At 63.2% G+C, this 57671-nt stretch carries 51 protein-coding genes (1 of these 51 cut by a window edge); 24 read left to right on the plus strand and 27 right to left on the minus strand.

Translation table 11 applies throughout. The features are described 5' to 3' along the window. Positions 1 to 300: the end of an aldo/keto reductase gene (locus B3M58_RS00340; RefSeq protein ID WP_414704032.1), read on the plus strand. It extends 852 nt beyond the left edge of the window; only the last 300 of its 1152 coding nucleotides appear in the window; its start codon lies off the left edge, out of view; the stop codon is at positions 298 to 300. A gap of 10 nt (positions 301 to 310) precedes the next feature. Here the strand turns inward: B3M58_RS00340 and B3M58_RS00345 are convergent, their stop codons facing one another. After that, positions 311 to 1204 (minus strand): LysR family transcriptional regulator, encoded by an 894-nt coding sequence (locus B3M58_RS00345; protein ID WP_296216522.1) that lies wholly within the window; start codon positions 1202 to 1204, stop codon positions 311 to 313. Between the two features lie 541 nt (positions 1205 to 1745). Here B3M58_RS00345 and B3M58_RS00350 point away from each other — a divergent pair. Both B3M58_RS00350 and B3M58_RS00355 read left to right on the plus strand, forming a co-directional pair. After that, entirely contained in the window at positions 1746 to 2441 is a 696-nt protein-coding gene (locus B3M58_RS00350; RefSeq protein ID WP_296216524.1) for a tRNA (adenine(22)-N(1))-methyltransferase, read from the plus strand. A 572-nt stretch (positions 2442 to 3013) separates the two neighbouring features. Continuing rightward, positions 3014 to 5374 carry a DNA polymerase II gene (locus B3M58_RS00355; protein ID WP_296216682.1) on the plus strand — a complete coding sequence of 787 codons (2361 nt, stop codon included), beginning with the start codon at positions 3014 to 3016 and terminating at the stop codon, positions 5372 to 5374. A 98-nt stretch (positions 5375 to 5472) separates the two neighbouring features. Here B3M58_RS00355 and cls read toward each other — a convergent pair whose 3' ends face one another. The 9 genes from cls to B3M58_RS00400 form a co-directional block, all read right to left on the minus strand. Beyond that, entirely contained in the window at positions 5473 to 6861 is a 1389-nt protein-coding gene (gene cls, locus B3M58_RS00360; RefSeq protein ID WP_296216526.1) for a cardiolipin synthase, read from the minus strand. 235 nt (positions 6862 to 7096) lie between these two features. Further along, positions 7097 to 8314: an organoarsenical effux MFS transporter ArsJ gene (arsJ, locus tag B3M58_RS00365; RefSeq protein WP_296216528.1), complete on the minus strand. Its 1218-nt coding sequence runs from the start codon at positions 8312 to 8314 to the stop codon at positions 7097 to 7099. 201 nt (positions 8315 to 8515) lie between these two features. After that, the gene (locus B3M58_RS00370; protein ID WP_296216530.1) at positions 8516 to 9520 is read right to left on the minus strand and encodes an ArsJ-associated glyceraldehyde-3-phosphate dehydrogenase; all 1005 of its coding nucleotides are present in this window, start codon (positions 9518 to 9520) and stop codon (positions 8516 to 8518) included. A gap of 22 nt (positions 9521 to 9542) precedes the next feature. Beyond that, on the minus strand, positions 9543 to 10307 hold the full coding sequence (locus tag B3M58_RS00375) for a tyrosine-protein phosphatase (protein WP_414704033.1): 765 nt from the start codon (positions 10305 to 10307) through the stop codon (positions 9543 to 9545). After that, positions 10216 to 10932 (minus strand): arsenical resistance protein ArsH, encoded by a 717-nt coding sequence (gene arsH / locus B3M58_RS00380; protein ID WP_296216532.1) that lies wholly within the window; start codon positions 10930 to 10932, stop codon positions 10216 to 10218. Before arsH ends, B3M58_RS00375 begins: the two co-directional genes overlap by 92 nt. Positions 10933 to 10936: 4 nt before the next feature. Further along, positions 10937 to 11998 (minus strand): ACR3 family arsenite efflux transporter, encoded by a 1062-nt coding sequence (arsB, locus tag B3M58_RS00385; RefSeq protein ID WP_296216534.1) that lies wholly within the window; start codon positions 11996 to 11998, stop codon positions 10937 to 10939. Positions 11999 to 12014: 16 nt separating this feature from the next. Next, entirely contained in the window at positions 12015 to 12485 is a 471-nt protein-coding gene (locus B3M58_RS00390) for an arsenate reductase ArsC (protein ID WP_296216536.1), read from the minus strand. Positions 12486 to 12515: 30 nt separating this feature from the next. Further along, positions 12516 to 12872, minus strand: coding sequence for a metalloregulator ArsR/SmtB family transcription factor (locus B3M58_RS00395; protein WP_296216538.1), 357 nt, complete (start codon positions 12870 to 12872; stop codon positions 12516 to 12518). Positions 12873 to 12878: 6 nt separating this feature from the next. Then, complete coding sequence (locus B3M58_RS00400; RefSeq protein WP_296216541.1) at positions 12879 to 13301, minus strand: arsenate reductase ArsC; 423 nt, start codon at positions 13299 to 13301, stop codon at positions 12879 to 12881. 256 nt (positions 13302 to 13557) lie between these two features. On the opposite strand from B3M58_RS00400, the gene B3M58_RS00405 reads away from it, so the two are divergent. The 3 genes from B3M58_RS00405 (at position 13558) to B3M58_RS00415 (ending at position 15167) form a co-directional block, all read left to right on the plus strand. After that, complete coding sequence (locus B3M58_RS00405; protein WP_296216543.1) at positions 13558 to 13827, plus strand: hypothetical protein; 270 nt, start codon at positions 13558 to 13560, stop codon at positions 13825 to 13827. A 402-nt stretch (positions 13828 to 14229) separates the two neighbouring features. Then, complete coding sequence (locus tag B3M58_RS00410; RefSeq protein WP_296216545.1) at positions 14230 to 14655, plus strand: YciI family protein; 426 nt, start codon at positions 14230 to 14232, stop codon at positions 14653 to 14655. Positions 14656 to 14747: 92 nt separating this feature from the next. Next, positions 14748 to 15167: a VOC family protein gene (locus B3M58_RS00415; RefSeq protein WP_296216546.1), complete on the plus strand. Its 420-nt coding sequence runs from the start codon at positions 14748 to 14750 to the stop codon at positions 15165 to 15167. A gap of 73 nt (positions 15168 to 15240) precedes the next feature. On the opposite strand, the gene ggpS is transcribed toward B3M58_RS00415, so the two are convergent. From ggpS to phhA, 5 genes are all read right to left on the minus strand, one after another. Then, a complete protein-coding gene (gene ggpS / locus B3M58_RS00420) occupies positions 15241 to 17493 on the minus strand; it encodes a glucosylglycerol-phosphate synthase (protein ID WP_296216548.1) in 2253 nt (750 codons plus the stop codon). 114 nt (positions 17494 to 17607) lie between these two features. Continuing rightward, entirely contained in the window at positions 17608 to 18867 is a 1260-nt protein-coding gene (locus tag B3M58_RS00425) for an MFS transporter (RefSeq protein WP_296216550.1), read from the minus strand. 286 nt (positions 18868 to 19153) lie between these two features. Next, positions 19154 to 20347: an amino acid aminotransferase gene (locus B3M58_RS00430; RefSeq protein WP_296216552.1), complete on the minus strand. Its 1194-nt coding sequence runs from the start codon at positions 20345 to 20347 to the stop codon at positions 19154 to 19156. Then, positions 20344 to 20697, minus strand: coding sequence for a 4a-hydroxytetrahydrobiopterin dehydratase (locus tag B3M58_RS00435; RefSeq protein WP_296216554.1), 354 nt, complete (start codon positions 20695 to 20697; stop codon positions 20344 to 20346). Before B3M58_RS00435 ends, B3M58_RS00430 begins: the two co-directional genes overlap by 4 nt. A 227-nt stretch (positions 20698 to 20924) precedes the next feature. After that, on the minus strand, positions 20925 to 21710 hold the full coding sequence (phhA, locus tag B3M58_RS00440; RefSeq protein WP_296216556.1) for a phenylalanine 4-monooxygenase: 786 nt from the start codon (positions 21708 to 21710) through the stop codon (positions 20925 to 20927). A gap of 257 nt (positions 21711 to 21967) precedes the next feature. Between phhA and B3M58_RS00445 the strand changes: the two genes are divergently transcribed. Further along, positions 21968 to 23521 carry a sigma-54-dependent transcriptional regulator gene (locus B3M58_RS00445; RefSeq protein WP_296216558.1) on the plus strand — a complete coding sequence of 518 codons (1554 nt, stop codon included), beginning with the start codon at positions 21968 to 21970 and terminating at the stop codon, positions 23519 to 23521. Positions 23522 to 23708: 187 nt separating this feature from the next. Here the strand turns inward: B3M58_RS00445 and B3M58_RS00450 are convergent, their stop codons facing one another. Then, positions 23709 to 24629 carry a LysR family transcriptional regulator gene (locus B3M58_RS00450; RefSeq protein ID WP_296216560.1) on the minus strand — a complete coding sequence of 307 codons (921 nt, stop codon included), beginning with the start codon at positions 24627 to 24629 and terminating at the stop codon, positions 23709 to 23711. 226 nt (positions 24630 to 24855) lie between these two features. Here B3M58_RS00450 and B3M58_RS00455 point away from each other — a divergent pair, with 226 nt between their 5' ends. From B3M58_RS00455 to argR, 13 genes are all read left to right on the plus strand, one after another. Beyond that, positions 24856 to 25683 (plus strand): FAS1-like dehydratase domain-containing protein, encoded by an 828-nt coding sequence (locus B3M58_RS00455; protein ID WP_296216561.1) that lies wholly within the window; start codon positions 24856 to 24858, stop codon positions 25681 to 25683. Between the two features lie 118 nt (positions 25684 to 25801). Then, positions 25802 to 26965 carry an acyl-CoA dehydrogenase family protein gene (locus B3M58_RS00460; RefSeq protein WP_296216562.1) on the plus strand — a complete coding sequence of 388 codons (1164 nt, stop codon included), beginning with the start codon at positions 25802 to 25804 and terminating at the stop codon, positions 26963 to 26965. A gap of 154 nt (positions 26966 to 27119) precedes the next feature. Further along, positions 27120 to 28472, plus strand: coding sequence for an MmgE/PrpD family protein (locus B3M58_RS00465; protein ID WP_296216563.1), 1353 nt, complete (start codon positions 27120 to 27122; stop codon positions 28470 to 28472). A gap of 126 nt (positions 28473 to 28598) precedes the next feature. Next, the gene (locus B3M58_RS00470; protein ID WP_296216564.1) at positions 28599 to 29804 is read left to right on the plus strand and encodes a CaiB/BaiF CoA transferase family protein; all 1206 of its coding nucleotides are present in this window, start codon (positions 28599 to 28601) and stop codon (positions 29802 to 29804) included. Positions 29805 to 29907: 103 nt separating this feature from the next. Continuing rightward, the gene (locus B3M58_RS00475; protein WP_296216566.1) at positions 29908 to 30732 is read left to right on the plus strand and encodes an HpcH/HpaI aldolase/citrate lyase family protein; all 825 of its coding nucleotides are present in this window, start codon (positions 29908 to 29910) and stop codon (positions 30730 to 30732) included. Positions 30733 to 30851: 119 nt separating this feature from the next. Continuing rightward, on the plus strand, positions 30852 to 31844 hold the full coding sequence (gene dctP / locus B3M58_RS00480) for a C4-dicarboxylate TRAP substrate-binding protein DctP (RefSeq protein ID WP_296216568.1): 993 nt from the start codon (positions 30852 to 30854) through the stop codon (positions 31842 to 31844). Between the two features lie 371 nt (positions 31845 to 32215). Continuing rightward, positions 32216 to 34171 carry an acetate--CoA ligase gene (gene acs / locus B3M58_RS00485; RefSeq protein WP_296216570.1) on the plus strand — a complete coding sequence of 652 codons (1956 nt, stop codon included), beginning with the start codon at positions 32216 to 32218 and terminating at the stop codon, positions 34169 to 34171. A 522-nt stretch (positions 34172 to 34693) separates the two neighbouring features. Further along, complete coding sequence (locus B3M58_RS00490) at positions 34694 to 35473, plus strand: ABC transporter substrate-binding protein (protein ID WP_296216571.1); 780 nt, start codon at positions 34694 to 34696, stop codon at positions 35471 to 35473. A gap of 117 nt (positions 35474 to 35590) precedes the next feature. Then, entirely contained in the window at positions 35591 to 36280 is a 690-nt protein-coding gene (locus tag B3M58_RS00495) for an ABC transporter permease (protein WP_296216572.1), read from the plus strand. Between the two features lie 16 nt (positions 36281 to 36296). Beyond that, entirely contained in the window at positions 36297 to 36995 is a 699-nt protein-coding gene (locus B3M58_RS00500; RefSeq protein ID WP_296216574.1) for an ABC transporter permease, read from the plus strand. A gap of 10 nt (positions 36996 to 37005) precedes the next feature. Then, the gene (locus B3M58_RS00505; protein ID WP_296216576.1) at positions 37006 to 38118 is read left to right on the plus strand and encodes a succinylglutamate desuccinylase/aspartoacylase family protein; all 1113 of its coding nucleotides are present in this window, start codon (positions 37006 to 37008) and stop codon (positions 38116 to 38118) included. Between the two features lie 18 nt (positions 38119 to 38136). Then, on the plus strand, positions 38137 to 38901 hold the full coding sequence (locus B3M58_RS00510; RefSeq protein WP_296216577.1) for an ABC transporter ATP-binding protein: 765 nt from the start codon (positions 38137 to 38139) through the stop codon (positions 38899 to 38901). Positions 38902 to 39114: 213 nt separating this feature from the next. Continuing rightward, complete coding sequence (argR, locus tag B3M58_RS00515; protein WP_296216578.1) at positions 39115 to 40095, plus strand: transcriptional regulator ArgR; 981 nt, start codon at positions 39115 to 39117, stop codon at positions 40093 to 40095. A 107-nt stretch (positions 40096 to 40202) separates the two neighbouring features. On the opposite strand, the gene B3M58_RS00520 is transcribed toward argR, so the two are convergent. The 7 genes from B3M58_RS00520 to gcl form a co-directional block, all read right to left on the minus strand. Continuing rightward, a complete protein-coding gene (locus B3M58_RS00520; protein WP_296216581.1) occupies positions 40203 to 41039 on the minus strand; it encodes an ion transporter in 837 nt (278 codons plus the stop codon). A 138-nt stretch (positions 41040 to 41177) separates the two neighbouring features. Then, complete coding sequence (locus B3M58_RS00525) at positions 41178 to 42083, minus strand: urea transporter (protein WP_296216582.1); 906 nt, start codon at positions 42081 to 42083, stop codon at positions 41178 to 41180. Positions 42084 to 42219: 136 nt separating this feature from the next. Further along, on the minus strand, positions 42220 to 43635 hold the full coding sequence (gene pyk / locus B3M58_RS00530) for a pyruvate kinase (protein ID WP_296216583.1): 1416 nt from the start codon (positions 43633 to 43635) through the stop codon (positions 42220 to 42222). 5 nt (positions 43636 to 43640) lie between these two features. Continuing rightward, on the minus strand, positions 43641 to 44906 hold the full coding sequence (locus B3M58_RS00535; protein ID WP_296216584.1) for a glycerate kinase type-2 family protein: 1266 nt from the start codon (positions 44904 to 44906) through the stop codon (positions 43641 to 43643). 228 nt (positions 44907 to 45134) lie between these two features. Next, the gene (locus B3M58_RS00540; protein ID WP_296216586.1) at positions 45135 to 46025 is read right to left on the minus strand and encodes a 2-hydroxy-3-oxopropionate reductase; all 891 of its coding nucleotides are present in this window, start codon (positions 46023 to 46025) and stop codon (positions 45135 to 45137) included. Positions 46026 to 46080: 55 nt separating this feature from the next. Then, positions 46081 to 46863 (minus strand): hydroxypyruvate isomerase, encoded by a 783-nt coding sequence (gene hyi, locus B3M58_RS00545; RefSeq protein WP_296216588.1) that lies wholly within the window; start codon positions 46861 to 46863, stop codon positions 46081 to 46083. Positions 46864 to 47008: 145 nt separating this feature from the next. Beyond that, positions 47009 to 48784: a glyoxylate carboligase gene (gene gcl, locus B3M58_RS00550; protein ID WP_296216590.1), complete on the minus strand. Its 1776-nt coding sequence runs from the start codon at positions 48782 to 48784 to the stop codon at positions 47009 to 47011. A gap of 316 nt (positions 48785 to 49100) precedes the next feature. On the opposite strand from gcl, the gene B3M58_RS00555 reads away from it, so the two are divergent. After that, complete coding sequence (locus B3M58_RS00555) at positions 49101 to 49541, plus strand: GlcG/HbpS family heme-binding protein (RefSeq protein ID WP_296216592.1); 441 nt, start codon at positions 49101 to 49103, stop codon at positions 49539 to 49541. A gap of 177 nt (positions 49542 to 49718) precedes the next feature. Here the strand turns inward: B3M58_RS00555 and B3M58_RS00560 are convergent, their stop codons facing one another. Continuing rightward, positions 49719 to 50363 carry a TetR/AcrR family transcriptional regulator gene (locus tag B3M58_RS00560; RefSeq protein ID WP_296216594.1) on the minus strand — a complete coding sequence of 215 codons (645 nt, stop codon included), beginning with the start codon at positions 50361 to 50363 and terminating at the stop codon, positions 49719 to 49721. A gap of 222 nt (positions 50364 to 50585) precedes the next feature. Between B3M58_RS00560 and moaA the strand changes: the two genes are divergently transcribed. From moaA to B3M58_RS00575, 3 genes are all read left to right on the plus strand, one after another. Beyond that, on the plus strand, positions 50586 to 51581 hold the full coding sequence (moaA, locus tag B3M58_RS00565) for a GTP 3',8-cyclase MoaA (protein ID WP_296216595.1): 996 nt from the start codon (positions 50586 to 50588) through the stop codon (positions 51579 to 51581). 67 nt (positions 51582 to 51648) lie between these two features. Beyond that, entirely contained in the window at positions 51649 to 52470 is an 822-nt protein-coding gene (locus B3M58_RS00570) for a substrate-binding periplasmic protein (RefSeq protein WP_296216598.1), read from the plus strand. 204 nt (positions 52471 to 52674) lie between these two features. Continuing rightward, entirely contained in the window at positions 52675 to 53124 is a 450-nt protein-coding gene (locus B3M58_RS00575; protein WP_296216600.1) for a PA2169 family four-helix-bundle protein, read from the plus strand. 226 nt (positions 53125 to 53350) lie between these two features. Here the strand turns inward: B3M58_RS00575 and B3M58_RS00580 are convergent, their stop codons facing one another. The 3 genes from B3M58_RS00580 to B3M58_RS00590 all read right to left on the minus strand — a co-directional run bounded on the left by B3M58_RS00580 (position 53351) and on the right by B3M58_RS00590 (position 57210). Further along, positions 53351 to 54829, minus strand: coding sequence for an NCS1 family nucleobase:cation symporter-1 (locus B3M58_RS00580; RefSeq protein ID WP_296216601.1), 1479 nt, complete (start codon positions 54827 to 54829; stop codon positions 53351 to 53353). A 163-nt stretch (positions 54830 to 54992) separates the two neighbouring features. After that, positions 54993 to 56354, minus strand: coding sequence for an NCS1 family transporter (locus tag B3M58_RS00585; protein ID WP_296216602.1), 1362 nt, complete (start codon positions 56352 to 56354; stop codon positions 54993 to 54995). Positions 56355 to 56472: 118 nt separating this feature from the next. Then, positions 56473 to 57210 carry an aspartate/glutamate racemase family protein gene (locus B3M58_RS00590; RefSeq protein WP_296216604.1) on the minus strand — a complete coding sequence of 246 codons (738 nt, stop codon included), beginning with the start codon at positions 57208 to 57210 and terminating at the stop codon, positions 56473 to 56475. Positions 57211 to 57671 lie beyond the last annotated feature (461 nt).

The raw sequence follows: 57671 nt of genomic DNA on the forward strand, positions 1-57671 counted from the left end.
GAGAATTTGCCCAATAACCTGAAGCTTGTGCGCCTGGTGAAAGCCTGGGCCGAGCGCAAGAGCGTGACGCCCGCCCAGCTCGCTTTGGCCTGGCTGCTGGCGCAAAACAACTGGATTGTGCCGATCCCAGGTACGACGCAGATGGCGCATATGCTGGAAAACAGCGCAGCGGCACAAGTGACCTTCGGCAATCAGGAGCTTGCGGAACTCAATACGGCCCTGGCGGACATCAGCATCCTGGGGGAACGGCTACCGCCAGCAGTGCTCGCCTACAGTGGGGTCGAAGCCCCAGGGCAATGATGCTTTCAGTTCAGCCCGGATAACGCAGGGCGTCGCGCAGCAAGGTAAAAGCCGGTGAACTCTGCCGCCTGCTTGGGTAATAGAGGTGGTATCCCGAGAACGGCTCGCACCAATCCACCAGCACGCGAATCAGCCGGCCTTCGGCGACATGCGTCTGTATCAGGTCTTCGGCCATGTAGGCCAAACCCAGCCCCTGGAGGGCAGCCTCCAGGCGCATGGCAATGTTGTTGAACACCAGTTGGCCCTCGACCCGTACTTTCAGTTCTTCTCCGTTCTTCTCGAACTCCCAAGGGAAGATGCCGCCATAGGTGGGCATGCGGATATTGATGCAATTGTGCTGCATCAGATCACGCGGAATTATTGGCTTCGGGTGCCGGGCGAAATACGCCGGGGAGCCGACTACCGCCATGCGCATGTCGGGGCCGATGCGCACCGCGATCATGTCCTTGGCCACTTGCTCACCGAGCCGTACGCCGGCGTCGTAGCCCTCCGCCACGATGTCGGTCAAACCGTAATCCACGATGACCTCGATGCTGAGATCAGGGTGGCCAGGCAACAGTTTCGCCAGCACGGGTTGCAGGAGGGTGATCGCCGAATGCTCGCCGGCGGTGATGCGCAGTTTGCCTGCTGGCTTGTCACGAAACTCGCTGAGTAATCCCAGCTCGATGTTGATTTCTTCGAACCTGGGCGCGACCACCCGCAGTAGATGTTCACCCGCCTCCGTGGGGGCAACGCTGCGGGTGGTGCGCGCGAGTAGCCTGACACCCAGGCGCTCTTCCAACTGACGCATGGCCCGACTCAAGGCCGGCTGCGACATGCCGAGCTTGGCGGCGGCGCGGGTGAAACTGCGTTCCTGCGCCACGGCCGCGAAGATCGCCAGTTGGTCGTAGCTTTCAGTGGTCATTTATGCGTTCTCGTTATGAGCCAATTGCGATTGTGCCATTTAGTCTGGTCTATCGCTCGGGTCTACATTGCTCTTCCGCAGGGCGTCGTGGCGACACGGCAGCCGGGGCAAAACCATCACCCGCAGCACGCCGCCGTCGACCTGTAGGTATTAGGGAAACGTTATGAATGCCACTACAAGTGACGTTGTCCGGCCAGGCAATCGCACGACGGGTGGGTGTGGGCAAGCAACTGCTGCTGGCAGACTTGCGAGAGGAAAATGCCAGGACGGCAGCCGAGGTATGGGCCAACGCCGGCAACCTGCATTGCCACTGTCGTCGGTACATGCCTTGGCCGAGAAGGCCTTGGCGCTGACACCTACCGGCAGCTTTGGGTCGAAAACAGCCCGTCACTGAGGTTCGTAGAGGGTGATCCCCGAGCGGTAGGTTCGGGTGGACCCACAGCGCTGGTCGTAGGGATTTGCCATGCACGGCGTTGCTCGACAAAATCGCGCTCCGATTCGGCCAAAGGCGCCGGACGCTGATGGTGAAAAGGGACTGGGGTTGAACGAACAGACATTGTCTATGCGCCTAGAACGTGTGGCGGCGCATGTGCCAGCAGGTGCGCGGCTAGCCGATATTGGCTCGGATCACGGCTATCTGCCGGTGGCGTTGATGAGCCGTGGTGCCATCGTGACTGCGGTGGCTGGCGAGGTGGCCTTGACCCCGTTTCACGCGGCTGAACGTAGCGTCCGCGAGAGTGGCCTGAGCCAGCGGATCAGCGTGCGCCTGGCCGATGGTTTGGCGGCAATCGAACCGGGAGACGCAATCACGGCAATCAGCCTCTGCGGGATGGGCGGCGAGAGGATTCGCGACATCCTCGACAGCGGTAAGGCCCGCCTGAGTGGTCAGGAGCGTCTGATTATGCAGCCCAACGGCGGTGAGCAGCCGCTGCGCCAATGGCTGATGGAAAACGGCTACCGCATCCTTTGCGAGGAAGTGCTCCGGGAAAACCGCTTTGCATACGAAATCATCGTTGCCGAACGCTCTGGGCCGGTGATGTACACCGCCGAGGAGCTGTACTTTGGCCCGCTGCAGATGCAGGTGCGCAGCCCGGCGTTCCTGGCCAAGTGGCAGCGCATGTTGCGGCTGAAGCAGCAGACCCTGGCCGACTTCGCTCAGGCGCGGCAGGCGGTGTCCGAGGAGAAGGTGCAGAAGGTCGCCCGACAGACGCAGTGGATTATTGAACTGCTGGCTTGAGGCTAGGGGCGCTAAAGGGGTGATAGGCGATGCCTGGGGCGCGGTAATTCGTAGGGTGGGTTAGGCGCATGACCATGGATTATAGACTGCTGCATAGTCAGTTGCGCCGTAACCCGCCAGAGAGGGGAGGCCAATTAGCGCTTGGTGGGTTACGTGGCGCACTCATTGCGCAGTTGTTTTGCTAGCCCACCTCAGCGTCACTAACCCACCCTACAGAGTCTGCGTACACACAGTTAACGGGTACATAGACAACAAAAAACCCGCCGAGGCGGGTTTTTTCAGACCATTCCGACTTCCTGTCAGTTGCCGTCCTGGCGATGGTCGATCTTCCTTGATTCTGGGCGCGTCCTGCGCATCAGTGATGGGCTTAGATTAGGCGCAACGGGGGTCAGCTAATAGAGCGAATCGCAGGCTCTCCGTGTAAGCCTTTCGCTATACCCTGATGCGGACGTGCCGCGAGCGCGCGCCGGCTAAGGCGCTGCGCAAAGCACTGGCCTCTCGGCCAAGGCGAAGCGGATGTGCGCAGAGGTCGGTAGAATCGCGCCGTGAAACAAACGTTCGAGGTTGCAGCGGTGGAGTTACGGCAGGGCTTTGTCCTGACCCGGCAGTGGCGCGATACGGCCGCGGGCACGGAAGTCGAGTTCTGGCTGGCGACTGATGCCGGGCCGCAGCGCGTGCGTCTGCCTTATCAGTCGTCGGTGGCGTTTATTCCGGCCGAGCAGCGCGAGCAGGCCGAGGCGCTGCTGCGGGCTGAGCACGCTGTCGAGTTGCGCGCGCTGGGTCTGCGCGACTTTCGCCATCGACCGGTGCTGGGCCTGTATTGCCAGCAGCATCGCCAGTTGATCAACCTCGACAAGCAGCTGCGCAAGGCCGGAGTGGATGTGTTCGAGGCGGATGTTCGCCCGCCGGAGCGCTACCTGATGGAGCGCTTCATTACCGCGCCGGTGCTGTTCGGCGGCACGCCCGATGCCAACGGCAGCGTGCTCGATGCGTACCTGAAACCCGCGCCGGACTACCGCCCGCGACTGCGGCTGGTGTCTCTCGACATCGAAACCACCGAGCATGGCGAGCTGTACTCCATCGCCCTGGAAGGTTGCGGCGAGCGCCAGGTGTATATGCTCGGGCCGGCCAACGGCCATGATGCCGAGGTCGACTTCAAGCTCGACTACTGCGCCAGCCATGCGCACCTGCTGGAACGGCTGAACCAGTGGCTGGCGCAGCATGATCCCGACGCCATCATCGGCTGGAATCTGGTGCAGTTCGACCTGCGCGTGCTGCACGCGCATGCCCAGCGCCTCAAGGTGCCGCTGCGGCTCGGTCGCGGTGGCGACGAGATGGACTGGCGCGAGCACGGCAGCGGTAAACACTTCTTCGCCTCCGCCAGCGGGCGGCTGATCATCGACGGTATCGAAGCGCTGCGCTCGGCGACCTGGAGCTTTCCCTCGTTCAGCCTGGAATACGTCGCGCAGACGTTGCTCGGCGAAGGCAAATCGATCGACACGCCGTACCAGCGCATGGATGAAATCAACCGCATGTTCGCCGAGGACAAGCCCGCACTGGCGCGCTACAACCTCAAGGACTGCGAATTGGTGACGCGGATCTTCGCCAAGACCGAGTTGCTCACCTTTCTCCTCGAACGCGCGGCCGTCACCGGCCTGCCTGCCGACCGCAGCGGCGGTTCGGTCGCGGCTTTTGGCCACCTGTATATGCCGCTGATGCACCGCCAGGGCTTCGTCGCGCCGAACCTCGGCGAGAAGATGCCGGAGGCCAGCCCTGGCGGTTTCGTCATGGACTCGCGGCCGGGGCTGTACGAGTCGGTGTTGGTGCTCGACTACAAGAGCCTGTACCCGTCGATCATCCGCACCTTTCTGATCGACCCGGTGGGCCTGGTGGAGGGCCTGCGCCATCCCGACGACAGCCAGTCGGTGGCGGGGTTTCGCGGGGCGCGCTTTTCGCGCACGCGGCATTGCCTGCCGGCTATCGTCGAACGGGTCTGGCAGGGACGTGAGGCGGCCAAGCGCGAGCACAACCAGCCGCTGTCACAGGCGTTGAAGATCATCATGAATGCCTTCTACGGCGTGCTCGGCTCCAGTGGCTGCCGCTTCTTCGACACCCGTCTGGCGTCGTCGATCACCCTGCGCGGCCACGAAATCATGCGCCGCACGCGTGAGCTGATCGAAGCGCAGGGGCATGTGGTGATTTACGGCGACACCGACTCCACCTTCGTCTGGCTCGGCCGCGAGCACAGCGAAGAGGACGCGGCGCGCATCGGCCAGGCGCTGGTGCAGCACGTCAACCAGTGGTGGCGCGAACACTTGCAGCGCGAGTTCGATCTGGTCAGTGCGCTGGAACTGCAATTCGAGACGCACTTCAAGCGCTTCCTGATGCCCACCATTCGCGGCGCGGAGGAGGGCAGCAAGAAGCGCTACGCCGGTCTGGTCAGGCGTCGCGACGGGCGCGAGGAGATGGTCTACAAGGGCCTGGAAACGGTACGCACCGACTGGTCGCCGCTGGCCCAGCAGTTCCAGCAGGAACTCTACCAGCGCATCTTCAACCGCCAGCCGTACCAGGATTATGTGCGCGATTATGTGCGACGCACCCTGACCGGTGAGCTGGATGAACTGCTGATCTACCGCAAGCGCCTGCGCCGGCAATTGCATGACTACCAGCGCAACGTGCCGCCGCATGTCCGTGCCGCGCGCCTCGCCGACGATTACAACGACCTCCAGGGGCGGCCGCGGCAGTACCAGAACGGCGGCTGGATCAGCTACGTGATCACGCTGGCCGGGCCGGAGCCGCTGGAAATCCGGCGTGCGGCCATCGACTACGATCACTACGTCACGCGCCAGTTGCAGCCGGTGGCGGACGCCATTCTGCCGTTCGTCCACGACAACTTCAGCACGTTGGTCGGTGGCCAACTCGGTTTGTTCTGAACCCGCCGGCATGGCGCGCCAAGGCAAGCGCGCCACGGCTGAGCAGGATCAAGCAAAGCCTCCCAGCGGTAAGCTCGAGTAGCGCTCCGGCAGGCGCCTCACAACCAGTATTCCCACAGCCGTCCGAGCAGTTCCTTGCCGCGTACGCCGAGGGGGCGGCGGCGCCATTGATCCAGGCTCACGCTGTCCGAGTTCTGCAAGTCGGCGATAAATGCGCGGCGCATCTTCTCGCCAAACCCTGTGCCCAGAATCACCGCGTTGACCTCCTGGTTATGCAAGAAACTGCGCCAGTCGAGATTGGTCGAGCCGACCGTCGACCAAACGCCGTCGATCACCGCGGATTTCACATGCAGCAAGGCATCGCGGCGCTCATACAGTTTCACCCCGGCCTTGAGCAGTTCGCTGTAATAGGCGCGGCCGGCATGCAGCACCAGCCACGAATCGGTGCTGCTGGGCAGGATTAGTTTCACATCGACGCCGCGCGCGGCCGCCTCCTTGAGCGCCGCCAGCAACTGCGGGTCGGGCACGAAGTAGGCGTTGGTCAGCCAGATCTCGGTTTGCGCGCTGCGCAGTGCGGAAATCAGCGTGACGTAGATCAGGCTGTACGGATCGTCCGGCGAGCTGCCCACGGCGCGCACCACTTCGTTGCCTTTTTGTTGGGGCTCGGGGAAGTAGTTGCGCGGAGCCAGCGGTTTGCCTTGCTGTTTTTCCCAGGTTTCGATGAACAGCTTTTGCAGCTCGGTCACCACCGGGCCTTCAAGCTGCAAGTGGGTATCGCGCCAGGGCAGGGCGCCGTCAGGGCGTTTCTTCGAGGGTTGGCTGAACGAGCCGCCGGAATACACGCTGCTGATATTGACGCCGCCGAGAAAGGCCATGCGCCCGTCGACCACCAGCAGCTTGCGATGGTCGCGTTGGTTGACATCCCAGCCGGCTTTGGCAGTCAGTGGGTTGACCGGGTTGAACTCCAGCACGTTGATCCCCGCGGCGGTGAGCTCGCTGAAGAATGCCCGGGGGGTGTTGAGGGTGCCGACACTGTCATGGATCACGTTGACCTGTACGCCGGTGCGCTGCTTGGCGATCAGCGCTTGGGCGAAACGTTGGCCGACTTCATCGTCTTCGAGAATGAAGGTTTCCAGGTTGATGTGATCGCGTGCGGCTTCGATGGCGGCGACCATGGCTTTGTAGGTGCTGGGGCCGTCTTGCAGGAGTTCGGCTTTGTTGCCGGCCGTCAGCGGGCTGCCGACGATCGCTTCTTCGAACGCCAGGTGCAGGGTGAATATATCGGTGTCGTCGCCGCTTGCCTTGAGGCGGTCGAGGATGGCCTTGCTGCGTTGGGGGGAAAGCGGGCCGTCCGGGCCGTCGAGTTGCACCGTCGGCCCACCGTGGCGCGCCATATCCGGTGCCAGGGTCGGCAACGAGCTGCAGGCGGGCAACGCCAGGCACAGCGCCAATGAGATAGATCGCCGCCATCGAGTGAACGGATTCATTAGGCATCCTCCCCGTCGTGGAAGGGCTATCGAGTCGCGTATGGCTGACCCAGTCTTTGCTTGCAGCCGATTGACGAAAGCGCTGTGGGCTTATGCGGTATAGCTGTTTTTTCGAGGTCGTACAGCGTCCAGTGCGGCACGCGTGCCGGATGCCGCGGCAAGGCGCACCACGCGGCGGCGCGCTCCGGCAATGTTGCCTGTGCAATAGCGCGCGCCGCAGTACCGGGGCGTTGGTTCAGGGTTCGGGGTGGCGCGGCAGGGCGCTGGAAATCAGCGCCGCCAACAGCACGAAGGCCGCCGAGATCCACAGGCAGGCCGCTAGCCCGTAAGCCTGATAGACCCAGCCGGAGAGCAGGGTGCCGAGCAGCCGGCCCAGGGCGTTGGACATGTAATAGAAGCCGACATCCAGCGACACACCGTCTTCCTTGGCGTAGGAGACGATCAGGTAGCTGTGCAGCGAGGAATTGACCGCGAACACCACCCCGAACAACAGCAAACCGCCGATCAGCACCACCTGCGGCGCCAGGGCGCTGTGCAAGCCGAGGGCGATGGCCGCGGGCAGGCCTGCCAGGAGCAACGCCCAGAGACAGGCCGCGCGGCCATCGGGTAGCTGTCCGCGGCGCTTGCCGGTGATCGCCGGCGCGCAGGACTGGACGATGCCGTAACCGATGATCCAGAGGGCGAGAAAGCCGCCGACCTGCCAGAAGTCCCAGCCGAAGACGCTGGCCAGGTACACCGGCAGGGCCACCACGAACCACACATCGCGGGCGCCGAAGAGGAACAAGCGCGCTGCAGAGAGGAGGTTGATCGCCCGGCTCTTGGAGAGCATGTCGCGGAACTTCGGGGTGGCCTTGGCCTTGCCTAAATCCTTCTTCAGCAGGCACAGGCTGGCCAGCCAGATCAGCGTCAGCACGGCCGCCATGGCCAGCACCGCACCGGCAAAGCCGAGCAGGGCGAGCAAGGCGCCGCCGAGGAAGAAACCCACGCCTTTGAGTGCGTTCTTCGAGCCGGTGAGAATCGCCACCCATTTGTACAGCGTGCCCTGCTGGCTGTTCGGTACCAGTAACTTGATCGAACTCTTGGCGGACATCTTGTTGAGGTCCTTGGCGATGCCCGACAGCGCCTGCGCGCCCATCACCCAGGGAATTGTCAGCCAGGCCGCCGGCACCGTGAGCATCAGCAGCGCCAGCACCTGAATCGCCAGGCCGATGTTCATGGTGCGATTGAGCCCCAGGCGCGCGCCGAGGTAACCGCCGACCAGGTTGGTGACCACGCCGAATATTTCATAGAACAGAAACAACGCGGCAATCTGCAACGGCGTGTAGCCCAGGCTGTGGAAATGCAGCACCACCAGCATGCGCAGCGCGCCGTCGGTCAGGGTGAAGGCCCAGTAGTTGCCGGTCACCAGCAGGTACTGGCGCACGTCGGGGGCGAGGCGGGACAAAGCGTACATCGATTGCGTCCTGTTGCTGTTGGGTTGAAGGTGATGGGTATCGCTGCGCTCAACCCATCCTACGGCGCGTGGTTGCTCAGCCAATTCCACCCTGTGAGGTTGCTGCTCGGCGCAGGCGTCTCCGCCGGGCAACTGGCGTAAGCGCTGTCGCGGCTAAGGCGGAATGCCGCCCAGCCCCTCCCACAGTACGGAGAACGGTTCTCAGTCGGCCGAGCCCACCAGGCGCGCCAATTCGACGGTGCGGTTGGCGTAGCCCCATTCGTTGTCGTACCAGGCGTACAGCTTTACCTGGGTGCCGTTGATCACCAGGGTCGACAGCGCATCGATGATCGAGGAGCGCGGATCGGTGCGGTAGTCGATCGACACCAGCGGGCGCTCTTCATAGCCGAGAATGCCCTGCAATGGGCCAGCGGCAGCCGCCTTGAGCAGCGCGTTGACCTCATCCACCGAGGTGGCGCGCTCGACTTCGAACACGCAGTCGGTCAGCGACGCATTGGCCAGCGGCACGCGCACCGCATGGCCATTCAGCTTGCCGCGCAGTTCGGGGAAAATTTCCGCGATAGCGGTGGCGGAACCCGTGGAGGTGGGGATCAGGCTCATGCCCGAGGCGCGAGCACGGCGCAGATCCTTGTGCGGCTGGTCGAGAATGCTTTGGGTGTTGGTCAGGTCGTGAATGGTGGTGATCGAGCCGTGGCGGATGCCGAGGTGTTCGTGGATCACCTTGACTACCGGCGCCAGGCAGTTGGTGGTGCAAGACGCGGCGGTCACGATGCGGTGCTGCGCCGGGTCGAACAGCTGCTGATTGACGCCCATGACCACGTTCAGCGCACCTTTCTCCTTGACCGGCGCGCACACCACCACACGCTTCACGCCCTGATCCAGATAGGCCTGAAGCACCGCCACGGTTTTCATCTTGCCGCTGGCTTCGATCACCAGGTCGCAGCCCGACCAGTCGGTGTCGGCAAGCGCCTTGTTGGCGGTGACCGTGAGGCGCTTGGCGCCAATCACCACCTGCTCGCCCTCGGCGCGGGCTGCGTGCTGCCAGCGGCCGTGTACCGAGTCGAAATTCAGCAGATGGGCATGGGTCGCGGCGTCGCCGGCCGGGTCGTTGATCTGCACGAACTCCAGCTCTGGCCAATCCCAGGCGGCGCGTAACGCCAGGCGACCGATGCGGCCGAAACCGTTGATACCGACTTTGATGGACATGGTTGTCTCCTTGAATGACGGATCAGTTGCCGGGTCTGGCAACTGGCTCGAATTGGGCGATGTACTGGACATGCGCGGGGTGTTGCAGGGCGCGCGGACGCAGGGCCTGCACCTGGCTGATTGCCTCGCGCAGCGGCACGCCACACTCGATCAGCAACTGGGTGGCAATCAGCCCGGTACGGCCCGAGCCGCCCTTGCAGTGAATGGCGATGTGTTTGCCTTCGCTAACAGGTCGTTGAAAAACTACCTGCGTTGCCGATACGGCGTTAAAAACAGGCTCGGAATGCTCATTTACAACACGTAAACTGCGCTTCCTCGCCTGTTTTTGCCTTGTCTCGGCTGCCTCGCCTACGTTTTTCAACGGCCTGCTAAGCAGTTGCTTGATCCGCTCGCGATTGGCGTCCCACGCTGCTTGGAACGGTTCGGCGGGTGCCTGGTCGTCTTCCACCGGCAGGTGGAACCACTCGATGCCATGCTGCTGGCACTGCTGCGGCAGGTCGTCGACTGCGTTCTGGTGCAACTCCTCAGTCGGCATCAGCGTCAGCAAGGCCGAAGCACCGGCTTCTTTCAGGGTGGCCAGCGCCTCGGCGAGCGATGTGTCTTGGGTGCCAGGGCACGGCGTGAAGATCAGTTGGCCCTGGATCTGCTTGGCGCTCAGCACGGAGTACGGATGTTGTGGCACGATCAAAAATCCTTCAGATGGCGCGTTGATTAACGCGGTTGGAGAGTTCTTGCGCCGATTCCTTGCGCTCGGAATAGCGATCAACCAGGTAGTCGGAGCGCTCACGTAGCAGCAGGGTGAACTTCACCAGCTCTTCCATCACGTCCACCACGCGGTCGTAGAAGGCCGAGGGTTTCATCCGGCCGGCCTCGTCGAACTCCAGGTAGGCCTTGGGCACCGAGGACTGGTTGGGGATGGTGAACATGCGCATCCAGCGCCCCAGCACGCGCAACTGGTTGACCACGTTGAACGACTGCGAGCCACCACACACCTGCATCACCGCCAGGGTTTTGCCCTGGGTCGGGCGCCGCGCGCCGATGGCCAACGGCACCCAGTCGATCTGCGCCTTGAACACCGCGGTCATCGCGCCGTGGCGTTCCGGCGAGCACCACACCTGGCCTTCCGACCAGAGCATCAGCTCGCGCAGTTCCTGGACCTTGGGGTGAGTGTCCGCCGAGTCGTCTGGCAACGGCAGGCCGGAGGGGTTGAAGATTCGCGTCTCGGCGCCGAAGCGGTGCAGCAGGCGCGCGGCTTCTTCGCTGAGCAGACGGCTGAACGAGCGCTCGCGGGTCGAGCCGTAGAGCAGCAGGATGCGCGGTTTGTGCGTGGCCGCCAGCGGGCTGCCGAGCTTGTCGAGGCTTGGCAGGTCGAGCAGTTCGGCCGCGAGATTGGGGATGTGTTCTTCGGTCATATGGCTACTCCTGAGCGAGGGCCGCGCTGGGCTGGCCGAACCAGCGGCGCTTGAGCCACAAGGCCACGCCCACCAGGGCGATCAGCACCGGTACTTCCACCAGTGGGCCGATCACCGTGGCGAAGGCCACCGGCGAGGCGAGGCCAAAGGTGGCGATGGCCACGGCGATGGCCAGTTCGAAGTTGTTGCTGGCAGCGGTAAACGCCAGAGCGGTGGTGCGTGGGTAATCGGCGTCGAGCAGTTTGCCCATGGCGAAACTGATGAAAAACATCACCACGAAATAGATCGCCAGCGGCAGTGCGATGCGCAGCACATCCAGCGGCAGTTGCAGCACCACGTCGCCCTTGAGGCTGAACATCGCGACGATGGTCAACAGCAGTGCCACCAGCGTCAGTGGGCTGATCCGTGGGATAAATCGCTGGTTGTACCAGGTTTCGCCTTTGCGCCCGATCAGCAGTTTGCGCGTGAGGAAACCGGCGAGGAATGGGATGCCCAGGTAAACCAGTACCGATTCGGCGATGCTCAAAAAACTGACGTCGATCACGCTGGCGTGCAAGCCGAACAGCGGCGGCAACACGCCGAGAAAGAACCAGGCATACAGGCTGAAGAACAGAATCTGGAAGATGCTGTTGAATGCCACCAGGCCAGCCACGTACTGGTTGTTGCCGCCGGCAATCTGGTTCCACACCAGTACCATGGCGATGCAGCGCGCCAGACCGATAAGAATCAGCCCGGTCATGTACTCCGGCTTGTCGGCCAGGAACACGATGGCCAGGACGAACATCAGCACCGGGCCGATCACCCAGTTCTGCACCAGCGACAGCGCGAGAATGCGCTTGTCCTTGAACACCTCGGGCAGCTCTTCATACCTGACCTTGGCCAGCGGCGGGTACATCATCACGATCAGGCCGATGGCAATCGGGATATTGGTCGAACCCACCGACAGGCTGTTGAGCCAGCCCGGCAGGCCCTCGAATAGGCTGCCCAAGCCGACGCCAATCGCCATGGCGAGAAAAATCCAGATCGTCAGGTAGCGATCCAGGAATGAAAGACGGCTTTTGCTCATCGTCAGGCCTCCAGTGTCAGAGCGTGCCGATCAAGGCCAACTCAGCCTTGAGCTGCTCGGCATTCATCTGCTTGAGCGGTAAAGCCAGGAAGGCTTCGATACGGGTGCCGATCTGTTCCAGGGTGGCGGCAAAAGCCGCTTCGATCTGCTCTTCAGTGCCCGGGTACTCCGATGGGTCAGCCAGCCCCCAGTGAGCCTTGGTCGCCGGCCCGAAAAATACTGGGCAGGCCTCGCCAGCAGCCTTGTCGCATACGGTGATCACGAAATCAGGTGCCAGGGCCTCGTGGGCCTCGCTGGATTTGCTGGTGAGCCCTACGGTCGAGATGCCGGCGTTTTCCAGGGTCTTCAGGCTCAGCGGGTGCACGACGCCCTTCGGCTGGCTACCAGCGCTATAGGCTTGCATGCCAGTGGGCGCCACGTGATTGAATGCAGCCTCGCAAAGAATGCTGCGGCAGCTGTTGGCGGTGCAGAGAAACAAAATCTTCATCAGGCGATCTCTTAAAGGCCAGGCGTGGATTCAGCAGCAGGCGGCCAGGCGCTGCGGGCGGTCGCCCATCACGTCGAGGCGTTTGGCGTCTGGGCTGAGCCAGTGCCGATTGGCCTCCAGGGTGGTTTTCAGAATGGCGATCACCCAGTCCGGCAGGCTCGGGTGCAGGCGGTAATACACCCATTGCCCTTGCCGGCGATCTGCGAGCAAACCGCAATTGCGCAGCTGCGCCAGATGGCGGGAAATCTTCGGCTGACTCTCGTCGAGCGCACAGGTCAGCTCGCACACACACAGCTCTTCCTCACGGGCGATGAGCAACATCAGGCGGACGCGGGTTTCGTCAGCCAGGCATTTGAAAACGGTGGTGGGGGTCAGATGGTCAGCCATAGGGTCTCAACGTTTGGTTTTCTTGGTTTTCACCAGCACGAACATTTTGATGCGTTCGTGTATCTCGTGAAGGGTATGACGGAAGGCGTCGTGCTTAGGGCTGGTCGCCGGGTCTGCAAAGTTCCACGCCAGCACCTCCCCAGCGCCGGGAAGGGCATGACACTCCAGCGCCGATTTATCGCACAGCGTGATGACGTATTCGAAACGCTCGCCGGCAAACTCATCGATGGACTTGCTGCGCAGTCCTTGGCTATTCACGCCCAAATGTTCCAGCGCCTCCAGGGTGCGAGGATCGATCTCGCCAGGCTCGGTGCCTGCGCTGAAGGCCTCGAAGCGCTCGGCGTCAGTGTGCCGCAGCAACGCTTCAGCCAACTGCGAGCGCGCAGCGTTAGCCACGCAAACGAACAGCACGCGGGTCTTGTAGGTCATGGCCAAGCCTCGATGCAGATATGATTTTTCGAATATACGTATTTACGAATATTAGGTAAAGCTTTGGGCGCTAATTGCTAGGGCCCACGCAGCCATTCGCGCTACATAATCGGGGTTTAGTGGGTTTTTGATAGTGGAGGCGTGGTTCTTTGCTTAAGTAATATCTGGTTACTCGTATATCCGTATTTTGTAATTAATCTGTCATCGCAGCCGCTTTAGGCTCTGCAACACCTTAACCCCAAGCAGGAACCTTGCGATGAAGAAGCTCACCCTGACCGCGATGCTGCTGAGCAGCCTGTTCGCCAGCGCGACGTTTGCCAGCCAATACGACAAACCCGGTTTCGTGACCGAGATCGAGGACGGCCGCCTGTGGGTCTTCCGCGAAGGCTCGCCAGAGCTGGAAGACTTCAAGAAAACCGGCGAACCGGCCAAGCAATTCACCGACATCGGTTCCGGTCCGGAAGGTATGACGGTCAAATCCGCCGACGAAAAAACGTTGCAGGACTACTTGCAGTCGCTGAAATAACCCCGTCGTAACAGGCTTCTCGACTCGGCAAGGCCCCGCTAAAACCGGGGCCTTGCTGTTTGTTGGGCGTCTCCGAGTTGGGTGGCAAGCGGTTACCCGGCAAACGCTACCGCCGCCTTGGCGGCTGCTATGTTTTCAGCGTGCTGCGTTTGCCGTTTGTCGCCGGTGTGACGGCGCAACACCGGGCATTTGCCGGATGCACCTGGTGTTGCCGCGGCGGCAAAGCGCGCCGTGCGGGTGGCCCGAGGCGCTAAGCGGCGCCGCAGTTGTGGCGGGTGCAGAAAAAAATGCGCAGGCCTTGTCGATCTCGTCGCGGCTGCTTCGACTATTCAGTACAACCGGCCGCACAGGCGTCATGACCCGCCAGGGTGGCCGGACCCTAGCTGATCAGGAGGTGCGACGATGCGATTTATGGTGATAGTCAAAGCCAGCCAGGCGTCCGAGGCGGGCGAGATGCCCAGCGAGCAATTGCTGGCGGCGATGGGCGAGTACAACGAGGCGCTGCTCAAGGCCGGCGTATTGCTCGCCGGAGAGGGCTTGCAACCCAGCGCCAAGGGCGCACGGGTGAGGTTTTCCGGGGCCCAGCGTTCGGTTATCGACGGCCCTTTTGCCGAGACCAAAGAGCTGATCGCCGGCTTCTGGATATTTCAGGTGTCGTCGCTGGACGAGGCGGTCGAGTGGGTCAAGCGCTGTCCCAACCCGATGCCGGGAGATGCTGAGATCGAAATCCGCCAGGTGTTCGAGGCCGAGGACTTCGGCGCCGAATTCACCCCCGAACTGCGCGAGCAGGAAGCGCGTCTGCGCGCGCACATCAACCGCCAAGACTGAGCAGCAACGCCCCCAGGCGCGCTGCTGGCGTTGCGTTGCGAACGTCTGGAGAACGGCGTTCGAGAGTTTTACAACCGCTGAGGAGAACACCGATGAAGATCCATGCCTACCTGACGTTCGACGGCCAGTGCGAGGCCGCCTTCAATTTCTACGCCGAGTGCCTGGGCGGCAGCCTGGAGATGATGCGCTTCGCCGAGTGTCCCGATGCCGGCGAGATTCCGGCGGAGTTTCACCAGCGCATCATGCATGTCTGCCTGACCGTGGGCGACCAACTGCTGATGGCCTCCGACAGCATCCCGCAATGCCCCTACGAGGGCATCAAGGGGTGTTCGATCTCGTTGCAGGTGGCTAACGTGCCTGAAGCCGAGCGCCTGTACGCCGCGTTGTCTGCCCAGGGTTCCGTGCAGATGGAGCTGCAACAGACCTTCTGGGCCACGCGCTTCGCCATGCTCACCGACCGCTTCGGCGTGTCCTGGATGATCAACTGCGCGGTGGACAGCCAGACGGGCTGAGCGCCGAGCCCTCCGGGACGCTATTGCGGCCAAGGCCATGCACCCTTGCGGGCATGGCCTTGGCCCGCGAGGGTCAGCTGGCCAACACCAGCGGCGCTACTTCGTGCTCGGTGACGCCGGCGAGGAACTCGTCGCCCCAGCGGCGAATGTCGTTGTAGCTGACGATATCGAACAGTTCGCGCAGCCGCGCCTGGGCCTCAGCCTTGGGCATGTTCAGCGCCAGGTAGCAGGTGCTCGCCAGGTCGGCGGTGTCGTGCGGGTTGGTCAGCAGCGCGCCCTTGAGTTCGGCGGCGGCGCCGGCGAACTCTGAGAGCGCCAAAACGCCATGGCCTTGCAGCAGGCCTTGGGTGGCGACGAATTCCTTGGCCACCAGGTTGAGGCCGTCGCGCAACGGGGTGATCCACATCACGTCGGCCATGGCGTACCAGGCCACCACCTGGTCGAACGGGAAGCTGCGGAAGAAGAACTGCACTGGCGTCCAGCCGATGCGGGCGAAGCGACCATTGATGCGCCCTACGGCCTGTTCGATCTGCGCTTGCAGTTCGTCGTAGATGGTCATTTCACTGGCGGCAGGCACGCAGATGCTGACCAGGGTGACCTTGCCGAGCAGTTCCGGGTTGTCCGCCAGCAGCCGTTCGAAGGCTTGGAGCTTTTCCAGGATGCCCTTGGTGTAGTCGAGGCGTTCCACCGAGAGGATCAGCTTGATCCCGCTGAGCTCCTTGCGCAGCCGCGTCATCTGTTGCTGGGTCTGCTCCAGCGCCAGGGCATTGCGCACGCGGTCGATATCCAGGCCGACCGGATGGGCGCCGAGCTTGACCACCCGGCTGCCGGTGTCGACGGCCGTGGTCATGCGTTCCAGGCCCACGGCGCAGCCATAGGTGATGAAGCGCGGTGCGCAGTTCTGCCGGCTGACGGTTTGTAGCGGGGTGACGCCGCGCGCCACGTCGACGAAGTTCTCCACCTGGCGCGGGATGTGAAAGCCGATGTAGTCGCATTGCAGCAGGCTGCCAATGATTTGCCGGCGCCAGGGCAGCACGTTGAACACGTCCGCCGAAGGGAAATAGGTGTGGTGGAAAAAGGCGATGCGCAGGTCCGGGCGCAGCTCGCGCAGGTAGCCGGGAACCATCCACAGGTTGTAATCGTGCAGCCAGACGATGGCGCCCTCGGCGGCTTCCAGGGCGGTGCGCTCGGCGAAGGCGCGGTTGACCTTGAGGAACACCTGCCAGTCGTCCTCGTTGAAGGTGGCGCGCTCCCAGAAGGTGTGCAGGGTCGGCCAGAAGGCTTCCTTGGAGAAGCGCTTGTAGAAGATGTCGACCTCTGCCTTGCTCAACTTGACCCGCGCGGCGGTGAGCCTGGGGTAGCGCTCGGCGTCGACCGTGGTGTGCGTGTCGAATGCCTCGTCGCCGTCTTCGTGCACCGCCCAGGCGACCCAGGAGCCCGGGCGGCCATCGCCGAAGAAGCTCAGCAGGGTAGGGATGATGCCGTTGGGCGAGGTCGGCCGGCGCCGTTGCAGGGCGCCGCCGACGCGGTGTTCTTCATAGGGCAGGCGGTGGTAGACCATGACCATTTGCGCCTGTCCGGGCTTGGCCGCCAGGCGCCGTTCGGCGGCAATCCCGTGTTCGCCGAGAAAACCGAAGTGCACGAATGCCTGGAGAATCCCGCCGCAGCCGGGGCGGCTGGCGTGCAGGGTGCGCGAATAGGCTTCGGTGGCTTGCAGCAGGCCCGCCTCGGACTCGCCGACGCACACGCCCTTGAAGGTGCCGCTGAGCATGCTCAGGTCATTGAGGGTGTCGCCCGCGGTCAAGACCTGATCGTTGTCGATGCCCAGCCAGTTGGCCAGGGCTTGCAGGCTGCTGCCTTTGTTGACGCCCTGCGGCAGAAAATCCAGGTAACGCTCGGCGGAGTAGAGCAGGTCGCAGCCCAAGGCTTGCGCGGCGTCTTGCAGGGCCGGATCGGCGGCCTGCGCGGGGCTGCAGAAGTACGAGCAGCGGCGCATTTGCGGTACGTCCTGGCGCTCCAGGGCGAAGCCTTCGATGGCGCTGGCGACCTGGCTTTCGCCGGGCCACAGGGCATCCACCTGGCTTTGCAGCGGCTGGATCGGTTGCAGGGTATCGCCATGGGTGAAGCTGGCGCCGACGTCGGAAATGATGAAGTCCGGTTGCGGCAAGGTCGGGTCGGCCAGTAGCGGCAGCACCGCCTCGAGGCTGCGGCCGGTGACGTAAGCCAGGCGGATTTCCGGGTGGGCGGCGATGGTCTGGTAAAGACTCAGGCGATCCTCGGGATCGCCAGCGAGAAAGGTTCCATCGAGATCGGTGGCAAGTAGCATGCGCAGTCTCCTTATGCAGTTGACGCGCCGACATGGGCCGACGTGCTAAGTGTCGGGCGTACTCGCCTCGCGGCGGTCGCCTCTTTTGTGGTGCAGGCGCCGGGCAGCCGGCGTCTACGGTGAAGGGGGCTTGGGTTCCTCGTGCGGGTCGTCGCTGGGCGGCGCATCGGGCATCAGCTCCAGCACCGTGTGGCTGGTGCGCAGCATCGGCATGAAGTGCCCGTGCGGCTCGCTGACCAGATCGCTGACATGGCGCAGGCGGTACAACGTGTAGGCGGCGAGCAGGCCGAGGGTCGCGGCGAAGTACAGTGGCAGCGCCTGCGCGCCGAGGTGCTGCATCAGCAACCCGGCCAGCAGTGGGCCGCACACCGAGCCGATGCCATTGACCATCAGCAGGCTGCTGGAGCCGGCCAGAATCTCATCGCTGTGCAATTGGTCGATCAACTGCGCCACGGCAATCGGGTAGATGGCAAACGCCAGCCCGCCCCAGATAAACATCAGCCCGAGCAACAGGCGGCCGGCTGGCAGCAGGCTCATCAGCACGGCCACCAGCACCGCCAGCGCGACCACCCAGAACAGCACCTGGCGGCGGTCATGTTTGTCCGAGTAGAGGCCGATCGGCCATTGCAGCAGGGCGCCGCCGAGAATCGTGCTGCTCATCAGCAGGCCCACGCCGGTGGCATCGAAGCCGTGCAGGCTGGCATAGACCGGCGCCATGCCCCAGAACGCGCCGAGCGCCAGGCCGGACAAACCGGCGGCGGCAATCGCCAGTGGGGCGATGCCGAGCAGTTGGCGCAGGTTGGTGTGCAGGGTCTCCGGCACGCTGGGCTGGAGTTGTCGGGTCAGGGTGATCGGCATCAGCGCCGCGCTGATCAGCATGGCCGCGAGCACGAAGAGGATGAATTCGCTGGGGTCGGCGAGGTTGAGCAGCTGCTGCGCCGCAGCCAGCGCCCCGAGGTTGACCGCCATGTACACGGCGAACACCTGGCCGCGTTTGTCGTTGGGCACCTGCGCGTTGAGCCAGCTCTCGATCACCATGTACAGGCTGACCAGCGCCAGGCCGTAGAGCACGCGCAGGCCCAGCCAGACCCAGGGGTCGACGATCAGCACATGCAGCAGGGCGGTGATGGCGGCCAGCGCGGCACAAAACGCGAACGCACGGATATGCCCAACGCGACGTACCAGCGGAATCGCCAGCCAAGTGCCGAGGAGAAAACCGACAAAGTACCCGGACATAATCAGTCCGAGCATCGAGGTGGAGTAGCCTTCGGCGACGCCACGCAGGGTCAGTAGGGTGTTGAGCAGGCCATTGCCGAGGAGGAGTAACGCAACCCCACCGAGCAATGAGCTGATAGGGGCAATCAGGGACCACATGGCGAACTACCCTAGGGAACTATGCCGCTGAGTGCAAGCATGAAGGGTGCCAGTGCTTAGCCAGGTAACTAATTAAATTATTGTTTTTAAAGGTTTATTTTTATAGATAAACGGTCTTTTGAATATTTTTGCTCACCCGCTGGCTTCCTCTTTGGGGCACGGCGATTCGGGGTGCACCACCTTGGTCCTTGCTTTGGAGCAGCCCCTGTCGCGACTAAAGCCCCTCCCGCAGGATTCGCGACTACTTGTGGGAGGGGCTTTAGCCGCGCTGCTTTTTGCGGTTCTCTCAGCCACAGACCCGGGCAATCGCGCTGGCCAGCTGATCCAGACGTTCGGCGTCGAGCCCGGCCATATTCGCTCGGCCGCTGCCGACCATATAGACGCTGAATTCATCACGCAGGCGCTGCACCTGGGTTGGGCTCAGGCCGGTGTAGGAGAACATGCCGCGCTGCACCGCGATATGCGCAAAGCGCTCATTCAGTCCGTAAGGCTGCAAGGCTTCGACCAGGCCCGCGCGCAGGCTGGCGACGCGCTGGCGCATGGTTTCCAGCTCGTTGACCCAGAGGTTGTGCAGTTCACTGTCAGCCAGAATGCTGGCGGCCACTGCCGCGCCGTGCGCAGGCGGGGTCGACCAGAGGTTGCGGGCGATAAAGGCCAGTTGGCTGCGGACATCCAGCAGCTTGTCCGCTGTCTCGGCGCAAACCAGTAAGGCGCCGGTGCGCTCGCGGTAGAGGCCGAAGTTCTTCGAGCAGGAGCTGGTGATCAAGAGTTCCGGCAGCTCGGCGGCAAACAGACGCACGGCCCAGGCGTCGGGCCCCAGGCCATCGCCGAAACCCTGGTAGGCGAAGTCGATCAGCGGCAGCAGCTCGCGTGCCTTGACCACTTCCAGCACGCGGCGCCAATCGGCTTGCGAGAGGTCGAAGCCGGTCGGGTTGTGGCAACAGGCATGCAGCAGCACCACATCGCCTTTGGGCACGTGGCTCAACGCGGCGATCATCGCCTCGACCTGCAACTGGTTGTCCGTGCCGACATAGGGGTAATGGCCGACGCGTAGGCCTGCGGCAGCAAAGATGCTCTCGTGGATCGGCCAGGTCGGGTCGCTCAGCCAGATGCCACGGCCCGGCAGACAGTGAGCGATAAAGTCCGCACAAAGGCGCAGCGCGCCGGTGCCGCCAGGTGTCTGGGTGGCGCCTGCGCGTTCAGCCAGCAGCGGGCTATCTGCGCCCAGTATCAGCTGGCTAAGCAGGCTGCCAAACAGTGGGTCGCCATGGCCGCCGATATAGCTCTTGGTCGTTTCGCTTTCCACCAGCCGCTGTTCGGCGAGCTTCACTGCGCGCGGAATCGGCGTCAGGCCCTGAGCGTCCTTGTACACGCCCACGCCGAGGTCGAGCTTGGCCGGGTTGCGGTCGGCGCGAAAGGCGTCCATCAGGCCGAGAATCGGGTCGCCAGGCACTCGATTGATGCTGTGGAAATGACTCACTTGCGGCCCTCGGCGCTGGCTGCCAACAGGTCCGTACGCGCGGCCATGATGAAATCGTTGCGGTGCAGGCCGCGCATCTCGTGGCTCCACCAGGTAACGGTGACCTTGCCCCATTCGGTGAGCAGGGCCGGGTGGTGGCCCACTTCTTCGGCGATGGCGCCGACCGCGTTGGTGAAGGCCAGGGCGTGGCGGAAGTTCTTGAACAGGAACACCCGCTCCAGCTCCATATGGTCGTCACGCACTTCGATGTTCCAGTCGGGAATTTCGCGAAGCAGTTCGGCCAGCTCCTCGTCAGAGACTTTCGGCGCATCGGCGCGGCAGGCTTCGCAGTGGGCTTGGGCAAGGGACATTAGGATTCTCCAGTGTTCGGTGGTGAGGGGCCGGATGGGTCGGGCCGCGTGGGTTGAGCGCGGCGATACCCATCAAGCCGGGAAATGATGGGTATCGCGATGCTCAACCCATCCTACATAAGCAGTTTCGTCGGGTGGACATGCGCAGCTTGTCCACCATCGGTATACGCCACGGCGCACAAGCCTGCGGCATGTCCGCCCTACAGGCTCAACCCAAGCTACAGCGGTCAGGCGGCTTTCGGCGGAAACTTCGGCGCGTGCAGGCCCAGGCGCATGGCGTGGCGGACCATGCCCATGATGTCTTCGTGGGCCAGGTCGAACAGGCGCTTGAGTTCCGGCAGAACGAAGTACAGCGGCTGCAAGATGTCGATGCGGTAAGGCGTGCGCATCGCTTCCATGGGCGCGAACGCTTGATGTTCTGGCTGATTGGACAGGCAATAGACGGTTTCCTTCGGCGAGGAGAGGATGCCGCCTCCATAGATCCGCCGGCCGGCCGGGGTATCGACCAGGCCGAACTCGATGGTCATCCAGTACAGGCGCGCGAGATAGACGCGCTCTTCCTTGCTCGCCAGGAGGCCGAGCTTGCCGTAGGTATGGGTGAATTCGGCGAACCAGGGATTGGTCAGCAGCGGGCAGTGGCCAAAGATCTCGTGGAAGATGTCCGGCTCTTGCAGGTAGTCGAGTTCCTGCGGGCTGCGGATAAAGGTCGCGACGGGGAATTGCTGGCTGGCCAGCAGCTCGAAAAAAGTCTGGAAGGGGATCAGCGCCGGTACGCGGGCGACGCGCCAGCCGGTGGCGGCGTGCAGCACCGTGTTCACCTCGGCCAGCTGCGGAATACGCTCAAGGGGCAGACCGAGTTGCTCAATGCCGTCCAGGTATTCCTGGCAGGCCCGCCCCTCGATCACCTGCAACTGCCGGGTGATCAGGGTGTTCCACACCTGATGCTCGGCCTCGCTGTAGTGGATAAAACCGTTGTCGTCCGGTTGCCGAGCCACGTACTGCGTACTCTTCATCGTTGCCTCCTGCGGGGGCTTTTGTTGTTGTGTTGGACTATGGATATCGCAGGCGCTGCGCTTATGCAGCCAGGGTCGACAGTATTTCAGCCGAACAACGGCGGGCTTTTCGTAAAGAAATGATTACGTTGCTGCGGGTGAGGCCAGCTGTCGTCTTGCTGCTGGGCTAATCTGTCACATATTCTTGACGAAAAATCCGCTGCTGCACGCGATTGTTCGCCTACGCGGCCCATAAAAAGCCTGACCAGAGCCCCGCCATGCGTATCAAAGTCCACTGCCAGAACCGGATTGGCATCCTGCGTGACATCCTCAACCTGCTGGTCGAGTACGGCATCAACGTCGCCCGTGGCGAAGTCGGCGGCGAGCAGGGCAACGCCATCTACCTGCACTGCCCGAACCTGATCAACCTGCAATTTCAGTCGCTACGGCCGAAGTTCGAAGCAATTCCTGGTGTGTTCGGCGTCAAGCGTGTGGGCCTGATGCCCAGCGAACGGCGTCATCTGGAGTTGAATGCGCTGCTCGGTGCCCTGGAATTCCCGGTGCTGTCGATCGACATGGGCGGCTCGATCGTCGCCGCCAACCGCGCCGCCGCGCAGTTGCTCGGGGTGCGCGTGGACGAGGTGCCGGGCATCCCGTTGTCGCGCTACACCGAGGATTTCGACCTGCCGGAGCTGGTGCGCGCCAACAAGTCGCGGATCAACGGCCTGCGCGTGAAAGTGAAGGGCGATGTGTTTCTCGCCGACATCGCGCCCTTGCAAACCGAACATGACGAAAGCGACGCCCTGGCCGGCGCGGTGCTCACGTTGCACCGCGCCGACCGCGTCGGCGAGCGCATCTATAACGTGCGCAAGCAGGAGCTGCGCGGCTTCGACAGCATCTTCCAGAGCTCCAAGGTGATGGCCGCGGTGGTGCGCGAGGCGCGGCGCATGGCGCCGCTGGATGCGCCATTGCTGATCGAGGGCGAGACCGGCACCGGCAAGGAGCTGCTGGCGCGCGCCTGCCACCTGGCCAGCCCGCGCGGGCAGTCGCCGTTTATGGCGCTGAACTGCGCCGGTCTGCCGGAATCGATGGCTGAGACCGAGTTGTTCGGTTACGGCCCTGGTGCCTTCGAGGGCGCGCGCCCGGAAGGCAAGCTCGGCCTGCTGGAGCTGACTGCTGGCGGCACGCTGTTTCTCGATGGCGTCGGCGAGATGAGCCCGCGCTTGCAGGCCAAGCTGCTGCGTTTTTTACAGGACGGTTGCTTCCGCCGGGTCGGCAGCGACGAGGAGGTCTATCTAGACGTGCGGGTGATCTGCGCCACCCAGGTCGATTTGTCCGAGCTGTGCGCCAAGGGCGAGTTCCGCCAGGATCTCTATCACCGCCTCAACGTACTCAGCCTGCATATCCCGCCGCTGCGCGAATGCCTGGACGGCCTGACGCCGCTGGTCGAGCATTTCCTCGACTCGGCCAGCCGGCAGATCGGCTGCGCGCTGCCCAAGCTGGCGCCGACGGTGCTCGACAAGCTCGGTCATTACCACTGGCCGGGCAATGTGCGCCAACTGGAAAACGTGCTGTTCCAGGCGGTGTCGCTATGCGACGGCGGTACGGTCAAGGCTGAACACATCCGCCTGCCGGACTACGGCGCGCCGCAACCGCTGGGCGAGTTCTCGGTGGAGGGCGGTTTGGACGATATTCTCGGCCGCTTCGAAAAGGCCGTGCTGGAGCGGCTCTACCACGATCACCCGAGCAGCCGCCTGTTGGGCAAACGCCTGGGCGTATCGCACACCACCATCGCCAATAAGCTGCGCCAGCATGGCTTGGGCAAGGACTAAGGGCGGATTGCGGCGAGTGGGTGAACTCAAGTTCGAATGGCCGCTATCGTCGTCAGGTTAACTACGACCTTGGTGCAATAGCTGATGCGTGGGCGGGTGGGCGAGACTGCAAGTGTTCCAATCCTGCGTGGTTTGGATGCAAGCGTTTCTCCATTCCGCCCGCGGAATGTGTGGGTAGGCGACCTGTTTAGGTCGCCTTTTTTTCGTCTGCGTGTTGCCCGGCGAGGTCGGGACGCAGGGTGGCGATCAGCGCCCGCACGCTGCCGGGCAGCGCCTCCAGGTCGCGTACCAGGATGCTGCGTTCGCGCACCGCCCAGGCCTCGTCGAGGGCGATGGTCGCCAGTTGCATGGTGCGGCTGTGCCGCTGTGCGGCGGACTCGGGAATCACGCCGATGCCGACGCCGGCCTCGATCATCCGGCAGATGGCCTCGAAGCTCGACACCTGGATGCGCAGCGACAGGCTCTCGCCGAGCTTTTCCACCTGTTCGCGCAGGAAGCTCAGCAAGGTGCTGCCCTCGTGCAGGCCGATGTGCTGGTACTGCAAGGTGTCGCCCAGGCTGACGCTACGCCGCTCGGCCAGCGGATGCCCGAGCGGCACGGCCAGCACCAGGCGGTCGGTGCTGAAGTGCAGCACCTGCAAGCCGCGCACCTGCACCGGGCCGGCGATGATGCCGAGGTCGGCGGCGCCATCCAGCACGCCGCGCACGATGTCGCGGCTCAGGCGCTCCTGCAAATCCACGCTGACGCCAGGGCGCGCGGCGAGAAAGCCGGCCAGCACCTCGGGGAGGAACTCGGTGACCGCCGTGGTGTTGGCGAAGATGCGGATATGCCCGGCGGCGTCGGCACCGTACTCGGTGAACTCGCTTTTCAGGTAATCGACCTGGCGCATGATCAGCCGCGCATGTTGCAGCAGACGCTGGCCTGCCGGGGTCAGCTCGACGCCACGGCTGTCGCGGTACAGCAGGCGCGAACCGAGCTGCGCTTCCAGGGCCTTGATCCGCGCACTGGCCGCCGCCGGCGAGAGAAACGCCCGCCGCGCGCCCTGAGTCAGGCTCGGCGACTCGGCGATGTGGATGAACAGGCGCAGGTCGGGCAGATCGAAGTGCATGGCGTTCCTCTGGGTATGGCAGCCAAGCTGTGTAGGAGCGTTCCGTTTTAGCCGCGAGCTTTTCATGGCGGTCTAAAAGCTCGCGGCTAAAGCCCCTTCCACAGCGGGGTAAGCTGTTATTCGGCGTTCAGCATAATCGAACGCTGGGTTACGTAAATGCAAATTCTCAGAACGCCAGCCACGTCGCATGCTCTCAGCACACAAGAACAACGCTGGAACATTGCCCATGAGTGACTCTGCTTTTTCCGCCTGGATCGGCCGCACCGAAGAGGCCCACGACCAACTCAGTCGTAACCTGGTCAAGCGCATCGCCGCCACCCTCGGCGAGGCCACGCCGGCGCATGGCGAGGTCCTGCCGCCGCTGTGGCACTGGGCGTTCTTTCAGGAGCCGTTGGCCGAAAGCGGCCTGGGCGAGGACGGCCACCCGGCGCGCGGTGGTTTCCTGCCGCCAGCGGACAACCGTAACCGCATGTGGGCCGGCGGGCGCGTTGAGTTCTTCCAGGCGCTGCGCGTCGGCGGCGAAGCCAGCCGGGTTTCGACCATCACTCATATCGAGGAAAAGCACGGCCGTACCGGCGCGCTGCTGTTCGTCACCGTGCGCCACGATTACCTGCAAGACGGCGTACTGGCGCTCCGCGAGGAGCAGGACATCGTCTACCGCGAGCCCAGCCCACCCAAGGCCAGCAGCGGCGAACCGCTGATCGCCGGCGACTGGCGCGAGGCGGTGACGCCGAGTGCCACGCTGCTGTTCCGCTACTCCGCCGTGACCTTCAACGGCCACCGTATTCACTACGACTGGCCCTACGTCACCGAGACCGAGGGCTATGCCGGCCTGGTGGTGCACGGCCCGCTGATCGCCACCCTGAGCCTGCGCGCTTTCTGCCGCGCCAACCCCGAGGCGCGCCTGCGCCGCTTCGCCTATCGCGGCTTGCGCCCGCTGGTGGCGCCGCAGCCGTTCGAGATCGGCGGGCGCATTGGCGCGGCCGGCAGTGCGCAGCTGTGGGCGGGCAACGAAGCCGGCCTGGCGCAGCGCGCTGAAGTGCAATTCGACTGAGCAGCGGATCGTAGGGTGGATCGCGCTTCATCGATCCACCAGGCGGTGTTTCGGTGGATGTGAAAAGCGACATCCACCCTACGTCTGCCGCGACAACGAGACAAATCGAGGAACCGAGATGAACCCGAACAACAACGAAGAACTGAATGCCATCCGCGAAGGCGTGCGCGCCCTCTGTGCCGAGTTCGATGCTGCCTACTGGCGCAAGATCGATGAAGAGAAAGGCTTTCCCGAGGCATTCGTCAGCGCCATGACCGAAGCCGGTTGGCTCTCGGCGATGATCCCGGAAGAGTACGGTGGCTCGGGCCTGGGTCTGGCCGAGGCCTCGGTGATTCTTGAGGAAGTCAACCGCTGTGGCGGCAACTCCGGCACCGTGCACGGACAGATGTACAACATGTTCACCTTGCTGCGTCACGGCTCCGAAGAGCAGAAGCGCTACTACCTGCCAAAGCTCGCCGCCGGCGAGTTGCGCTTGCAGTCGATGGGCGTGACCGAGCCGACCACCGGCACCGACACCACCAAGATCAAGACCACGGCGGTGAAGCAGGGCGACAAGTACGTGATCAACGGGCAGAAGGTGTGGATCTCGCGCATCCAGCACTCCGACCTGATGATTCTGCTGGCGCGCACCACGCCGCTGGCCGAGGTGAAGAAAAAATCCGAAGGCATGTCGATCTTCCTGGTCGACCTGCGCGAGGCCATCGGCAACGGCCTGACCGTGCAGCCGATCGCCAACATGGTCAACCACGAGACCAACGAGCTGTTCTTCGACAACCTGGAGCTGCCGGCCAGCAGCCTGATCGGCGAGGAGGGCAAGGGCTTCCGCTACATCCTCGACGGCCTGAATGCCGAGCGCACGCTGATCGCCGCCGAGTGCATCGGCGACGGCCGCTGGTTTATCGAGAAGGCCAGCGCCTATGCCCGCGACCGCGTGGTGTTCGGCCGGGCCATCGGGCAGAACCAGGGCGTGCAGTTTCCCATCGCCGAGGCGCATATCGAGATCGAGGCCGCCGACCTGATGCGCTGGCGCGCCTGTGAGGAATACGACAGCGGCATCAACGCCGGGGCCAGTGCCAACATGGCCAAATACCTGGCGGCCAAGGCCTCCTGGGAGGCGGCCAACGCCTGTCTGCAAACCCACGGTGGCTTCGGCTTCGCCTGTGAATACGACGTCGAGCGCAAGTTCCGCGAGACCCGCCTGTACCAGGTGGCGCCGATCTCCACCAACTTGATCCTGTCGTATGTGGCCGAGCACCTGCTCGAGCTGCCGCGCAGTTTCTAAGGAGCCTACTTATGATCTGCTGCGCGTCGGCCATGCTGCGTTGTAATCGGGCTCAGAATGCTCATTTACAACACGTAAACTCCGCTTCTTCACCCGACTCCGCCTTGCCTGACCTTAGCTCGCGAGCTCATAAACAGACTCCTGGGAGCCGGCCATGAGCAATAACACCCACGCCCTCGCCGAATTTCTCGCCGCGCTGCGTTACGACGATTTGCCCAAGGCGGTGGTCGAGCGCAGCGAAGACCTGTTCCTCGACTGGCTCGGTTCGGCCCTGGCCAGCAAGGGTCAGCACCCGATTCCGCTATTCGAACGCTATGCCCGGCGCATGGGGCCGTCCGCAGGACGTTGCCAGGTGCTGGTCAGCGGCGAGCGCAGCTCGGCGTACTTCGCCGCGCTGGTGAATGCCGCCAGCTCGCACTTGGTCGAGCAGGATGACCTGCACAACAGCTCGGTGCTGCACCCGGCCACGGTGGTCTTCCCGGCGGCGCTGGCCGCAGCGCAGGACCTCGGTAAATCCGGGCGCGAGCTGATCCTCGCCGCGGTCGCCGGTTACGAGGCGGGCATCCGCATCGGCGAATTCCTCGGTCGCTCGCACTACCGTATCTTCCACACCACGGCGACCGTCGGCACCCTGGCTGCCGCGGTGGCGGTGGGCAAGCTGTTGGACTTCAACCAGGCGCAGTTCATCAACCTGCTCGGCACTGCCGGCACCCAGGCCGCCGGGCTGTGGGAGTTCCTCCGCGATGCCGCCGACTCCAAGCAACTGCACACCGCCAAGGCCGCCGCCGATGGTTTGCTTGCCGCCTACCTGACCGATGACGGCCTGACCGGTGCGCAGAACATCCTCGAAGGCGAGCAGGGCATGGCCGCCGGCATGTCCAGCGACGCCGACCCGAAATACCTGGTCGACCGTCTCGGCAGCCGCTGGGCGCTGAGCGAAACCTCCTTCAAGTTTCATGCCTCCTGCCGGCATACCCACCCGGCTGCCGATGCGCTGCTGACGCTGATGCAGCGCGAAGCTTTGAGCGCCGAGCAGATCGCCCACGTCACCACCCGCGTGCACCAGGGCGCCATCGATGTGCTCGGTCGGGTGACGGTGCCGCAGAGCGTGCACCAGGCGAAGTTTTCCATGGGCACGGTGCTCGGCCTGATCGCTGTTTACGGCAAGGCCGGGTTGAACGAATTCCATGCGTTCGCGCTGAGCGATCCGCGTATCGCCGCCTTTCGCGACAAGGTCAGCATGCAGCTGGATGCCGAAGTGGATGGTGCCTATCCGCAGCGCTGGCTCGGCCGCGTCGAGGTGCGCACGGTCGATGGCCGGCACCTGACGGGCGCGATTGACGAGCCCAAGGGCGATCCGGGCAACAGCCTGTCGCGCGATGAGCTGGAAGACAAATTCCGCCGCTTGCTGGCCTTCTCCGGCGCCGCCACTGCCGATGAGGCGGGCGTGCTGATCGAGCGTGTCTGGCGTCTGCGCGAAGCGGCCGATGTGTCGCGACTGATCTGACAAACCGGCGAGAACGTGGATCGCGGGCATGGCCCGCTCCTACGAACAACCGCGGTTCGACTGTAGGAGCGGGCCATGCCCGCGAAACGTAGCCTGGATTGCATCCGGACTAGAGGACAGATAACGATGAACACCACAACACAACGCCCACGCCCCCTCGATGGCATCACCGTGGTCAGCCTCGAACACGCCATCGCCGCGCCATTCTGCACCCGCCAATTGGCCGACCTCGGCGCCCGGGTGATCAAGGTCGAGCGTCCTGGCAGCGGTGATTTCGCCCGTGGCTACGATGAGCGGGTCAGCGGCCTGGCCTCGCACTTCGTCTGGACCAACCGCTCCAAGGAAAGCCTGACCCTCGACCTCAAGCAGGACGCGGCCTTGCAGGTGATGGACAGCCTGCTGGCAGGTGCCGACGTGCTGGTGCAGAACCTTGCCCCCGGTGCGGCGGCGCGCATGGGCTTGTCGTTCGAGGCGTTGCACGCACGCTTTCCGCGCTTGATCGTCTGCGACATTTCCGGCTACGGCGAAGGCGGCCCCTATGAGCAGAAGAAGGCCTACGACCTGCTGATCCAGAGCGAAGGGGGCTTTCTCTCGGTCACCGGCGGGGCGGGTGAGGACGAGATGGCCAAGGCCGGCTGCTCGATCGCCGATATCGCCTCGGGCATGTATGCCTACACCGGCGTGATGTCGGCGTTGATGCTGCGCGACAAGACCGGCGAGGGCAGCCGCGTCGATGTGTCGATGCTGGAAAGCCTGGTCGAGTGGATGGGCTACCCGCTGTATTACGCCTACCAGGGCGCCACGCCGCCGCCGCGCGCCGGCGCCGCCCACGCCACCATTTACCCCTACGGCCCGTTCCCCACTGGCGACGGCGGCACGGTGATGCTCGGTTTGCAGAACGAACGCGAGTGGCCGCTGTTCTGCGACAAAGTCCTGGTGCAAGCGGACTTGGCCAGCGACGAGCGGTTCTCGGCGAATTCCAAGCGCTCGGCCAATCGCGAGGCGTTGCGCGCACTGATCGTCGAGACCTTTGCCCAGCTCAGCGCCGAGCAGGTGATCGAGCGCCTCGACAGCGCACAGATCGCCAATGCCCACGTCAACGACATGGCCGGCGTTTGGGCGCACCCGCAGCTCAAGGCGCGCGCGCGCTGGGTCGAGGTCGACAGCCCGAGCGGGCCGCTGCCGGCGTTGCTGCCGCCGGGGTGCAATAGCGCGTTCGAGCCACGCATGGAGGCGGTGCCGGCCCTCGGTCAGCACAGCGACAACGTGCTCGCCGAGCTGGGTTACGCGCCCGCCGATATCCAGCGCCTGCGCGAGCAGGGCACGGTGTAACGCCGTCGTGAGCCTGCGGTCGCCACCGAAACCGATGGGTATCGCTTCGCTCAACCCATCCTACTCGCTACAGAAAGCAACTCCGCGGCAACGAGGACAGCTCATGAACACAGTGATTATCCGCAGCGCCCTGTTCGTTCCGGCCACGCGCCCGGAGCGGATTCCCAAAGCCCTGGCCAGCGGCACCGATGTGGTCATCGTCGACCTTGAGGATGCCGTGCAGGAAAGCCTGAAAGCCGAAGCGCGGGCCAACCTCGATGGGTTTCTCGCGGACAACCCACAGGCGCGCCTGCTGGTGCGTATCAACGCGCCCGGGCATACCGGCCAGGCTGCGGATATCGCCCTGTGCCAGCGCCACGCCGGCGTCATCGGCGTGCTGTTGCCCAAGGTGGAAAGTGCCGAGCAGGTCGCCCAGGTGGCGCTGTGCGGCAAGCCCGTCTGGCCGATCATCGAAAGCGCCCAGGGCTTGCTGGCGCTGCCGGCGATTGCCCGCGCGGCTGGGGTCGAGCGCCTGTCGTTCGGCGGTCTCGACCTGGGCCTGGATTTAGGTTTGGCCAGCGGCAGCGCGGCGGCCGAGCGGATTCTCGACCAGGCGCGTTATTCGATTCTGCTGCACACACGCACCGCCGCGTTGGCGCCGGCACTGGACAGCGTGTTTCCGGCGATTGCCGACCACGCCGGCCTGGCGCGCACCGCGCAGGACGCCAGTGACATGGGCTTTGGCGGGTTGCTGTGCATCCACCCCAGCCAAGTCGCCATCGTGCACCACGCCTTGATGCCGGCTGCCGAGGAACTGGCCTGGGCGCGGCGAGTGCTGGCCGCCGGCGCCAACGGCGACGGCGTGTTCGTGGTCGATGGGCAAATGGTCGATGCGCCCGTCCTCGGTCGCGCCCGCCGCCTGCTCGAAAGGGCCGGAACCAAGGCCTGAAGACCCAGGCGTTCGGCATTGCCGAAGGCGCCCTTGGGTAATAGTGAATTCCCCTGGCGGTCTGTCCGCCTTAGCGTCGAAAACCCGCAGCAAACACACAATAACAATGAGGTAACACCATGCTGAAGTTCACCGCCAAGGCGCTCGTCTGCGCCATATCGCTGTCTCTCGCCGGCTTGGCCCAGGCCGAGGCGCCGATCATCATCAAATTTGCCCATGTGGTCGCCGACAACACGCCCAAGGGGCAGGGCGCGTTGATTTTCAAGAAGCTCGCCGAAGAGCGCCTGCCGGGCAAGGTCAAGGTCGAGGTCTATCCGAACTCCTCGCTGTTCGGCGACGGCAAGGAAATGGAAGCGCTGCTGCTCGGCGACGTACAGCTGCTGGCGCCGTCGCTGGCCAAGTTCGAGCAGTACGCCAAGCCGATGCAGATCTTCGACCTGCCGTTCCTGTTCGACGACCTGGCTGCCGCCGACCGCTTTCAGAGCAGCCCGCAGGGCAAGGCGCTGTTGACCTCCATGGAGGACAAGAACATCACCGGCCTGGCCTATTGGCACAACGGCACCAAGCAGATGTCGGCCAACAAACCGCTGCGCGAACCGAGCGATGCGCGTGGTTTGAAGTTCCGCGTGCAGGCCTCCGCGGTGCTCGAAGAGCAGTTCAAGGCGGTGCGCGCCAACCCGCGCAAGATGAGCTTTGCCGAGGTCTACCAGGGCCTGCAGACCGGCGTGGTCAACGGCACCGAGAACACCTGGTCGAACTACCAGAGCCAGAAGGTGCATGAAGTACAGAAGTACATGACCGAGTCCGACCATGGCTTGATCGATTACATGGTGATCACCAACACCCAATTCTGGAAAGGCCTGCCAGCGGACGTGCGCAGCGAGCTGGAGACGATCATGGCCGAGGTCACCGTCGAGGTGAACAAGCAGGCCGATGAGCTCAACCAGAGCGCCAAGCAGGCCATCGCGGCTGCCGGCACCACCGAAATCATCGAGTTGACCCCTGAGCAGCGCGGGCAATGGCGTGAAGCGATGAAGCCGGTGTGGCAGAAGTTCGAAGGCGAGATCGGCGCCGACCTGATCCGGGCGGCCGAGGCGTCCAACCAACGCTGAGTCAGCGGATAGGCTTGCGTAGGGGCGGGCGCAACCAGGCCCTCCCTGCGCAAAGGCTATGTGCCGATTGCGTGTTGCAAGGGCGATAAGCCGTAGCCTGAGTCGCAGCGCGACGAAGCCCAACGATCCTGCTGTTGGGCTTCGCTGCGTTCAACGCCGACCGACTTGGGGCTGCGCCAGGGCATCGGCGGCAACCGCGCAACGCCAGGCCAGCCACGCTTGCCTAGCCCATGCGCCACATAGCGGGGCAGCGTGCAGCCTGCGCAAGACTATCGTCGTAGAGCGGTAATACGATGGTCGAATGGCTCAAGGAGGGCCCTCTGGCTACAAAATGCACCATAGAACAACAACTACCCGCTGAGGTATTTCTAATGAGTGCTGCGTCCCTGTATCCCGTGCGCCCCGAGGTGGCGGCTCAATCGTTGACCGATGAGGCTACCTACAAAGCCATGTACCAGCAGTCGGTGATCAACCCCGACGGTTTCTGGCGCGAGCAGGCCCAGCGCCTCGATTGGATCAAACCGTTCAGCAAGGTCAAGCAGACCTCTTTCGACGACCACCACGTCGACATCAAGTGGTTTGCCGATGGCACCCTGAACGTCTCCTACAACTGCCTGGACCGTCACCTGGCAGAACGCGGCGACCAGGTGGCGATCATCTGGGAAGGCGACGACCCCTCCGAACATAAGCTCATCACTTACCGCGAACTGCACGAGCAAGTGTGCAAGTTCGCCAACGCCCTGCGCGGCCAGGACGTGCACCGTGGCGACGTGGTGACTATTTACATGCCGATGATTCCCGAGGCGGTGGTGGCGATGCTCGCCTGCACCCGTATCGGTGCGGTGCATTCGGTGGTGTTCGGCGGCTTCTCGCCGGAGGCCCTGGCTGGGCGCATCATCGACTGCCAATCCAAGGTGGTGATCACCGCCGACGAAGGCCTGCGCGGCGGCAAGAAAACCCCGCTGAAAGCCAACGTCGACGATGCCCTGACCAACCCAGAAACCAGCAGCATCCAGAAAGTCATCGTGTGCAAGCGCACCGGTTCGGCGATCAAGTGGAACCAGCATCGCGACATCTGGTACGAAGACCTGATGGCGGTCGCCGGAAGCGTCTGCGCGCCGAAGGAAATGGGCGCCGAAGAAGCGCTGTTTATCCTCTATACCTCCGGCTCCACCGGCAAGCCCAAGGGCGTGCAGCACACCACCGGCGGTTACCTGCTGTACGCCGCGCTGACCCACGAGCGGGTGTTCGACTACAAACCGGGCGATATCTACTGGTGCACCGCCGACGTCGGCTGGGTCACCGGCCACAGCTATATCGTCTACGGCCCGCTGGCCAATGGCGCGACCACCTTGCTGTTCGAAGGCGTGCCGAACTACCCGGACATCACCCGCGTGTCGAAGATCATCGACAAGCACAAGGTCAATATCCTCTACACCGCACCGACCGCGATCCGCGCCATGATGGCCCAGGGCGACGCAGCCGTGCAGGGCGCTGATGGCAAGAGCCTGCGCCTGCTCGGTTCGGTCGGCGAGCCGATCAACCCGGAAGCCTGGAACTGGTACCACAAGACGGTCGGCCAGGAGCGTTGCCCGATTGTCGACACCTGGTGGCAGACCGAAACCGGCGGCATCCTGATCAGTCCGCTGCCGGGCGCTACCGCGCTCAAGCCGGGTTCGGCAACCCGTCCGTTCTTCGGCGTGCAACCGGCGCTGGTGGATAACCTCGGCAACCTGATCGAGGGCGCCGCCGAAGGCAATCTGGTGATCATCGATTCCTGGCCGGGCCAGGCGCGCACCCTGTACGGCGACCACGACCGTTTCGTCGACACCTACTTCAAGACCTTCCGTGGCATGTACTTCACCGGCGACGGCGCGCGCCGCGACGAAGATGGCTACTACTGGATCACCGGCCGCGTCGATGACGTGCTCAACGTCTCCGGGCACCGTATGGGTACCGCCGAGATCGAAAGCGCCATGGTCGCCCACCCGAAAGTCGCCGAAGCGGCGGTGGTTGGCGTACCGCATGACCTCAAGGGGCAGGGCATTTATGTCTACGTCACCCTGAATGGCGGCGAAGAGCCTTCCGAGCAATTGCGCCTGGAGTTGAAAAACTGGGTGCGCAAGGAAATCGGCCCGATTGCCTCGCCGGACGTGATTCAGTGGGCCCCTGGCCTGCCGAAAACCCGCTCGGGCAAGATCATGCGCCGCATCCTGCGCAAGATCGCTACCGCCGAATACGATGCACTCGGCGACATCTCCACGCTGGCCGATCCTGGCGTGGTGCAGCACCTTATCGACACTCACCGCAGCATGCAGGCCGCTTAACCGCGCTCGGCAAGCAACGCCCCGCCCCGGCCACAAGCTAAGGCGGGGCGTTGTGCTTTTCGGCCCTGCCGCAGGCTGTTGGGCTGCGCTGTCACCCGCCGGTAACGTCGTGCGTTCGTTTGGGGTGTGCGGAAACGTTTTGCACCCGTTTGGCGCGTTCGCGCCGCTTGGGAACACAAGCAACAACCCGCCAAGGCCTATAAAGTAAGGGTCTTGCAAGATCAGGCGCAGTAATTGCTTTAATAACTGGTTATTTATTTGTCCTGTCTCTGCATGTTTGCCGGAGGCTGTCAATACGCCCGCCGTGCCCGTCCTGGGCTTTTGTAATTACTTGTCGCATTGAAGAAATATCGACTTCCGAGCTGTCGCTAGAATGCCGCTCACCCAGCCGGAGCCGCTTGTGGTCTGCGTGTTACGCGGAAAAGACGGCGACGTTCTCTACAATTCATGCATGGCTGGATGCATTCGCCCACACGCTCTCACTGCCAATCTAAAGCCATTCCCATTCGAAGGAGTCACAAGATGAAGAAGATTGCACTTCTCGGCGCACTGGCGCTATCCGTGCTGTCGCCGTTGGCCATGGCTGAAGAGGTCAAGCCTCTGCGTATCGGTATCGAAGCGGCGTACCCGCCGTTCGCCTACAAAACCCCGGAAGGCAACATCACTGGCTTCGATTACGACATCGGCAACGCCTTGTGCGAAGAGATGAAGGTCAAGTGTCAGTGGATTGAGCAAGAGTTCGACGGCCTGATCCCAGCCCTGAAAGTGCGCAAGTTCGACGCCGTGCTGTCGTCGATGACCATCACCGAAGACCGCCTGAAGTCCGTGGACTTCTCGAAGAAGTACTACCACACCCCGGCCAAGCTGGCGATGAAGGCTGGCAGCGTGGTCAACGACCCGCTGGTCGACCTCAAGGGCAAGAAAGTCGGCGTGCAGCGCGCGTCGATCTACGACCGTTACGCCACCGACGTGTTCGCCCCGGCTGGCGTTGAAGTGGTGCGTTACAGCTCGCAGAACGAAATCTTCCTCGACCTGGCTTCCGGTCGTCTGGATGCCACCATCGCCGACTCGGTGAACATCGACGATGGCTTCCTCAAGACCGACGCCGGCAAAGGCTTCGCTCTGGTCGGCCCGGATTTCAACGAGAAGAAGTACTTCGGTGAAGGCGCCGGGATCGCTGTGCGCAAAGGCGACACCGCCCTGGCCGACAAGATCACCGCGGCCATCGCCGGTATCCGTGCCAACGGCAAGTACCAGGAAGTGCAGGACAAGTACTTCGCCTTCGACGTCTACGGCGACTGATCGAGTAACGCGGTCGCTTTTCACTGAGAGTGGCGCAAACTGGCTGATGCAGGTTTTTGCGCCACTTTTTCGTTGTACTCCCGGCGCCTGCTGGCGCTCGTATGAGGTAACCAGAGCATGTTGAACGGCTACGGCTCGACCATCCTCGAAGGTGCCTGGCTCACCCTGATTCTCGCGCTTACCTCGATGGCGGTGGCGATTGTCCTGGGCCTGCTCGGCGCGGCATTTCGTTTGTCGCCGATCAAGTGGCTGGCGATTCTCGGCGAAACCTACGCCACGGTGATTCGCGGTATTCCCGATTTGGTGCTGATTTTGCTGATTTTCTATGGCGGTCAGGACATGGTGAACCGTGTGGCGCCGATGCTCGGGTATGACGAGTACATCGACATCAATCCGTTTGTCGCCGGGGTCTTCACCATGGGTTTCATCTTCGGCGCTTACCTGTCGGAAACCTTTCGCGGTGCCTTTATGGCGATCCCCAAAGGCCAGGCCGAGGCGGGTGCTGCCTATGGCATGAGCGGTATCAAGGTGTTCTTCCGCATCCTCGTGCCGCAGATGATTCGTTTCGCCATTCCCGGTTTCACCAACAACTGGTTGGTGCTGACCAAGGCGACCGCGTTGATTTCCGTGGTCGGCCTGCAAGACATGATGTTCAAGGCGAAAAGTGCGGCCGATGCCACCCGTGAACCGTTCACCTTTTATTTGGCGGTCGCAGCGCTCTATCTGGTGTTGACCAGCGTGTCCCTGCTGGCTCTGCGTTACCTGGAAAAACGCTACTCGGTCGGCACCAAAGCCGCCGATCTATAAGCAGGGGAATGCCGCCATGATTTTTGACTACACCGTGATCTGGGCAAACCTGCCGCTGTACTTGAACGGCGTGTTGTTGACCCTGAAGATTCTGCTGATTTCCCTGGCATTCGGCCTGGCCCTGGCGATTCCGCTGGGGCTGATGCGGGTGTCCAAATCGCCGCTGGTGAACTTCCCGGCCTGGCTCTACACCTACGTGATCCGCGGCACGCCGATGCTGGTGCAGCTGTTTCTGATCTATTACGGCCTGGCCCAGTTCGAGGCCGTACGTGCCAGCGTGCTGTGGCCGTACCTGTCCGACGCGACCTTCTGTGCCTGCCTGGCGTTTGCCATCAACACCAGTGCCTACAGTGCGGAAATCCTCGCCGGTAGCCTGAAGTCCACGCCGCATGGCGAGATCGAAGCGGCCAAGGCCATGGGCATGTCGCGCGCCAAGCTGTATCGCCGCATCCTGCTGCCGTCGGCCATGCGCCGGGCGTTGCCGCAGTACAGCAACGAGGTGATCATGATGCTGCACACCACCAGCCTGGCGTCGATTGTCACCCTGATCGACATCACCGGCGCGGCGCGCACCGTCAGCTCGCAGCACTACCTGCCGTTCGAGGCGTTTATCACCGCGGGTGTGCTCTATCTGTGCCTGACCTTCATCCTGGTGCGCCTGTTCAAACTGGCCGAGCGCCGTTGGCTGGCCTACCTGGCGCCGCGCAAGGCCTGAGGAGGCGAGCATGCAACGCATCGAGCACATCCTGCCCTGGAGCAGCCCCGGCACCGAACGGCGCCTGAGCGTGTTCCGCTTTGGCAGCGGGCCATGCAAGGCCTATATCCAGGCTTCGCTACACGCCGACGAGCTACCGGGTATGCGCGTGGCCGTGGAACTCAAGCGCCGCCTGCGCGAGCTGGAGGCCCAGGGTCGTCTGAGCGGGATGATCGAACTGGTGCCGGTGGCCAATCCGATCGGCCTGGCGCAGGTGTTCCAGGCGACCCATCAAGGGCGTTTCGAGTTTGCCAGCGGCAACAACTTCAACCGTGATTTTTTCGACCTGGCCGAGGCCATCGCGCCTGCGCTGAATGGCTGTCTGGGCGACGATGGCCCGGTCAATGTGCGCTTGATCCGCGCGGCCATGCAGGCGGCGCTGGAGTCTTTGCCGCCGGCCACGTCCGAACTGCAAGGGCTGCAACAGCTGCTGCTCAAGCACGCCTGCGATGCCGACGTGGTGCTCGACCTGCACTGCGATTTCGAAGCGGTGGTGCATTTGTATGCGTTGCCGCAGCACTGGCCGCAGCTGCGCCCGCTGGCCGCGCGGCTTGCTGCGGGGGCGGTGTTGACGGCCGAAGAGTCGGGCGGCAGCTCCTTCGACGAGTCCTGTTCGTTGCCCTGGTTGCGCCTGGCGCGTTGCTTCCCCGAGGCGAACATTCCGCTGGCCTGCCTGGCGACTACGGTCGAGTTGGGCGGCATGGCCGATACCGACAAGCCGCAGGCGGAAGCCCGCGCCGAAGGCATCCTGGCGTTTCTCGCCGAGCAGGGCCTGATCGCCGGTGATTGGCCGCCAGCCCCACAGGCCTGTTGCGAGGCGACGCCGTTCGAAGGTGCCGAATATGCTTACGCGCCGCATGCCGGGGTGGTGAGTTTTCTGCAACCGGTGGGCGCTCGCGTCAAGGCCGGCGATCCGCTGTTTGAGGTGATCGATCCGCTGGACGATCGCCACAGCACTGTCTGCGCTTCGACCGACGGTGTGCTCTACGTGCGTGAACGGATGCGTTTTGCCCAGCCCGGTCTGTGGCTGGCCAAGGTGGCCGGTCGTACCCCTATTCGCCAGGGTCGCTTGCTCAGCGACTGATTCAAGAGAGTGGAAATCATGTACAAACTTGAAGTTCAGGATCTGCACAAGCGCTACGGCAGTCACGAAGTGCTCAAGGGCGTGTCGCTCGCCGCCAAGGCCGGCGACGTGATCAGCATCATCGGCTCCAGCGGCTCGGGCAAAAGTACCTTCCTGCGTTGCATCAACCTGCTGGAACAGCCGCACGGCGGCCGGATTCTGCTCAACAACGAAGAGCTGAAGCTGGTGCCGAACAAGGAGGGCGCGCTCAAGGCCGCCGACCCCAAGCAGTTGCAGCGCATGCGCTCGCGCCTGGCCATGGTGTTCCAGCATTTCAACCTGTGGTCGCACATGAGCGCGCTGGAAAACGTCATGGAGGCGCCGGTGCATGTGCTCGGTATGGCCAAGGCCGAAGCCCGTGAAAAAGCCGAGCATTACCTGAACAAGGTCGGCGTGGCGCACCGCAAGGATGCCTATCCGGCGCACATGAGTGGCGGCGAGCAGCAGCGCGTGGCGATTGCCCGCGCGCTGGCGATGGAGCCGGAGGTGATGCTGTTCGACGAACCTACCTCGGCGCTCGACCCGGAACTGGTCGGCGAAGTGCTCAAGGTTATGCAGGATCTGGCCCTGGAAGGCCGTACCATGGTCGTCGTCACTCACGAGATGGGTTTCGCCCGTGAGGTCTCCAACCAGTTGGTGTTCCTCCACAAGGGCGTGGTCGAAGAGCGTGGGTGCCCGAAAGAGGTCTTGGTCAATCCGCAGTCCGAACGCCTGCAGCAGTTTCTTTCCGGTAGCCTTAAATAAAAGGCTATGTCCCAGTTACGTGTTGCAGGAGAAGCCGCGCTTTTGTGACAGCGGTCTGCATCAACAGTTAACGGGTACAGAGCCTTAAATAAGACCTGTTGTTCGTAGGAGCGGCCAAGCGCAATCGCCGGCATGGCCCGCTCCTACGGTGTTTGCTAACGCTTATCCGGGCGATATGCCCTTAAATGCCCACCAGAGCCTAAACTGCCCCACATGAATGCCCACCGAATCGGCTTCCTGCTTTGGCCCAACACCAAGCCTCTGACCTTGGCCTTGGCCGAGGAAGCCTTGCGCGTCGCCCAGCGTGTCCACCCTGAAGTGGTCTACGAACTGTCGTTCCTCCAGGCGGAAACGCCGACCGAGGGCGCGTGGCGTCTGCCGGGCGAGCCGTGGGCGGGTAAGTTGGAGGGCTGTCAGAGGCTCTTTCTGCTTGCCGATGAACCCCCTGGTGCGATGCTTCCGGCGCTGTCCAGTGCGCTCAAGCAACAGGTGCGTGCCGGCTGTGTGATCGGTGCGGTGGCGGCCGGGGTGTACCCCTTGGCACAACTCGGTTTGCTCGATGGTTACCGCGCGGCGGTGCACTGGCGCTGGCAGGACGACTTCACCGAGCGCTTCCCCAAAGTCATCGCTACCAGCCACTTGTTCGACTGGGACCGTGACCGCCTGACTGCCTGTGGCGGCCTGGCCGTGCTCGACCTGCTGTTGGCCCTGTTGGCCCGCGACCATGGCGCCGAACTGGCCGGTGCGGTGTCGGAAGAGCTGGTGGTCGAACGCATCCGCGAGGGCGGCGAGCGCCAGCGTATTCCGTTGCAGAACCGCCTGGGTTCCAGCCACCCGAAGCTGACCCAGGCGGTGCTGCTGATGGAGGCGAATATCGAAGAGCCACTGACCACCGACGAGATCGCCCAGCATGTCTGCGTGTCGCGTCGGCAGCTAGAGCGGATCTTCAAGCAGTACCTCAATCGCGTACCCAGCCAGTATTACCTGGAGCTGCGCCTGAACAAGGCCCGGCAACTGCTGATGCAGACCAGTAAGTCGATCATCCAGATCGGTCTATCCTGCGGCTTTTCCTCCGGCCCGCATTTCTCCAGCGCCTACCGCAACTTCTTCGGCGCCACCCCGCGCGAAGACCGTAACCAGCGGCGCAGCAATAGCCCGTTCGAGCTGACCTCGGCGCCGGTCGAGCGCGGCTGATACGTCAACCCTGGGGCTTTAAGCCTGGCCACTAGCGGCGCCGCAGCGGCGGACAAGCCTGCGGCATGTCTGCCCTACGAAGGGCGCTGTTTGTCTGAAGCCCTGCATCAGCGCTGATCGACCTGCCGTGGAAATAGCGGATTGCCGCAGCGGTTACAGAACGCCGCACCGTGCTCGTGGGTGTTTTTCGCGCAGCTGGGGCAGTCGTGCACCAACTGTTCGTTGCCGCGCATGGCGGTGGCCAGCTCGGCGGTGAAGATGCCGGTGGGCACGGCGATGATCGAGTAACCGGTGATCATCACCAGAGTCGACAGCGCCTGGCCCAGCGGGGTTTGCGGGACGATATCGCCGAAGCCGACGGTGGTCAGGGTCACCACCGCCCAGTAGATGCCCTTGGGAATGCTGGTGAAGCCATGCACGGGGCCTTCGATCACGTACATCAGGGTGCCGAACACCGTCACCAGAATGGCGATGCAGGCGAAGAACACGATGATTTTCTGTTTACTGCCGCGCAGCGCGGTGAGCAGAAAGTTGGCCTGGCGCAGGTAAGGGCTGAGCTTGAGCACGCGAAACACCCGCAGCATGCGGATCACCCGGATGATCAGCAGGTATTGCGCGTCCGGGTAGAGCAGGGCGAGCAGGCCGGGGAGGATCGCCAGCAGGTCGATCAACCCGTAGAAGCTGAAGGCATAGCGCAGCGGCTTGGGCGAGCAGTACAGGCGCACCAGGTATTCCACGGCGAACAGCGCGGTGAAGCCCCACTCCAGACCGGCCAGTAATCCGCCGTATTGGCTGTGGACGTCGTCGATGCTGTCGAGCATCACCACGATCAGGCTGGCCAGGATGGTCAGCAGCAGATAACGATCGAAGCGCTGCCCGGCTGGGGTGTCGGTCTGGAAGATGATGACGTACAGGCGCTGGCGCCAGTCGTGTGAGTTATCCATGCGGATTTTGTGTGCTCCCGTGGGCCTGCTGTGCGCGCCAGCCTAGCAGACCGTTGAAAACGCCGTATCGGTAAGGCAGGTAGTTTTTCAACGGCCTGCTAGGGAGTTTGGCCGGGGGGATGCAAGCGCATTAGCGCATTAGCGCATCGGCGCGCAATCCGCCGCCGCGCGGCGTAACAGGCGTTGGCTGGCTTGGATCAGCCAGCAGGCCAGAATGAATGGCATGCTCAGCGCTGGCAGACCAACGGCAGTGAAGCCAGGCTGCAAGAGCAGGGCAAGCACAATCCCCAGCAACGCTACCCACGCTTGGCGATGCACTTGGCTCAAGGCAATTGCCGCCAGCGCCGCGTTATAGCCATACAGCCCGGCCAGCGCGCTGTGCTGGGCCCAGCCCTGGTGGAGCGCCAGGCTCAAGCCGCCCGCCGAGCCGAGCAGCGCCCACAGCGCGGCGCGGCGATTGGCCAGGCACAAGCCGAGCAGCAGGCACAGCCCGGCCAGCGGTGCTTCGAGAAAAATCACTTGGCCCAGCCCGCGTGCCAGGGCCAGCAGTGCGCTGAACCAGCCGATGCTGGGGAGTGCGGCCTCTGCAATCGGCTGCGGTTGTAACTGCAAGGGCGGCGCCAGCCACAGCAGCAACCAGCTCAGGGCCACGAACGGGAAGGTAAACGCGGGCAGCCAGTGACGTTCGCGCATGCGCTGCATCCAGGGTGCCAGCAGCAGGCTGGACAGCCCGGCGCTGACGATGATCAGCAACGGAATGAGCGGCGACCAGCTGAAGTGCAGGCTGATCAGCAGACCGAGGAGGATACCGTTGTAGCCATACAGGCCGCTGTCGATATCGGCCTTGGTGTAGCCGCGTCGTTGCGCCACCAGCATGCTGCTGAGCCCGCCGAGCAGGGCGCCGCCGAGCAGATCCGGCGCGCCGACCAGAATCGCCAGGACGATCAGCAACCCGCAGCCGGCGTGCGCCTGCAGGAAGATCTGGCTGAAACCATGCAGCAAGGCGCGAAAGCCGTGCAGGGCGTGATGGGGCAGTGGCGGCATACGGGCTCGGGGTGAAAAACCAGGCGCTGGCGACAGCGACGGTGGGTTACGCGGCGCTCCGTTGTCGTGCTCGACTTGGCGGACGCTGTTCCGCGCCGCTAACCCACCTAGGCAAGGACGCGCCCGCTGTTACCGCTCAATACAGCGTTTCGATGCGCAGGCTGTTGGTGCTGCCGGGCTGGCCGAAGGGTTCGCCAGCGGTGATCACCACGGTGTCGCCGCGCTTGGCCATGCCTTGCGCCTGGGCGATTTCCAGGGCGGTGCTGGTGACCTCTTCGACCTGGTGCAGGCGTTCGTTGACCACCGAGTAGATGCCCCAGGCCACGCTCAGGCGCCGCGCGGTATTCAGGCTTGGGGTCAGGCTGAGAATCGGCGCCTTCGGCCGCTCACGCGAGGCGCGCAGGCTGGAGCTGCCGGATTCCGTGTAGTTGACCAGTGCCGCCACCGGCAGGATCGCGCTGATGCGGCGGATTGCGCAGCTGATCGCATCCGAGGCCGTGGCTTCGGCCTGCGGACGGCTGACGTCGAGCTGGCTCTGGAAGTCCGGACCGTTTTCCACCTGGCGGATGATCTTGCTCATCATCTGCACGGTTTCCAGCGGGTAATCGCCGGAGGCGGTTTCCGCCGAGAGCATCACCGCGTCGGTGCCTTCGGCCACGGCGTTGGCCACGTCGGTGACCTCGGCGCGGGTTGGCGCGGGCGAGAAGCGCATGGATTCGAGCATCTGCGTGGCCACCACCACCGGTTTACCGAGTTGGCGGCAGGTGCGGATGATGTCTCGCTGGATGCGCGGCACGTTTTCCGCCGGCACTTCCACGCCCAGGTCGCCACGGGCGACCATGATCGCGTCGCACAGGCGGGCGATGGCTTCGAGGTGCTGCACGGCCGAGGGTTTCTCGATCTTGGCCATCAGAAAGGCGCGATCACCGATCAGCTCGCGGGCTTCGACGATGTCCTCGGGGCGCTGCACGAACGACAGCGCCACCCAGTCCACGCCCAGATCCAGGCCGAAGGTCAGGTCGCGGCGGTCCTTCTCGGTCAGCGGGCTCAGTTGCAGCAGCGCTTCCGGCACGTTGACGCCCTTGCGGTCGGACAGTTCGCCACCGGCAATCACCTGGGTGTCGATGGCCGTGCCGTGCTTGGCGGTCACTTGCAGGCGCAGGCGGCCGTCGTCGAGCAGCAGGCTCATGCCCGGTTGCAGCGCTTCGATGATTTCCGGGTGCGGCAGGTTGACCCGCTGGGCATCGCCCGGGGTGCTGTCGAGGTCCAGACGGAAGGCCTGGCCACGGCTCAGGTTGACCTTGCCGTCGGCGAAGCGGCCAACCCGCAGCTTCGGCCCTTGCAGGTCCATGAGGATGCCGATGGGGGTGTTCAGTTGCTGTTCCACTTCGCGTACCCAGTTGTAGCGCTGGGCGTGGTCGGCGTGTTCGCCGTGGCTGAAGTTGAGACGGAACAGGTTGACCCCGGCTTCCACCAATTGGCGGATGTCAGCGACGCCTGTAACGGCCGGGCCGAGGGTGGCGAGAATCTTTACTTTCTTGTCTGGGGTCATGGCAGTTATTTCTCAAGAATCAGAATGGCGCGGAAGTCGTTGACGTTGGTACGCGTCGGCCCGGTGACGATCAGTTCGTCGAGGGCGGCGAAGTAGCCATAGCCGTTGTTGTTGTCCAGTTCGTCGCGGGCCGAGAGGCCCTGCAAACCGGCGCGGGCGTAGCTGTAGGGGGTCATGATGGCGCCGGCGTTGTCTTCCGAGCCGTCGATGCCGTCGGTGTCGCCAGCCAGGGCGTAGACCCCGGCGAGGCCTTTGAGGCTCTCGGTGAGGCTGAGCAGGAATTCCGCATTGCGCCCGCCACGGCCGTTGCCGCGCACGGTGACGGTGGTTTCGCCGCCGGAGAGGATGACGCAGGGCGGCCGGATCGGCTGGCCGTGCAGCAGCACTTGTTTGGCGATGCCGGCATGTACCTTGGCCACCTCGCGCGATTCGCCTTCCAGATCGCCGAGGATCAGCGTGGCGAAGCCGGCGGCGCGGGCTTTGGCGGCGGCGGCGTCGAGGGCCTGCTGCGGCGTGGCGATCAGCTGGAAGTGGCTGCGCGCCAGGCATGGGTCGCCGGGCTTGACGGTTTCCGAGCGCGGGTCGTGCAGCCAGGCGTGCACGTTGGCCGGGATGTCGATGCTGTAGCGGGCGAGGATCGCCAGCGCCTCGGCCGAGGTGGTCGGGTCGGCCACGGTCGGGCCGGAGGCAATCACCGTGGCTTCGTCGCCCGGCACGTCGGAAATCGCGTAGGTGTAGACGCTGGCCGGCCAGCAGGCCTTGGCCAGACGGCCGCCCTTGATCGCCGAGAGGTGCTTGCGCACGCAGTTCATCTCGCCGATCGACGCGCCCGACTTGAGCAGCGCCTTGTTGATCGCCTGCTTGTCCTTGAGGCTGATGCCGGCGGCCGGCAGGGCGAGCAGGGAAGAGCCGCCGCCGGAGAGCAGGAAGAGCACCCGGTCGGCTTCGCTGAGGCCGCTGACCAGTTCCAGCACGCGGCGCGCCACGCGTTCGCCGGCATCATCCGGCACCGGGTGGGCGGCTTCGACCACTTCGATCTTGCGGCAGTTGGCGCCGTGCTCGTAGCGGGTGACCACCAGGCCGGAGACCTCGCCTTGCCATTCGCGTTCGATCACCTCGGCCATCGCCGCGGCGGCCTTGCCGGCGCCGATGACGATGACCCGACCGCTGCGATCTTCCGGCAGGTAGTCAGCCAACACCTGGCGCGGATGGGCGGCGTCGATGGCGCTGGCGAACAGCTCACGCAGCAGGCTTTGCGGGTCGATAGACATGGCGATCTCTCTTGTTATGGCTGGAACAACGTCGGTTCTAGTGCGCAGCATCCTGGGGCAAGACGCTGTGCACTAGAATCGACCCACCCGGCAGGCAGGCCGTGACACCGCCTGCCGGGAGGTCGAAAGGGGGGGTAGGATGGGTTGAGCTTGCGATACCCATCAGGGCGGGCATGGCTTGGCTCGATGGGTATCGCTGCGCTCAACCCATCCTACGGGAGTGACGCGTCACTCCCCACGGATATTGAAGTTGGCCATATGTTCCAGGCCCTTGATCAACGCCGAGTGGTCCCAGCCGCTGCCGCCGATGGCCGCGCAGGTGCTGAACACTTGCTGGGCGTTGGCGGTGTTGGGCAGGTTGAGGCCCAGCTCGCGCGCGCCGGCCAGGGCCAGGTTGAGGTCTTTCTGGTGCAGGCTGATACGGAAGCCTGGGTCGAAGGTGCCCTTGATCATGCGCTCGCCGTGCACTTCAAGGATCTTCGAACCGGCGAAACCGCCCATCAGCGCTTCACGCACCTTGGCTGGGTCGGCGCCGTTCTTCGCGGCGAACAGCAGGGCTTCGGCCACCGCCTGGATGTTCAGGGCGACGATGATCTGGTTGGCGACCTTGGCGGTCTGGCCGTCGCCGCTGCCGCCGACGCGGGTGATGTTCTTGCCCATGGCCTGGAACAGCGGCAGCGCGCGTTCGAAGGCATTCGGGCAACCGCCGATCATGATCGACAGGGTCGCGGCCTTGGCACCGACTTCACCGCCGGATACCGGCGCGTCAAGGTAGGCAGCGCCAGTGGCTTTGATCTTCTCGGCGAAGACTTTGGTCGCGGTCGGCGAGATCGAGCTCATGTCGATCACTACCTTGCCGGCGCCAACACCTTCGGCGACGCCGTCCTTGCGGAACAGCACGTCTTCAACCTGCGGGGTATCCGGCACCATGATGATGATGAATTCGGCTTCCTGCGCCACTTCGCGCGGGTTGGCCAGGCCGATGCCGTTGTCGCCCAACAGGTCGGCCGGGGCCTTGTCGAAGTGCTCGGAGAAGAACAGGGTGTGCCCGGCTTTTTGCAGGTTCTGCGCCATAGGCTTGCCCATGATGCCGGTGCCGATAAATCCGATTTTTGCCATGAGAAAATCCTCTTGTAATTAGTACGTCAGGCTTCTACAGGGAAAGCGAGCGGGGTCAGATGACGTTATGGGTTTTCAGCCAGCCGAGGCCGGCAGCGGTGGTGGTGGCTGGCTTGTATTCGCAGCCGATCCAGCCCTGGTAGCCGATGCGGTCCAGGTGCTCGAAGAGGAAGCGGTAGTTGATCTCGCCAGTGCCCGGCTCGTTGCGGCCCGGGTTGTCGGCCAGCTGCACATGGTTGATCACGGTGAGGTTGGCCTCGACGGTACGCGCCAGGTCACCTTCCATGATTTGCATGTGGTAGATGTCGTATTGCAGGTACAGGTTGCTGCTGGCGACCTTCTCGCGAATGGCCAGGGCCTGCTTCGTGGTGTTCAGGTAGAAGCCGGGGATGTCGCGGGTGTTGATCATTTCCATGACCAACTTGATGCCCGCGGCTTCGAGCTTTTCGGCGGCAAACTTGAGGTTGTCGACAAAGGTCTGCTCGACGGTGGCGCAATCCAGACCCTGCGGGCGGATACCGGCCAGGCAGTTGATCTGCTGGTTGCCCAGCACCTTGGCGTAGGCGATGGCCTGGTCGACACCGGCGCGGAATTCTTCAACGCGGTCGGGGTGGCAGGCGATACCGCGCTCGCCCTTGGCCCAATCGCCGGCCGGCAGGTTGAACAGCACCTGCTCAAGCTGGTTGGCATCCAGGCGCGCCTTGATCACTTCAGCGGCGAAGTCGTAGGGGAAGAGGTATTCGACACCGCTGAAACCGGCGGCAGCGGCGGCGTCGAAACGCTCCAGAAAGTCCACTTCGGTGAACAGCATGGACAGGTTGGCGGCAAAACGGGGCATATAAGCCTCCTCTGATCTAGCTACCTCTCCCCTCGGGAAAGGGCTGGGGTGAGGGCAGCAGCAATTGGGTCGAGACGAAGACTGCGTGCTTCACACAGCCCTCACCCCCGGCCCCTCTCCCAGTGGGAGAGGGGAGCAAAGCGCATCAATCCAGCAGCGAGATCGCAGTCGGTGCGTCGGCGCCGCGCTCGGCGAGTTCTTCGAACTCGTTGACCGCATTGATCTCGACACCCATGGAGATGTTGGTGACCCGCTCCAGGATGACCTCGACCACTACCGGCACGCGGTGCTCGGTCATCAGGCGCTGGGCCTCGGCGAAGGCGGCTTGCAGGTTGTTGGCGTCGAGTACGCGGATGGCCTTGCAACCCAGGCCTTCCACCACGGCAACGTGGTCGACGCCGTAACCGTTGAGCTCCGGTGCGTTGATGTTCTCGAAGGCCAACTGCACGCAGTAGTCCATCTCGAAACCGCGCTGCGCCTGACGGATCAGACCCAGGTAGGAGTTGTTCACCAGCACGTGGATGTACGGCAGGTTGAACTGCGCACCGACCGCCAGCTCCTCGATCATGAACTGGAAGTCATAGTCGCCCGACAGCGCCACCACGGAACGGCTCGGATCGGCCTTGACCACGCCAAGGGCCGCCGGAATGGTCCAGCCCAGTGGGCCTGCCTGGCCACAGTTGATCCAGTGACGCGGCTTGTAGACGTGGAGGAACTGCGCGCCGGCAATCTGCGACAGACCGATGGTGCTGACGTAGCAGGTGTCCTTGCCGAAGAACTCGTTCATCTCTTCGTAGACGCGCTGCGGCTTGACCGGCACGTTGTCGAAGTGAGTCTTGCGTTGCAGGGTGCGCTTGCGCTCACGGCAGGATTCGACCCAGGCACTGCGGTCTTTCAGCTTGCCAGCGGCTTTCCACTCGCGGGCTACTTCGAGGAACGCGTCCAGGGCGGCGCCGGCGTCGGAGACGATGCCCAGGTCCGGGTTGAACACGCGGCCGATTTGCGTCGGCTCGATGTCGACGTGGATGAACTTGCGACCTGCGGTGTACACATCGACGCTGCCGGTGTGGCGGTTGGCCCAACGGTTACCGATGCCGAATACCAGGTCGGATTCCAACAGGGTGGCGTTGCCGTAGCGGTGCGAGGTCTGCAAGCCGACCATGCCGACCATCAGTTTGTGATCGTCCGGGATCGCGCCCCAGCCCATCAGGGTTGGCACAACCGGTACGCCGGTCAGTTCGGCGAATTCCACCAGCTTGTCTGACGCGTCGGCGTTGAAGATGCCGCCACCGGCAACCAGCAGCGGGCGCTCGGCGTCGTTGAGCAGGGCAATGGCTTTCTCCGCCTGCACGCGGTTGGCCGCTGGCTTGGCCAGGGGCAGCGGTTCGTAGGCGTCGATGTCGAATTCGATCTCGGCCATCTGCACGTCGAACGGCAGGTCGATCAGCACCGGGCCTGGACGGCCGCTGCGCATTTCATAGAAGGCTTTCTGGAAGGCACGTGGCACTTGGCCCGGCTCCATCACGGTGGTCGCCCACTTGGTCACCGGCTTGACGATGCTGGTGATGTCGACGGCCTGGAAGTCTTCCTTGTGCATACGCGCACGCGGCGCTTGGCCGGTGATGCACAGAATCGGGATGGAGTCGGCCGATGCCGAGTACAGGCCGGTGACCATGTCGGTGCCAGCCGGGCCGGAGGTGCCGATGCACACGCCGATGTTGCCGGCGTTGGTGCGGGTGTAACCCTCAGCCATGTGCGAGGCACCTTCGACGTGGCGAGCCAGGACGTGGTCGATACCGCCGACTTTCTTCAGTGCAGCGTACAGCGGGTTGATGGCGGCGCCGGGGATGCCGAACGCAGTGTCAACGCCTTCGCGGCGCATCACCAGTACGGCGGCCTCGATTGCTCTCATTTTGGCCATTGTCTTGTGCCTCTTTTGTTATCAGATTGTATACAAAACAGCTGTGACGGATTCTATTCAGCTCATGACTTCGTGGTCAACAAATTTTCTGCGGCGGGTTGCGCTCAGCAGAAAATCTTTTAAAACGCCTGTTTGAGCCATGCTGCGCGAATGCCAAGGCGGGCTGCTTGGTTTTATGTATACAAAACAATTTTCTATTGTATCTATCTATTGTGTTTTTTGTTTCTAGTGGGATAGTTGGGGCGAGCTTTGGATTGCCTCTGCGGGTTTCCCGCGAGGCGTTTCGTTCGACTTATTTCATTTGGAAGGGCAGCACATGAACGCATTGAACCTGCAACTGGCCACCACCTTGAGCAATCGCGCGCTGGCGGTTGGCCGGGAAATCTCAGCGGCGCCGCTGACCGTCGCGGTACTGGATGCCGGTGGTCACTTGATCAGCCTGCAACGTGAAGACGGTGCCAGCCTGTTGCGTCCGCAGATCGCCATCGGCAAGGCATGGGGCGCGCTGGCGCTGGGCAAGGGCTCACGCCTGATCGCCGCCGACGCGCAGCAGCGTCCGGCGTTTATCGGCGCGGTGAACAACCTGGCGGCCGGCAACCTGGTGCCGGCGCCGGGTGGCGTGCTGATCCGCGATGAGCGCGGCGAGGTGATCGGCGCCATCGGCATCACCGGCGACACCTCGGACATCGACGAGCAGTGCGCAGTCAGCGCGGTGGAAGCGGTTGGGCTTAAGGCGGATGCGGGTATCGCCGCCTGAGCATGCGCGGCTTGTGGGAGGGGCTTCAGCCGCGACTGTAACGATTAACAACTCGCCGCTAAAGCGCCTCCCACAGGTCTGTTGTATGTGAAACAGAAATAAAAAACGGTGAATGCTTTGCGGCATTCACCGTTTTTTATTGCAGCCGTTTATTCCGGGCCTGGCGGACAAGCAGGCTTACGCGCTAGTGACCTGCTCGGACGGGCTGGGCACGTTTTCGTCGATCTCGCAGCCCTTGATTACCAGACGGATGATGGTCTGGGCCGCGGCTTCGTAGTCGTCGTCGCTGAGGCTGGCCTTGCCGGTGACGGTGGCGATCTGCCAATCGAAATCGGCGTAGGTCTGGGTCGCGGCCCAGATGCTGAACATCAGGTGGTGCGGATCGACGGTGGCCATCAAGCCCTGGTCGATCCAGCGCTGGATGCAGGAGATGTTGTGCTTGGCCTGGGCGTTGAGCTGCTCGGTTTGCTCGGCGGAGAGGTGCGGCGCACCGTGCATGATCTCGCTGGCGAACACTTTGGAGGCGAACGGCAACTCACGGGAGATGCGAATCTTCGAGCGGATATAGGCCCTTAGCACTTCGGCTGGATTACCGGGCTGATTGAACGGCGCGGAGGCGGCGAGCAGCGGTTCGATGATGCTTTCCAGCACCTCGCGGTAGAGGTTTTCTTTCGACTTGAAGTAGTAGTAGACGTTGGGTTTGGGCAGGCCGGCCTTGGCGGCGATGTCACTGGTTTTGCTCGCGGCAAACCCCTTGTCGGCGAACTCTTCACTGGCCGCGCGCAAGATCAGCTCTTTGTTGCGCTCGCGAATACTGGTCATAAGCCTCTATACATTCTTGTGCCACCCGGCGCCGGGCTAGCGGTCGGGCATGGTAGCACCGGCCTCGCGACGGCCTCAAGCTGGCGCCCCGTGGGGCTGTGAGCAGATAACTGACTCCGCAGTCAATTTATTGTATACAGGATTTGGTTTTTCTGTTTCTATCTGCTCCTCTGCGGTTCACAACAAAAACGTCCCGGCTCCTTGAGCACCTGGAGACCCGCTGTGCACAACGCCTCGCTGGTCGACCCCTTCGGTCGGCGCATCACTTACTTGCGGTTGTCGGTCACCGATCGCTGCGATTTTCGCTGCACCTACTGCATGAGCGAGGACATGCTCTTCGCCCCGCGCCAGCAGATCCTCAGCCTGGAAGAGCTCTATAGCGTGGCCGATGCCTTTATCGGTCTGGGCGTCAAACGCATCCGCATTACCGGTGGCGAACCGCTGGTGCGCAAGAACCTCTTGAGCCTGTTGGCGCGCCTGGGCAGCCGCCCCGAGCTTGAGGACCTGGCCATCACCACCAACGGTTCGCAACTGGCCGAACTGGCTCCGCAACTGCGCGCGGCTGGGGTCAAGCGCCTGAATATCAGCCTCGACTCCTTGCGGCGCGAACGCTTTGCCGCCTTTACCCGGCGCGACCGACTCGACCAGGTACTGGCCGGTATCGAGGCGGCGCGCGCGGCGGGTTTCAGCCGGATCAAGCTGAACAGCGTGGTGCAGAAAGGCCGCAACGACGACGAGGTGCTCGATCTGCTCGAGTTCGCCATCGAGCGCGATCTGGACATCAGCTTTATCGAAGAAATGCCGCTGGGCAGCATCTCCAGTCACCAGCGGCAAGAGACGTTCTGCACCAGCGATGAGGTGCGCCAGCGCCTCGAACAACGTTATCGCCTGGTGCGCAGCAGCAAGCAGACCGGTGGCCCGTCGCGTTACTGGCAGGTGGTGGGGAGCGCGACGCAGGTGGGCTTTATCTCGCCGCACAGCCACAACTTCTGCGGCGACTGCAACCGCGTGCGGGTCACCGCCGAGGGCAAACTGGTGCTGTGTCTGGGGCACGAAAACGCCCTCGACCTGAAAGGCCTGCTGCGCGCCCATCCGGGCGATGGCCAGCGCTTGCGCGAGGCGCTGCTGGGCGCGTTGCAGCTTAAGCCGGAACGGCATCACTTCCAGGCGGATAGCCAGGTTCAGGTCGTGCGCTTCATGAGCATGACCGGCGGCTGACTGGGCGCGCCGCCGCTGGCGGGCCATCAGCATTCAATTCGATCGACGACTCACCAGGAGGGTTGCTGTGAAGCTTGCGCGCGTCTGCAGTCTGTTCGCCGTTGTATGTGCCTCGGGCGCCAGTGCCGAGAGCTATGTCATCGGTGTGGAAAATCTTGCCTTTGCGCCGCACTACAGCGTCGATAAGCAGGGGCAGTATCAGGGGTTTGCCCGTGAGCTGTTCGACCGCTTCGCCGCCCACAGCGGGGTGCAGCTCAGTTATAAGGCGCTGCCGGTGGAGCAACTGTTACCGGCGCTGTTAGCGGGGCAGATCGATTTCAAATACCCGGACAGCGCCACTTGGGCGCAGACGCAGAAAGCCGGCAAGGGCTTGAGCTATAGCCAGGGCGTGGTCAATTACGTGGATGGCGTGCTGGTCGCCCCGCAGCGCCAGGGGCAACCGCTCGAACGGCTCAAGCGCCTGGCCATGGTCAATGGCTGGACCCCGTGGGGGTATCAGGCGCGTATCGATGCGCAGCAGATTCAACTGACCTACAGCGACGATCTGCGGCAGATGATCCGCCAGGCGCTGAAGAAGGACACCGACGGCGCCTACTTCAACGTGGTGGTCGCCACGCATTACCTCGACAACATTCGCGCGCGGCCTGGCGCCTTGGTATTCGATGCCAAATTACCGCACACCCGCGGCACCTTTCATTTGTCCACGCGCAAGCATGCGGCGCTGCTACAGCGCTTCGACCGCTTTCTCCTCGAACAGCAGGCCGAGGTGGCGGCGCTGAAAGGTAAATATCAGGTCGAGGCCAACCTGGATTCGGAGTTCATGGGCCTGGAGCAGTGGAAGGTCGACTACCTCAAGCGCCGCCAGAGCCGAGACGCCAGCGGCGGTTGAGGCCGTGGCCCGAGCTGCCGTGGTGTTCCGCGACGAACGGTTGCAGCTCCGCGTAGATCAGGCCTGTAGACGGCTGCTTGGTCTCGGTTCGCGTGGCAACCTGACAGTTTTTCTGAACCTTCGCGCACCGCAGGCCGTCCACTCACCTGAGCGGCCAAGCTGCAACCTTGGCTTATACCGATGGACTGATATGAGGAATTCGAAATGGATAACCAAGAAGCGATTTCGGTACTTAACGACCTGATTGAAACCAGCAAAGATGGTGAAAAAGGTTTTCGTGAGTGCGCCGAAGACGTCAAAAGCACTCAGCTCAAGACGCTGTTCAACCGCCGTGCGCTGGAGTGCGCGGCCGCTGCCAACGAGCTTCAGCAGCAGGTTCGCAGCCTGGGCGGCGACCCGCAAACCCGCTCCAGTGTGTCCGCTGCCTTGCACCGTGGCTGGATCGACTTGAAGAGCGTGATCACCGGCAAAGACGATGAAGCCATTCTCAATGAGTGTGAGCGTGGCGAAGATGTGGCCCTGAAGAACTACAAGGTGGCGCTGAAGAAAAACTTGCCGGCGAATGTGCGCAGTCTTGTCGAGAAGCAACTGCAAGGCGTGCAGCGTAACCATGACCAGGTGAAATCCCTGCGCGATGTGGCGCGCGCCAGCTGATTACACACAGTTAACGGGTGCAGAGCCTTTTTCTTGGTTCTTTATCTTTATATGAACAGTCAGGCTTTTGCAGGAGCGGTCTTGACCGCGAGCTGTTCAGGTCACGCATCAAGGCAGCCCGCAGCGCTCGCGGCCAAGGCCCTTCCTGCCTAGCCCGCGTACGTCTCCTGTGTCCTGCCGCCCGCGTGGACCTTGAGCCGCCGCGGGCAAACTGTGCGCCGCGGTTTCAGTTGCGCGAGCCGAGTGCCGCTGTTGTGCTTTTGCCGGCGCACTGCTTGCGCATCAGCAGGTAGTGGAACAGCGCGCCGAGCATGGCGCCGAAGATCCACGAGTAACCCGACAGGCTGCTGAGACCCGGCATCCACACCGAGGCGACGGAGAACAGCGAGGCAATGCCGAAGGCGATCATCGCCTTGCGATTCCAGCCGCCGTCGTAATAGTAGGTCGAGCCGGCTTCGGCGCTGAACAGGTCTTGCAGGTTGAGCTGTTGCTTACGCACCAGGTAGTAGTCGGCGACGATGATGCCGTACAGCGGAGCCAGTACCGCGCCGAGGGTGTCGACGAAGGCGGCGATGCCGACGTTGCTGATAAAGGACACCCACAACGCGCCAATGAAGAAGGCAATCGCCGCGGTGATGAAGCCGCCGGTGCGCGCGCTGATATGCGCCGGTGCCAGGTTGGCGATGTCATAGGCCGGTGGGATGAAGTTGGCCACCAGGTTGATGCCGACCGTGGCGGCAAAGAAGGTCAGGGCGGCGATGATGGTCAGGGTCAGGTTGTCCACCCGGGCGACGATGTCGGTCGGGTTGGTCAGGGTTTCGCCGAACACCACCACGGTGCCGGCGGTAATCACCAGGGCGATCAGCGAGAAGATCGCCAGACTCACCGGCAGGCCGAGAAAGTTGCCGGCCGTCATCTGCTTTTCGCTTTTCACGAAGCGCGCGAAGTCGCCGTAGTTGATCACCACGGCGGCGAAGTAGGCGACCATGGTGCCGACCACGGCAATAAAGGCGGCGACCGGACCTGCCGCGTACTCACCCGTGCCCCGGAAGATGCTGCCCAGCTCGCTGAGCAGGCTCGGCCCGGCCTGGTACCAGATCATCAGCATCAGCGCGATCATCACCAGATAGACCAATGGCCCGGCCCAGTTGAGGAATTTGGTGATCCAGTCGATGCCGCGAATGAACAGCGCAACCTGGAACACGCAGACGATGACGTAGGACACCCAGCCCACGGCGGTCATGCCGAGGAAGGTGGCGCCCGCACCGGCCGGGTTATCCATTAGCGAGTTGATCAGCAGGGCCACGGCGGTGGAGGCGAAATAGGTTTGCACGCCGTACCAGAAAATGGCCACGATCCCGCGCACCACGGCGGGGAAGTTGGCGCCGCGTACCCCCATGCTGGCGCGCGCCATGACCGGGAACGGAATGCCGTACTTGACGCTGGGTTTGCCGGTCAGTTGCACCAGAAACATCACGATAAAACCCGCCAGGATGATCCCCGCCAGCACGGCCCAGCCGCTGAGGCCGTAGGAGATGAACAGGGTGGCGGCGAGGGTGTAGCCGAACAGGCTCTGGATGTCGTTGGACCAGACATTGAAAATCTCGAACCAGCCCCATTTGCGTTTATCCGGCGACAAGGGCGCCAAGTCTTCGTTGTGCAACGAGGTATCGATTTGCTGGATACGAAAGTCATCGGTGGACATGGGCTGCTCCTTAATCTTGTGGTGCCGCGGGATGCTCCGGGGCTCTTTCAGTCAGATTAGCCGGGCGCCGCTGCGCAAGGATTCTGCGGCGCCTGATTCCAGCAGGGCGCCGAGCGTCGTCGACGGCCCTGCTGCCCCGGCGCGGGGCCGGGGCAGCGTTCGCTTATTCGCTGAAACGCTTGCAGGGTGCCCAGTGGCGCATCAGTAGGTAGTAGCTCAGGCCGGCCGGGATCAGGCTGGCGTACCAGGACACGGCGGGGAAGCAGAGGGCGACCGCGGCACCGAGCAACGAGGCGATGATCGCCGCGTAGTTCACTCCGCGATACGGGCCGTTCTCGTCATACAGCTTGCGCAGGTCCAGCGTGCGCCGGCGCAGGATGAAGTAGTCCACCACCAGCACAGCAAAGATCGGGCCGAGGAACGCCGAGTAGGTCTGTACGAAAATCTGCAAGCCAGCGGAGGACTCTGCCTTGACCAGCTCCCAGGGGAAGGTGCAGAAGGCCAGGAGGCCGACGATCACCGTGGCGGTACGAAAGCGCAGCTTGAACACGTCCATCAGGATGTAGGTCGGCGGCACTACGTTGTTCAACACGTTGGTGGTGACTTGGGCGAAGGCGATGAACAGCAGGGTGGCGATCAGCAGCGGCGTATTGTCGACGGCGCTGGAGAACACCTGAATCGGGTCGGAGGCCCCGGTCGCACCGGAGACCATCAGGCCGATCAGGCCCATGAACAGGGTGCAGGGCAGGATCGACATGGCGTAGATGGTGGTCAGCAGGCTGGGGCCGGTGCCTTTCTCCAGTTCGCGCGAGTAGTCGCTGACGTTGAGCATCATGGTGCTGTAGATACCCAGGAAGAGCATGGTCGCCCCCCAGAACGGCAGGCCCCAGGTGCCCTCGATATTCACCAGGTTGGTGGTGATCTCATCGCCATAGCGGTTGATCACGCTGTAGAACATGTACACCAGAGAGGCGAGGATGAAGGCGCTGCCGATGTTTTCCAGCCACTTGATGCCCTGGAAGCCGAACATCGACAGGCCGATCTGCAAGAACTGGAAGACCACGAAGTAAAACACCAAGTTGTCGAAGCCGAGCAGGGTGATCGACACCGCGTTCAGGGCGCCGGCGCCGATCCAACTCTGGAAACCGTACCAGACGATGGCGGGCACCGCCCGGACCAGGCCGGGGAAGCGCGTGCCGGTGAAGCCGAAGGCACTGCGTGCCTGAACCATGAAGGGAATGCCGTACTTGTAGCCGGCGGCACCGTTGAAGGCCAGGGCGATGCCGATGACGAAGCAGCTGATGGCGATGGCCAGGGTTGCTTGCAGCAGGTTGAGGGTGCCGACGATGCTGGAACCCATGGCGAAGGTGCCGATCGATACGCAGCCGCCGAACCAGGCCAGCAGGTAGGAGGTGCGTCCCATGATGCGGTGTTTCTGTGGGGCCAGGGATTCTTCGCCGGCGGCCTTGGTTGCTTCAGGCGCGGAATGGCTCATGGCCTGCGCGGTGGCATCTTTCGTGTGCATGGTGTGAACCTCGGTGCTGGGGCGCGCACTGCAGTCCCCGATTTTGTTGTTGTGTAGTGACCTGAGTCCGTATGGCTATTTCGTCCAGCTGCTTCTGGTGTGGCTAGCGCTCCTGCGCTCAGTCGGCTTGCGACAGGTAATCGAACTGTCCGGTGAAGGTCTTGCTGCGGGGGAAGTCGAGGTCGCCGAACTTGCTGGTACCCAAGCCCAGGCTGACCAACGATTCGGCCAGCTTCACCGCCGCGGTGACGCCCTCGACCACGGGCAAGCCAACCGCGTCGCGGATCTGCGGGGTCAGGTCGGCCATCCCGCCACAGCCCAGGACGATGGCGCCGATGCCGTCCTCGCGCTTGGCTCGAAGGCACTCGTCGATGATGCGTTGCAGGGCCTGGTCGCCACTGTCTTCGAGGTCGAGTACTGGGATCTCGGCGGCGCGCACCCGCCGGCAGTGGTGGGCGAAGCCGTAGTTCTGCAACAGGTGCTCGGCAATGATGCCGGTGCGACCAAGGGTGGTGACGATGGAGAAGCGCGTGCTGATCAGCGTGGCCATGTGGAAGGCCGCTTCGGCGATACCGATCACTGGCGCGCGGGTCAGTTCGCGGGCGGCCAACAGGCCTGGGTCGCCGAAGCAGGCGATGATGTAGGCATCGGTGTGTTCGCGCTCCCCGGCACGAACTTCCTCGAGCACGCCGACTGCGCTGATGGCTTCGTCGAAATGGCTCTCGATCGATACCGGACCGCTGCGTGGGTTGCTCGCGACGATTCGCGTATCCGCGGCGGCAATACGCGCGGCGGCCTCGCCGATCTTGTCGGTCATGCTGGCGGTGGTATTGGGGTTGATGACACGAATTTTCATGTGGATCTCCCGATTTATTTTTGGTGTACAACTTTGTACACAAAAATATTTGCTCTGGAAATCACTTTGTCGACGAATTGTCGCAAATTCATGCTTTTTTGTGTTCAAAAACTTGACATTTAGGTCAGGTTACTGGCTGTAAAAAGCCGTTGGAGCGCTCAGGCCTGAGCTTTTCGTACTCATGCGGCGTTTTTTGGCGAGCCTGTCGTCCCGGTTCGCCTTAAGTCGGTTTTTTGTACCCAATAAGTGTCCTGCTCGCCCATCCGGGTGTCGCCGGCAGTCACGCAAAAGGTTGAAATGTCCCACCGCGGCGCGACTGCGCGGGCAGCGGGTAATCAAGAAAAAGGTCATGACCCAATTGCCTGTTGCATGCGCAGTCAGGCTTTTGTGGGAGCGCTCGTTGACCACGAAGCGCGCTCAAGGCCGGCGCAAAGCACGCGCAGCCAAGGCCCCGGCTACCC

The organism is Pseudomonas sp. UBA2684 (assembly GCA_002354655.1).
Lineage (GTDB): Bacteria > Pseudomonadota > Gammaproteobacteria > Pseudomonadales > Pseudomonadaceae > Aquipseudomonas.

Bases quoted from the DNA above. Each gene is read 5' to 3' on its own strand.
- B3M58_RS00505 (WP_296216576.1), top strand. From the start codon at position 37,006: ATGCAACGCATCGAGCACATCCTGCCCTGGAGCAGCCCCGGCACCGAA.
- B3M58_RS00395 (WP_296216538.1), bottom strand. From the start codon at position 12,872: ATGGCTGACCATCTGACCCCCACCACCGTTTTCAAATGCCTGGCTGAC.
- B3M58_RS00460 (WP_296216562.1), top strand. From the start codon at position 25,802: ATGAACCCGAACAACAACGAAGAACTGAATGCCATCCGCGAAGGCGTG.
- B3M58_RS00370 (WP_296216530.1), bottom strand. From the start codon at position 9,520: ATGTCCATCAAAGTCGGTATCAACGGTTTCGGCCGCATCGGTCGCCTG.
- B3M58_RS00405 (WP_296216543.1), top strand. From the start codon at position 13,558: ATGAAGAAGCTCACCCTGACCGCGATGCTGCTGAGCAGCCTGTTCGCC.
- B3M58_RS00475 (WP_296216566.1), top strand. From the start codon at position 29,908: ATGAACACAGTGATTATCCGCAGCGCCCTGTTCGTTCCGGCCACGCGC.
- argR (WP_296216578.1), top strand. From the start codon at position 39,115: ATGAATGCCCACCGAATCGGCTTCCTGCTTTGGCCCAACACCAAGCCT.
- B3M58_RS00410 (WP_296216545.1), top strand. From the start codon at position 14,230: ATGCGATTTATGGTGATAGTCAAAGCCAGCCAGGCGTCCGAGGCGGGC.
- B3M58_RS00435 (WP_296216554.1), bottom strand. From the start codon at position 20,697: ATGTCCCTTGCCCAAGCCCACTGCGAAGCCTGCCGCGCCGATGCGCCG.
- B3M58_RS00345 (WP_296216522.1), bottom strand. From the start codon at position 1,204: ATGACCACTGAAAGCTACGACCAACTGGCGATCTTCGCGGCCGTGGCG.
- B3M58_RS00465 (WP_296216563.1), top strand. From the start codon at position 27,120: ATGAGCAATAACACCCACGCCCTCGCCGAATTTCTCGCCGCGCTGCGT.
- B3M58_RS00450 (WP_296216560.1), bottom strand. From the start codon at position 24,629: ATGCACTTCGATCTGCCCGACCTGCGCCTGTTCATCCACATCGCCGAG.
- B3M58_RS00555 (WP_296216592.1), top strand. From the start codon at position 49,101: ATGAACGCATTGAACCTGCAACTGGCCACCACCTTGAGCAATCGCGCG.
- B3M58_RS00495 (WP_296216572.1), top strand. From the start codon at position 35,591: ATGTTGAACGGCTACGGCTCGACCATCCTCGAAGGTGCCTGGCTCACC.
- arsB (WP_296216534.1), bottom strand. From the start codon at position 11,998: ATGAGCAAAAGCCGTCTTTCATTCCTGGATCGCTACCTGACGATCTGG.
- cls (WP_296216526.1), bottom strand. From the start codon at position 6,861: ATGAATCCGTTCACTCGATGGCGGCGATCTATCTCATTGGCGCTGTGC.
- hyi (WP_296216588.1), bottom strand. From the start codon at position 46,863: ATGCCCCGTTTTGCCGCCAACCTGTCCATGCTGTTCACCGAAGTGGAC.
- B3M58_RS00575 (WP_296216600.1), top strand. From the start codon at position 52,675: ATGGATAACCAAGAAGCGATTTCGGTACTTAACGACCTGATTGAAACC.
- B3M58_RS00455 (WP_296216561.1), top strand. From the start codon at position 24,856: ATGAGTGACTCTGCTTTTTCCGCCTGGATCGGCCGCACCGAAGAGGCC.
- phhA (WP_296216556.1), bottom strand. From the start codon at position 21,710: ATGAAGAGTACGCAGTACGTGGCTCGGCAACCGGACGACAACGGTTTT.
- B3M58_RS00580 (WP_296216601.1), bottom strand. From the start codon at position 54,829: ATGTCCACCGATGACTTTCGTATCCAGCAAATCGATACCTCGTTGCAC.
- B3M58_RS00540 (WP_296216586.1), bottom strand. From the start codon at position 46,025: ATGGCAAAAATCGGATTTATCGGCACCGGCATCATGGGCAAGCCTATG.
- B3M58_RS00470 (WP_296216564.1), top strand. From the start codon at position 28,599: ATGAACACCACAACACAACGCCCACGCCCCCTCGATGGCATCACCGTG.
- B3M58_RS00510 (WP_296216577.1), top strand. From the start codon at position 38,137: ATGTACAAACTTGAAGTTCAGGATCTGCACAAGCGCTACGGCAGTCAC.
- gcl (WP_296216590.1), bottom strand. From the start codon at position 48,784: ATGGCCAAAATGAGAGCAATCGAGGCCGCCGTACTGGTGATGCGCCGC.
- B3M58_RS00415 (WP_296216546.1), top strand. From the start codon at position 14,748: ATGAAGATCCATGCCTACCTGACGTTCGACGGCCAGTGCGAGGCCGCC.
- B3M58_RS00590 (WP_296216604.1), bottom strand. From the start codon at position 57,210: ATGAAAATTCGTGTCATCAACCCCAATACCACCGCCAGCATGACCGAC.
- B3M58_RS00520 (WP_296216581.1), bottom strand. From the start codon at position 41,039: ATGGATAACTCACACGACTGGCGCCAGCGCCTGTACGTCATCATCTTC.
- pyk (WP_296216583.1), bottom strand. From the start codon at position 43,635: ATGACCCCAGACAAGAAAGTAAAGATTCTCGCCACCCTCGGCCCGGCC.
- B3M58_RS00390 (WP_296216536.1), bottom strand. From the start codon at position 12,485: ATGAAGATTTTGTTTCTCTGCACCGCCAACAGCTGCCGCAGCATTCTT.
- B3M58_RS00525 (WP_296216582.1), bottom strand. From the start codon at position 42,083: ATGCCGCCACTGCCCCATCACGCCCTGCACGGCTTTCGCGCCTTGCTG.
- B3M58_RS00490 (WP_296216571.1), top strand. From the start codon at position 34,694: ATGAAGAAGATTGCACTTCTCGGCGCACTGGCGCTATCCGTGCTGTCG.
- dctP (WP_296216568.1), top strand. From the start codon at position 30,852: ATGCTGAAGTTCACCGCCAAGGCGCTCGTCTGCGCCATATCGCTGTCT.
- arsH (WP_296216532.1), bottom strand. From the start codon at position 10,932: ATGACCGAAGAACACATCCCCAATCTCGCGGCCGAACTGCTCGACCTG.
- arsJ (WP_296216528.1), bottom strand. From the start codon at position 8,314: ATGTACGCTTTGTCCCGCCTCGCCCCCGACGTGCGCCAGTACCTGCTG.
- B3M58_RS00500 (WP_296216574.1), top strand. From the start codon at position 36,297: ATGATTTTTGACTACACCGTGATCTGGGCAAACCTGCCGCTGTACTTG.
- B3M58_RS00400 (WP_296216541.1), bottom strand. From the start codon at position 13,301: ATGACCTACAAGACCCGCGTGCTGTTCGTTTGCGTGGCTAACGCTGCG.
- B3M58_RS00560 (WP_296216594.1), bottom strand. From the start codon at position 50,363: ATGACCAGTATTCGCGAGCGCAACAAAGAGCTGATCTTGCGCGCGGCC.
- ggpS (WP_296216548.1), bottom strand. From the start codon at position 17,493: ATGCTACTTGCCACCGATCTCGATGGAACCTTTCTCGCTGGCGATCCC.
- B3M58_RS00445 (WP_296216558.1), top strand. From the start codon at position 21,968: ATGCGTATCAAAGTCCACTGCCAGAACCGGATTGGCATCCTGCGTGAC.
- B3M58_RS00585 (WP_296216602.1), bottom strand. From the start codon at position 56,354: ATGCACACGAAAGATGCCACCGCGCAGGCCATGAGCCATTCCGCGCCT.
- B3M58_RS00425 (WP_296216550.1), bottom strand. From the start codon at position 18,867: ATGTGGTCCCTGATTGCCCCTATCAGCTCATTGCTCGGTGGGGTTGCG.
- B3M58_RS00535 (WP_296216584.1), bottom strand. From the start codon at position 44,906: ATGTCTATCGACCCGCAAAGCCTGCTGCGTGAGCTGTTCGCCAGCGCC.
- acs (WP_296216570.1), top strand. From the start codon at position 32,216: ATGAGTGCTGCGTCCCTGTATCCCGTGCGCCCCGAGGTGGCGGCTCAA.